Origin of the sequence: Pseudomonas crudilactis, from assembly GCF_013433315.1 — a bacterium.
In the GTDB taxonomy this organism is placed as follows: Bacteria; Pseudomonadota; Gammaproteobacteria; order Pseudomonadales; family Pseudomonadaceae; genus Aquipseudomonas; species Aquipseudomonas crudilactis.
The window spans coordinates 170,881-227,607 of the sequence record NZ_WXVV01000007.1; the positions used below are offsets into that span (position 1 = coordinate 170,881).

Annotated in this window: 56 protein-coding genes (2 of these 56 cut by a window edge); 27 read left to right on the plus strand and 29 right to left on the minus strand. The window is 58.7% G+C overall.

What is annotated here, in order from left to right; translation table 11 throughout:
* From GTU76_RS10100 to GTU76_RS10180, 17 genes are all read right to left on the minus strand, one after another.
* Window positions 1-287, minus strand: the start of a protein-coding gene (locus GTU76_RS10100) for a TIGR00180 family glycosyltransferase (protein ID WP_180698544.1). 2,638 nt of this gene lie to the left of the window's left edge; 287 of the gene's 2,925 nt are visible here — the first part of the coding sequence; it begins with the start codon at window positions 285-287; the stop codon falls past the left edge of the window.
* A gap of 49 nt (window positions 288-336) precedes the next feature.
* A complete protein-coding gene (locus GTU76_RS10105) occupies window positions 337-1,065 on the minus strand; it encodes a cephalosporin hydroxylase family protein (protein WP_180698545.1) in 729 nt (242 codons plus the stop codon).
* Between the two features lie 29 nt (window positions 1,066-1,094).
* Window positions 1,095-1,760, minus strand: coding sequence for an acetyltransferase (locus GTU76_RS10110; RefSeq protein ID WP_016984283.1), 666 nt, complete (start codon window positions 1,758-1,760; stop codon window positions 1,095-1,097).
* Window positions 1,757-2,878, minus strand: coding sequence for a DegT/DnrJ/EryC1/StrS family aminotransferase (locus GTU76_RS10115; protein ID WP_180698546.1), 1,122 nt, complete (start codon window positions 2,876-2,878; stop codon window positions 1,757-1,759). The genes GTU76_RS10110 and GTU76_RS10115 overlap by 4 nt, the downstream gene beginning before the upstream one ends.
* A complete protein-coding gene (locus tag GTU76_RS10120) occupies window positions 2,875-4,101 on the minus strand; it encodes a class I SAM-dependent methyltransferase (RefSeq protein ID WP_180698547.1) in 1,227 nt (408 codons plus the stop codon). The genes GTU76_RS10115 and GTU76_RS10120 overlap by 4 nt, the downstream gene beginning before the upstream one ends.
* Window positions 4,098-4,658 (minus strand): dTDP-4-dehydrorhamnose 3,5-epimerase family protein, encoded by a 561-nt coding sequence (locus GTU76_RS10125; protein ID WP_180698548.1) that lies wholly within the window; start codon window positions 4,656-4,658, stop codon window positions 4,098-4,100. Before GTU76_RS10125 ends, GTU76_RS10120 begins: the two co-directional genes overlap by 4 nt.
* Complete coding sequence (gene rfbG, locus GTU76_RS10130; RefSeq protein ID WP_122844916.1) at window positions 4,655-5,737, minus strand: CDP-glucose 4,6-dehydratase; 1,083 nt, start codon at window positions 5,735-5,737, stop codon at window positions 4,655-4,657. The genes GTU76_RS10125 and rfbG overlap by 4 nt, the downstream gene beginning before the upstream one ends.
* The gene (gene rfbF / locus GTU76_RS10135) at window positions 5,719-6,492 is read right to left on the minus strand and encodes a glucose-1-phosphate cytidylyltransferase (RefSeq protein WP_016984278.1); all 774 of its coding nucleotides are present in this window, start codon (window positions 6,490-6,492) and stop codon (window positions 5,719-5,721) included. The genes rfbG and rfbF overlap by 19 nt, the downstream gene beginning before the upstream one ends.
* 255 nt (window positions 6,493-6,747) lie before the next feature.
* On the minus strand, window positions 6,748-10,341 hold the full coding sequence (locus GTU76_RS10140) for a glycosyltransferase (RefSeq protein WP_180698549.1): 3,594 nt from the start codon (window positions 10,339-10,341) through the stop codon (window positions 6,748-6,750).
* A gap of 109 nt (window positions 10,342-10,450) precedes the next feature.
* Window positions 10,451-12,019, minus strand: a complete 1,569-nt coding sequence (locus GTU76_RS10145) for a flagellar hook-associated protein 3 (RefSeq protein WP_180698550.1) — start codon at window positions 12,017-12,019, stop codon at window positions 10,451-10,453.
* A 13-nt stretch (window positions 12,020-12,032) separates the two neighbouring features.
* Window positions 12,033-14,078, minus strand: coding sequence for a flagellar hook-associated protein FlgK (flgK, locus tag GTU76_RS10150; RefSeq protein WP_180698551.1), 2,046 nt, complete (start codon window positions 14,076-14,078; stop codon window positions 12,033-12,035).
* 24 nt (window positions 14,079-14,102) lie between these two features.
* Entirely contained in the window at window positions 14,103-15,395 is a 1,293-nt protein-coding gene (flgJ, locus tag GTU76_RS10155) for a flagellar assembly peptidoglycan hydrolase FlgJ (protein ID WP_180698552.1), read from the minus strand.
* A gap of 11 nt (window positions 15,396-15,406) precedes the next feature.
* A complete protein-coding gene (locus GTU76_RS10160) occupies window positions 15,407-16,495 on the minus strand; it encodes a flagellar basal body P-ring protein FlgI (protein WP_177413072.1) in 1,089 nt (362 codons plus the stop codon).
* A 27-nt stretch (window positions 16,496-16,522) separates the two neighbouring features.
* Window positions 16,523-17,218 (minus strand): flagellar basal body L-ring protein FlgH, encoded by a 696-nt coding sequence (flgH, locus tag GTU76_RS10165; protein WP_016984272.1) that lies wholly within the window; start codon window positions 17,216-17,218, stop codon window positions 16,523-16,525.
* Between the two features lie 52 nt (window positions 17,219-17,270).
* Window positions 17,271-18,056 carry a flagellar basal-body rod protein FlgG gene (flgG, locus tag GTU76_RS10170; protein WP_034153261.1) on the minus strand — a complete coding sequence of 262 codons (786 nt, stop codon included), beginning with the start codon at window positions 18,054-18,056 and terminating at the stop codon, window positions 17,271-17,273.
* 45 nt (window positions 18,057-18,101) lie between these two features.
* Window positions 18,102-18,842 carry a flagellar basal body rod protein FlgF gene (locus tag GTU76_RS10175; RefSeq protein ID WP_007920119.1) on the minus strand — a complete coding sequence of 247 codons (741 nt, stop codon included), beginning with the start codon at window positions 18,840-18,842 and terminating at the stop codon, window positions 18,102-18,104.
* 272 nt (window positions 18,843-19,114) lie between these two features.
* On the minus strand, window positions 19,115-20,677 hold the full coding sequence (locus GTU76_RS10180; RefSeq protein WP_007920121.1) for a sigma-54-dependent phenylalanine hydroxylase transcriptional regulator PhhR: 1,563 nt from the start codon (window positions 20,675-20,677) through the stop codon (window positions 19,115-19,117).
* Between the two features lie 392 nt (window positions 20,678-21,069).
* On the opposite strand from GTU76_RS10180, the gene phhA reads away from it, so the two are divergent.
* The 6 genes from phhA to GTU76_RS10205 all read left to right on the plus strand — a co-directional run bounded on the left by phhA (window position 21,070) and on the right by GTU76_RS10205 (window position 25,473).
* Window positions 21,070-21,861: a phenylalanine 4-monooxygenase gene (phhA, locus tag GTU76_RS10185; RefSeq protein ID WP_007920123.1), complete on the plus strand. Its 792-nt coding sequence runs from the start codon at window positions 21,070-21,072 to the stop codon at window positions 21,859-21,861.
* Window positions 21,862-21,978: 117 nt separating this feature from the next.
* A complete protein-coding gene (locus GTU76_RS10190; protein WP_003222798.1) occupies window positions 21,979-22,335 on the plus strand; it encodes a 4a-hydroxytetrahydrobiopterin dehydratase in 357 nt (118 codons plus the stop codon).
* Complete coding sequence (locus tag GTU76_RS10195) at window positions 22,335-23,528, plus strand: amino acid aminotransferase (RefSeq protein WP_180698553.1); 1,194 nt, start codon at window positions 22,335-22,337, stop codon at window positions 23,526-23,528. The genes GTU76_RS10190 and GTU76_RS10195 overlap by 1 nt, the downstream gene beginning before the upstream one ends.
* A 258-nt stretch (window positions 23,529-23,786) precedes the next feature.
* Complete coding sequence (locus GTU76_RS30245; RefSeq protein ID WP_016987951.1) at window positions 23,787-23,918, plus strand: hypothetical protein; 132 nt, start codon at window positions 23,787-23,789, stop codon at window positions 23,916-23,918.
* A 70-nt stretch (window positions 23,919-23,988) separates the two neighbouring features.
* A complete protein-coding gene (locus GTU76_RS10200) occupies window positions 23,989-24,171 on the plus strand; it encodes a hypothetical protein (protein ID WP_026000833.1) in 183 nt (60 codons plus the stop codon).
* Between the two features lie 114 nt (window positions 24,172-24,285).
* The gene (locus tag GTU76_RS10205) at window positions 24,286-25,473 is read left to right on the plus strand and encodes an MFS transporter (protein WP_176091702.1); all 1,188 of its coding nucleotides are present in this window, start codon (window positions 24,286-24,288) and stop codon (window positions 25,471-25,473) included.
* On the opposite strand, the gene arfB is transcribed toward GTU76_RS10205, so the two are convergent.
* Window positions 25,470-25,883: an alternative ribosome rescue aminoacyl-tRNA hydrolase ArfB gene (gene arfB, locus GTU76_RS10210; protein WP_007920134.1), complete on the minus strand. Its 414-nt coding sequence runs from the start codon at window positions 25,881-25,883 to the stop codon at window positions 25,470-25,472. The genes GTU76_RS10205 and arfB overlap by 4 nt on opposite strands.
* Before the next feature lie 456 nt (window positions 25,884-26,339).
* Between arfB and GTU76_RS10215 the strand changes: the two genes are divergently transcribed.
* The 9 genes from GTU76_RS10215 (at window position 26,340) to queC (ending at window position 35,775) form a co-directional block, all read left to right on the plus strand.
* Entirely contained in the window at window positions 26,340-26,603 is a 264-nt protein-coding gene (locus tag GTU76_RS10215) for a PAAR domain-containing protein (RefSeq protein ID WP_007920142.1), read from the plus strand.
* A 116-nt stretch (window positions 26,604-26,719) separates the two neighbouring features.
* A complete protein-coding gene (locus tag GTU76_RS10220; RefSeq protein ID WP_246376027.1) occupies window positions 26,720-31,384 on the plus strand; it encodes an RHS repeat-associated core domain-containing protein in 4,665 nt (1,554 codons plus the stop codon).
* Window positions 31,381-31,782 carry a hypothetical protein gene (locus tag GTU76_RS10225; protein WP_160056731.1) on the plus strand — a complete coding sequence of 134 codons (402 nt, stop codon included), beginning with the start codon at window positions 31,381-31,383 and terminating at the stop codon, window positions 31,780-31,782. Before GTU76_RS10220 ends, GTU76_RS10225 begins: the two co-directional genes overlap by 4 nt.
* A gap of 213 nt (window positions 31,783-31,995) precedes the next feature.
* On the plus strand, window positions 31,996-32,592 hold the full coding sequence (locus GTU76_RS10230) for a hypothetical protein (RefSeq protein ID WP_180698554.1): 597 nt from the start codon (window positions 31,996-31,998) through the stop codon (window positions 32,590-32,592).
* A gap of 160 nt (window positions 32,593-32,752) precedes the next feature.
* Window positions 32,753-33,220 carry a hypothetical protein gene (locus tag GTU76_RS10235; RefSeq protein ID WP_180698555.1) on the plus strand — a complete coding sequence of 156 codons (468 nt, stop codon included), beginning with the start codon at window positions 32,753-32,755 and terminating at the stop codon, window positions 33,218-33,220.
* Window positions 33,221-33,250: 30 nt separating this feature from the next.
* Window positions 33,251-33,511, plus strand: coding sequence for an Imm32 family immunity protein (locus tag GTU76_RS10240; RefSeq protein ID WP_180698484.1), 261 nt, complete (start codon window positions 33,251-33,253; stop codon window positions 33,509-33,511).
* Window positions 33,508-34,143: a hypothetical protein gene (locus GTU76_RS10245; RefSeq protein ID WP_180698556.1), complete on the plus strand. Its 636-nt coding sequence runs from the start codon at window positions 33,508-33,510 to the stop codon at window positions 34,141-34,143. Before GTU76_RS10240 ends, GTU76_RS10245 begins: the two co-directional genes overlap by 4 nt.
* Window positions 34,144-34,411: 268 nt before the next feature.
* Window positions 34,412-34,879 (plus strand): SUKH-3 domain-containing protein, encoded by a 468-nt coding sequence (locus tag GTU76_RS10250; protein WP_180698557.1) that lies wholly within the window; start codon window positions 34,412-34,414, stop codon window positions 34,877-34,879.
* Window positions 34,880-35,076: 197 nt separating this feature from the next.
* Window positions 35,077-35,775, plus strand: coding sequence for a 7-cyano-7-deazaguanine synthase QueC (gene queC / locus GTU76_RS10255; RefSeq protein ID WP_007919656.1), 699 nt, complete (start codon window positions 35,077-35,079; stop codon window positions 35,773-35,775).
* A gap of 67 nt (window positions 35,776-35,842) precedes the next feature.
* Here the strand turns inward: queC and GTU76_RS10260 are convergent, their stop codons facing one another.
* Together GTU76_RS10260 and GTU76_RS10265 are read right to left on the minus strand one after the other, a co-directional pair.
* A complete protein-coding gene (locus tag GTU76_RS10260) occupies window positions 35,843-36,721 on the minus strand; it encodes a queuosine precursor transporter (protein WP_123535988.1) in 879 nt (292 codons plus the stop codon).
* The gene (locus GTU76_RS10265) at window positions 36,705-37,310 is read right to left on the minus strand and encodes a helix-turn-helix transcriptional regulator (protein WP_180698577.1); all 606 of its coding nucleotides are present in this window, start codon (window positions 37,308-37,310) and stop codon (window positions 36,705-36,707) included. Before GTU76_RS10265 ends, GTU76_RS10260 begins: the two co-directional genes overlap by 17 nt.
* Window positions 37,311-37,842: 532 nt before the next feature.
* Between GTU76_RS10265 and GTU76_RS10270 the strand changes: the two genes are divergently transcribed.
* The gene (locus GTU76_RS10270; RefSeq protein WP_180698558.1) at window positions 37,843-39,192 is read left to right on the plus strand and encodes a serine hydroxymethyltransferase; all 1,350 of its coding nucleotides are present in this window, start codon (window positions 37,843-37,845) and stop codon (window positions 39,190-39,192) included.
* Between the two features lie 68 nt (window positions 39,193-39,260).
* On the opposite strand, the gene GTU76_RS10275 is transcribed toward GTU76_RS10270, so the two are convergent.
* Entirely contained in the window at window positions 39,261-40,679 is a 1,419-nt protein-coding gene (locus GTU76_RS10275; RefSeq protein WP_180698559.1) for an amino acid permease, read from the minus strand.
* A gap of 893 nt (window positions 40,680-41,572) precedes the next feature.
* On the opposite strand from GTU76_RS10275, the gene GTU76_RS10280 reads away from it, so the two are divergent.
* Together GTU76_RS10280 and GTU76_RS10285 are read left to right on the plus strand one after the other, a co-directional pair.
* Window positions 41,573-41,710 carry a hypothetical protein gene (locus GTU76_RS10280; protein ID WP_003222780.1) on the plus strand — a complete coding sequence of 46 codons (138 nt, stop codon included), beginning with the start codon at window positions 41,573-41,575 and terminating at the stop codon, window positions 41,708-41,710.
* Window positions 41,711-41,781: 71 nt separating this feature from the next.
* A complete protein-coding gene (locus tag GTU76_RS10285; RefSeq protein ID WP_180698560.1) occupies window positions 41,782-42,747 on the plus strand; it encodes a M29 family metallopeptidase in 966 nt (321 codons plus the stop codon).
* 218 nt (window positions 42,748-42,965) lie between these two features.
* Here the strand turns inward: GTU76_RS10285 and rluB are convergent, their stop codons facing one another.
* The 6 genes from rluB to GTU76_RS10315 all read right to left on the minus strand — a co-directional run bounded on the left by rluB (window position 42,966) and on the right by GTU76_RS10315 (window position 47,997).
* Entirely contained in the window at window positions 42,966-44,189 is a 1,224-nt protein-coding gene (gene rluB, locus GTU76_RS10290; protein ID WP_016987929.1) for a 23S rRNA pseudouridine(2605) synthase RluB, read from the minus strand.
* Between the two features lie 143 nt (window positions 44,190-44,332).
* Window positions 44,333-44,524, minus strand: a complete 192-nt coding sequence (locus tag GTU76_RS10295; protein WP_016987930.1) for a DUF1289 domain-containing protein — start codon at window positions 44,522-44,524, stop codon at window positions 44,333-44,335.
* 143 nt (window positions 44,525-44,667) lie between these two features.
* Window positions 44,668-45,657 carry an SMC-Scp complex subunit ScpB gene (gene scpB, locus GTU76_RS10300; RefSeq protein ID WP_180698561.1) on the minus strand — a complete coding sequence of 330 codons (990 nt, stop codon included), beginning with the start codon at window positions 45,655-45,657 and terminating at the stop codon, window positions 44,668-44,670.
* A gap of 11 nt (window positions 45,658-45,668) precedes the next feature.
* Window positions 45,669-46,367, minus strand: a complete 699-nt coding sequence (locus tag GTU76_RS10305) for a segregation and condensation protein A (protein WP_172828192.1) — start codon at window positions 46,365-46,367, stop codon at window positions 45,669-45,671.
* A 123-nt stretch (window positions 46,368-46,490) separates the two neighbouring features.
* Complete coding sequence (locus GTU76_RS10310) at window positions 46,491-47,120, minus strand: L-threonylcarbamoyladenylate synthase (protein WP_038363745.1); 630 nt, start codon at window positions 47,118-47,120, stop codon at window positions 46,491-46,493.
* A 13-nt stretch (window positions 47,121-47,133) separates the two neighbouring features.
* Window positions 47,134-47,997, minus strand: a complete 864-nt coding sequence (locus GTU76_RS10315; RefSeq protein WP_180698562.1) for a PHP domain-containing protein — start codon at window positions 47,995-47,997, stop codon at window positions 47,134-47,136.
* Between the two features lie 87 nt (window positions 47,998-48,084).
* Between GTU76_RS10315 and GTU76_RS10320 the strand changes: the two genes are divergently transcribed.
* From GTU76_RS10320 to GTU76_RS10345, 6 genes are all read left to right on the plus strand, one after another.
* Window positions 48,085-48,684, plus strand: coding sequence for a septation protein A (locus GTU76_RS10320; protein ID WP_007919675.1), 600 nt, complete (start codon window positions 48,085-48,087; stop codon window positions 48,682-48,684).
* 1 nt (window position 48,685) lies between these two features.
* Window positions 48,686-48,985, plus strand: a complete 300-nt coding sequence (locus GTU76_RS10325) for a YciI family protein (RefSeq protein WP_016987935.1) — start codon at window positions 48,686-48,688, stop codon at window positions 48,983-48,985.
* 150 nt (window positions 48,986-49,135) lie between these two features.
* Window positions 49,136-49,546, plus strand: a complete 411-nt coding sequence (locus tag GTU76_RS10330; RefSeq protein ID WP_016987936.1) for an SH3 domain-containing protein — start codon at window positions 49,136-49,138, stop codon at window positions 49,544-49,546.
* 7 nt (window positions 49,547-49,553) lie between these two features.
* The gene (locus GTU76_RS10335; RefSeq protein WP_016987937.1) at window positions 49,554-50,231 is read left to right on the plus strand and encodes a response regulator transcription factor; all 678 of its coding nucleotides are present in this window, start codon (window positions 49,554-49,556) and stop codon (window positions 50,229-50,231) included.
* Between the two features lie 125 nt (window positions 50,232-50,356).
* On the plus strand, window positions 50,357-50,806 hold the full coding sequence (locus GTU76_RS10340) for a Spy/CpxP family protein refolding chaperone (protein WP_016987938.1): 450 nt from the start codon (window positions 50,357-50,359) through the stop codon (window positions 50,804-50,806).
* Window positions 50,807-50,981: 175 nt separating this feature from the next.
* Window positions 50,982-52,322, plus strand: coding sequence for an ATP-binding protein (locus GTU76_RS10345; RefSeq protein WP_180698563.1), 1,341 nt, complete (start codon window positions 50,982-50,984; stop codon window positions 52,320-52,322).
* A 245-nt stretch (window positions 52,323-52,567) separates the two neighbouring features.
* On the opposite strand, the gene GTU76_RS10350 is transcribed toward GTU76_RS10345, so the two are convergent.
* Window positions 52,568-53,134, minus strand: coding sequence for a nitroreductase family protein (locus GTU76_RS10350; RefSeq protein WP_180698564.1), 567 nt, complete (start codon window positions 53,132-53,134; stop codon window positions 52,568-52,570).
* Window positions 53,135-53,255: 121 nt separating this feature from the next.
* Between GTU76_RS10350 and GTU76_RS10355 the strand changes: the two genes are divergently transcribed.
* Entirely contained in the window at window positions 53,256-54,710 is a 1,455-nt protein-coding gene (locus tag GTU76_RS10355) for a TrkH family potassium uptake protein (protein WP_016984216.1), read from the plus strand.
* Here GTU76_RS10355 and GTU76_RS10360 read toward each other — a convergent pair.
* Window positions 54,667-55,728, minus strand: coding sequence for an AraC family transcriptional regulator (locus tag GTU76_RS10360; protein ID WP_016984215.1), 1,062 nt, complete (start codon window positions 55,726-55,728; stop codon window positions 54,667-54,669). The two genes, GTU76_RS10355 and GTU76_RS10360, sit on opposite strands and share 44 nt — an antisense overlap.
* A 164-nt stretch (window positions 55,729-55,892) precedes the next feature.
* Between GTU76_RS10360 and GTU76_RS10365 the strand changes: the two genes are divergently transcribed.
* Window positions 55,893-56,204, plus strand: a complete 312-nt coding sequence (locus GTU76_RS10365) for an Mpo1-like protein (protein WP_016984214.1) — start codon at window positions 55,893-55,895, stop codon at window positions 56,202-56,204.
* A gap of 14 nt (window positions 56,205-56,218) precedes the next feature.
* Window positions 56,219-56,727 carry the 5' portion of an HD domain-containing protein gene (locus GTU76_RS10370; protein WP_150692154.1) on the plus strand. It continues 82 nt past the right edge of the window, so the window shows 509 of its 591 coding nt (coding positions 1-509); it begins with the start codon at window positions 56,219-56,221; its stop codon lies off the right edge, out of view.

Sequence of the window (56,727 nt, forward strand, 5' to 3'; positions counted from 1 at the left end):
GCAAACACCATGTAAGGCGTTTGCAGTTGCTCGACACCGTAAGCCAGCTTGGCGCGAATACCCCAGTAGCCGAACTGCGGCAAGTGCTGATAATCCACGCGGGTGAATTCCTCGGGAATGCCCTGCAGCGCCACCGCCGATGAATCGAGCACCAGAATTCTGCACGGCAGGCTGCTGTAGAAGCGAATGGCTCTACGCAGAAACGCCGGGCGTTCGTGAGAGATCAGCACAACCGTCAACTGTTCGTTGAGTGCCAGATCGGTTCCTGAAATGTTCTTGCCTTGCATATATTCCCCACAAGCGGCGCGTCGCCGAAAACCCATCGTTGTTTGTCGATTAACGCACGCGGCGCAGATAACCATCCGGCGCGACAGTGATCAGCAATTTGCTGTGGATCGACTGATCGATCTCGAAATCGCGGTTCTCTTCCAGGTAGGCCCACACCGCGGTTTTCGGGTTGTCACCCTTGCCCCATGGACGATCCGGGAACGCATCGGCCGGCATGTCTTCAACGACGGTGTCCATGACCACGCAATAGCTGCCCACCGACACCAGTGGTGCATACAGGCGAAGCTCTTCGAGGACGTGCTCGTGGGTGTGGTTGGAGTCCAGCACCACCAGCACTTTTTTGCCCTGCACACGCTCGCGCACCTGATCGACGATGCTGCTATCGATGCTCGAACCCTGGATCATGCTGATGCGTTTGAACATCGGGTGCGCTTCGATGGCTTCGCGGTTGTGCTCGCGGATATCGATGTCGATGCCCAGTACTTCGCCGTGGCCGATCAGTTCCAGGATCGAGGCGTAAAACACCAGCGAACCGCCGTGGGCGATGCCCGTCTCGACGATCACGTCCGGGCGCAGGTTCCAGATGATTTCCTGCATCGCGACCATGTCCTGCGGGAACTGAATGATCGGCCGGCCCATCCAGCTGAAGTTGTAGGTGTACTTGTGCTTGGCCGTGGTGCCGACCCAGTCCAGGGACTCGGTTTGCAGGGCCTTGTCGTTCTGCAGGCCTTCGATGTTGGCTTTTACTTCTTCGCGAAACTGTTCATGCGGATTCATTGCAACTCTCCAAAAATTCGGGAAACGGCTTACCTGAACACCCTGGCGTCCGGGTAAGGCACTGCGTTGGTCTTGATGATCCTGGCGGGATTGCCCGCCACGACCGAAAAATCCGGAACATCTTTGGTCACGACCGCACCGGCACCGATGGTCACCCAGCGACCGATGCGCAGGCGCGGCAGGATCGTGGCGTTGGTGCCGATAAAGGTCCCGTCACCGATTTCCACGCAACCGGCGATACACACGCCCGGCGCCATGAACACCGAATGGCCGATCTGCCCCTCATGCCCCACGACACTGCCGGCACTGATGCTGGTGTTGTCGCCCAGTGTCACCTCGGCCTGCATCAGCACGCCTTCCTGCAGATAACTGCCCTGCCCCATGCGGATCATGCTCAGGTCGATACCCGGATGAACGAACTGGCCAAGACGTGCACCGGCATCCACCAGCTGACAGGTGGTTTCGTAGCGTAACCGCGTACTGCCGGTGATCAGATTGACGAAGCGCACGTCCTCGCCATTGAGTTCGCCGACAAGTTCGCAACCACCGAGCACCGGCACCCCGTAGAACAGCGTGCCGTGCTTGCGCGGATCGTTGTCGAGGAAGGCGAATTCGACGTTCGGCGTGCTGCGCTTGACGGCGTGCAGCATGCGCACCGCTTCCGGGTTGGCGGCCCCCAGCAAATACAGCTTCACACTGTGTGCCTGTGAGCCAGCAGATCCAGCACCACTTGCACCACGCGCTGTTGATCGGCGTCGGTCATGTCGTGATAGCTCGGCAGGTTGAAGGCGCGCTCGGGCAAGGCAAACGCCAGCGGCGTGTCGACCGCGTATTCGCTGAACATCGGCAGCGACGACAGCGGCCAGAAAAACACCCGGGCGTCGATGTCGGCGGCCTGGAAGGCGGCAATCATTTGCTCGCGGTCGATGCCGGTGGCGGCATCGAACACCACGGTCGGCATCCAGTAGCCATTGCGAGCATGGGCCGGTTCGGGATTGAGCGACACACCCGGTACGCCTTCGAGCGCTCGCGCGTAGTTGGCAAAAATCGCCCGCTTGCGCTCGATCAACTCGTCGATTCGCTCGACCTGGGCGCAGCCAACGGCGGCCTGCAGATTGCTCATTTTGTATTTGAAACCGACAAACTCCGGCCAGAACTGTTTAGTGCAACCCGCCACACGCCCATGGTTGGACAGGGTCAGAACACGCTCATACAAAGCTTTGTCGGACGTGACGAACATGCCGCCCTCACCGGTGGTCATGGTCTTGGTGCCATGAAACGAAAAAGCGCCGAAAGCCCCCAGCGAACCGGCAGCCTGGCCGCGCCATTGCGAGCCGATGGCTTCCGCCGCGTCTTCGATCACCGGGATGCCGAACTCGTCGCCGATGGCGAGCAGTGCGTCCATGTCACACAGGTTGCCGTACAAATGCACGGCGAGAATCGCCTTGGTGCGCGGGCTGATCGCCTTTCTGACTTGTTGCGGATCCAGGCACCAGCTATCCGCCAGAACATCGACGAACACCGGCGTGGCGCCCAGGTAAGTGATCGGCGCCGCCGAGGCAATCCAGTTGGTGTTGGCCAGGATCACTTCATCGCCAGCTCCCACGCCCAGGGCGGCCATGCCCATGTGCAGCGCGCCGGTGCAGCTGGAGGTGGCGATGGCGTAGGTGGCGCCCAGATGCTCGGCAAAGCCGTGCTCGAAACGTGTCAGGTATTCGTAGCAACGTGCGCCCCAGCCGTTTTGTACGGCGTCCAGGGCGTACTGCGCTTCGAGTTCGCCAACGCTGGGTTTGGTGTAATGAATTCTGCTCATTGGATGATCAACTCCGGAACGGCGACGACAAAGCGTGCGCCCCATGCCTTGGCCGCAGACAGTTGCTGCGTCACTTCGCTTAACAGGTTCCACGGCAACACCAGAATGTAGTCCGGCTGCTCCTGAGCAATCCGCGCAGGTGCAACAATCGGAATGCGGCTGCCCGGCAAGCATTTGCCCTGTTTGTGCGGGTTGGCATCAGCCACCCAGGCCAACAGATCCGGTTTGACCCCGGCATAGTTGAGCAAGGTATTACCCTTGGCCGCCGCGCCATAACCGACCACCCGTTTGCCGTCAGCCTTGGCCTGCAACAGGAAGCGCAGCAGCTCGTGCTTGATGCGTTCAGCGGCGGGCGCGAGGGTCGCGTAGTACTCGGCGGTTTTCACCCCGGCATCGAGTTCGGCCTGCAACTGTTGCTGCACCGTTGGCTGCACCGGGCGACGCTCGCCGTCCTTGCGCTGCACGAACACCCGCAATGATCCGCCGTGGGTGCTCAACTGGCTGACGTCGAACACTTCCAGGCCATTGCGCTCGCACAGCGTCTGCACGGCAGTCAGCGACAGGTAGGAATAATGTTCGTGGTACAGCGTGTCGAACTGCGCGCCGGCCATCAGCGTCAGCAGTTGCGGGAATTCGAAAGTGGCCACGCCGGCTGGCTTGAGCAACGTCGCGAAACCACCGAGGAAATCATTGATGTCCGGCACATGCGCAAGCACGTTGTTGGCCGCCATCAAATCGGCGCCCCAGCCTTCGCTTTGCAACTGCGCGGCGGTGTCGCGACCGAAGAACAACTCACGAATCTGCAGACCTTTCGCGCGCGCCGCTTGTGCGGTGCTGCGTGTCGGCTCGACGCCGAGGCACGGAATACCGCGACCGGCTACGTACTGCAGCAGGTAACCGTCGTTGGCGGCGATTTCCACCACGCGGCTGTCGGCAGTCAGGCCGAAGCGCTCGACCATCTCGGCGACATAGCACTCAGCATGGGCCAGCCAGGTGCTGGAGAACGAACTGAAATAGGCGTACTCGGCGTCGAACAGGCTGTCGGCGCTGGTGTAATCCTCGGTCTGTACCAGCCAGCATTGCTGGCACACCGCGATCTTCAGCGGCACCCACTGCTCGGCCTGCTCCAGGCGATCAGCGTGGACGTAGGCGTTGGACGGCGGCGAGGTGCCAAGGTCGATCAGCGGCAGGCTCAGCGGTGCGGCGCACCCACGGCAGTTCATAGACGCACTCCAGCAAAGTGTTGATCGAACGCGGGATGGCTGGAATCACGCGCTGACAAATTATTGACAGGCAACGGCCAGGCAATTGCCAGCCGTGGATCGTTCACCGACAGACCGCCCTCGTGTTCCGGCGCGTAATCGGCGCTGTGCAGGTAGAGCAATTCGGCATCTTCAGTGAGGGTCTGGAAACCATGAGCGAAACCGGCCGGTATCAACAGGCTGCGGCCATCGCCGGCCTTCAGGTGCTCGGCGTGCCAGTGCAGAAACGTCGCGGAGTCAGGACGCAGATCCACCGCCACGTCCCACACTTCACCGCGCAGGCAGGTGATCAGTTTGGCTTCCGGGGCGTTGCCATTCTGATAATGCAGACCGCGCACACTGCCCTTCTCGCGGGTGCAGGAATGGTTGATCTGGCGGATATGGAATTCGCTGCCGAACGCACTCAGGCTGCCTTCGCAGAACAGCCGGGCGAAGTGCCCGCGCTGATCTTCGAAACGCTTGTGCTGGACGCTGAACAATCCGGCCAGCGGCAACGCTTTCAGAGAAAACTCACTCACAGCGCGCCTCGGTACAGGTTCAATTGGCCGAGGGTGACGTTGCGCATGTCATCGCCGTTCTGCCACGCCAGGTGCCAGTCGAGGGTCTGGGTCAGGCATGCCTGCAAGGTCCAGCGTGGTTGCCAGCCCAGCAGTTGACGTGCGCGGCTGCTGTCCAAACGCAGCAGGCCCGCCTCGTGCAGTTCGCTTTTCTCGATGCGCAAACCGCGCGCCTGCGGCCAGCGACTGGCGAGCAATTCGACCACTTCGCCAACGCTGCACATGTCCGCCTCGCCCGGGCCGAAGTTCCACGCCCCGGCGTATTCCGGACCTTGTTCGTAGAGGCCAGCGGCCAGTTGCAGATAACCGGCCAAAGGTTCCAGCGCGTGCTGCCATGGGCGCACGGCTTGCGGATAGCGCAGGGTCACCGGCTCGTCGGCGGTCCAGGCCTTGAGCACGTCGGGAATCAGTCGCTCTGGGGCAAAATCACCGCCGCCCAAGACGTTGCCGGCACGCGCCGTGGCCAAGGCCAGACCGTGCTCAGCGTATTTGTCCGCCGGAAAGAATGACGCGGCATAAGACTGCGCCAACAGTTCGCAGCAAGCCTTGCTGCTGCTGTAAGGATCATGGCCACCAAGGGCTTCGTCTTCGCGGTACGGCCACAGCCATTCCTTGTTGGCGTAGACCTTGTCGGTGGTCACCAGCACACAGGCGCGCACGCAGCCGACCTGACGAATCGCTTCAAGCAGGTTCAGCGTGCCCATGACGTTGCTGGAGTAAGTGCCGAGCGGATCGCGATAGCCTTCACGCACCAGCGGTTGAGCCGCCAGGTGCAAAACAATCTCCGGCTCAGTGTCGGCGATGATTTCCAGCAAGGCGCCAAGATCCCGCAGGTCACCGCGCTGATCATTGATGCCTTCGTGCACCCGCGCCAATTCAAACAGGCTCGGCTCGGTCGACGGATCGAGGGAAAAACCGCTGACTTGCGCGCCGAGGCTTTGCAGCCACAGGGTCAGCCAACTGCCTTTGAAACCGGTGTGCCCGGTGACGAGGACGCGTTTGCCGCGCCAGAAATCCGCACTCAGTCCCATTGCTTCCATGGGGCCTCCCCGCTCTGCCACAGGGCTTCGAGATGGTTCTTGTCGCGCAGGGTGTCCATGGGCTGCCAGAAACCGTCGTGCTGAAACGCCATCAACTCACCGCGGGCGGCCAGTCCGTCCAGCGGGCCGGACTCCCACGACGTCGAATCGCCTTCGATCAGCGGCAGGACCTTGGGCGACAGCACGAAAAAGCCGCCGTTGATCCAGCCACCGTCGCCGCGTGGCTTCTCGGTGAAACCCAGCACCCGGTCACCTTCGCGATCCAGCGCGCCGTAGCGGCCCGGCGGTTGTACGGCGGTGACGGTGGCCAGTTTGCCGTGAGTCAGGTGGAAATCGACCAATGCGCTGATGTTCAAATCGGAAACGCCGTCGCCATAGGTGAAGCAGAAGGCTTCTTCATTTTCCAGATAGCGCGCGGCTCGCCCCAGGCGGCCACCGGTCATGGTTTCTTCACCGGTATCGATCAGCGTCACGCGCCATGGCTCGCTGTAATTCTGGTGAACGTCCATGCGATTTTCACGCATGTCGAAGGTCACATCGGAGGTGTGCAGGAAGTAGTTGGCGAAGAAGTCCTTGATCGCGTACCCCTTGTAGCCCAGGCAAATCACGAAATCGTGAATCCCGTGGGCGGAGTACTGCTTCATGATGTGCCAGAGAATTGGCTTGCCGCCAATCTCGATCATTGGCTTGGGCTTGAGGTGCGACTCTTCACTGATGCGCGTGCCCAGACCACCCGCCAAAATAACTGCCTTCATCCTCTCCCCTCTCGTTCGTCACAGGGCTGCGCATCGCTTTCTTGAGCGTTGCGGCCTTCTGGCTAAACCTTTCTGCCGTTTCGGGCGCAGGGGCAATGACCGCGAGCGCTCGTTTTATGGCGATTTGAGGGGGACTTGCAGGAAACGCGCCAGCTCGGTGCGCTACGTGTCGCAGGACGTGCAGCCATGAAAAAAGGGATGAATCCGTCACCGGACTCATCCCTTTCATCGAGCTGTTTCAACGATTGGAACCGGTCAGTCCGCCAGCCAGCCATTCTCCCAGTAGCGCAGGTTATCGCCACGCAGCACGTAATCGCGCAGCACCACCTCACGCAACTCATCGCCCATGCGGTAGCTGGCATCCGGATCGGCCAGGTGCATGCGAATCGCCTGCAGCCACTCATCGGTGGTGTTGGTCTTGACCCGCGTGCACGGCAGGTAGCCGCGATAGGCTTCGGTGTCAGTGCAGATCACCGGGTAGCCGCACGCGCCGTACTCCAGCAGCCGCAGGTTGCTCTTGCAGTCGTTGAAGATGTGGAACTCCAGCGGTGCGAGGGCCAGATCAAGGTTGAGGCTGGCCAGTTTCGCCGGATACACGTCGAGCGGGATCACCCCGTGGAACTCATGCATGTACGGACGCAGGTCATCCGGGCACATGCCGAAGAACACCCAGTCGACTTCATTGGCCAGTTCGCGAACCACCTCGGCGATCACGGCCAGGTCGCCGTGGTGGCTGGTGCCACCGCCCCAACCGACCCGAGGCTTCTTCGACGTGCGCCGCTGGCTGCGCAGATTGCTCCAGAGGTCTTTGGCGAGCATGTTCGGCACCACACGAATGTCGTGGTGCATGTCCGACAGCGCATTGGCCAGTGGCTGAGTCGACACGACCACCCGATCACAGAGGCCGATCGCTCGACGCACCATGCGCTCCATGTCCTGCTTGCTCGGCATGTTGCGGATGTGGGCATTGCGATGAGGAACGTCGATGACATAGTCATCCAGTTCGAAAATACGCCGGGCGCTGAAATACTTCTTCAGCGGCGGAATTTCATCGATGGCGTGCTCCGAGTAGCGCCCCTGCAGCACGATCACGTCGGGGGCCTGACGCTCGATTTCGACGATCGACGGCAAGCCGTAGCAGATGCGCCCCTCGACCCGGTTGGCCGCCTCCAGCTCGATCATCGGCTGGCTCATGCGGTAATGGCCGATGGCAGACGCGTTGATCGGCACCACGAGCACGTTGGGCAGACTCGACCTGGAAAACGCACTCCAGCCGGTCAGCAGACCCGGTTCGAGGCTAAAGTTGCTGGCCCCGATCCCCTGTAGCGCAAGATTGACGTTGTAGGCCGGATCGCGCGCAATCTGCGGCAACCAGCGCTGGTAAAACGCATCCTGCTCGCGCTCGTGCTGTTGTTGCTCTTCGCTTGTTGCCACGGCGACCGGGCGCGTGCCCACAGCCAGCCGGGCATGCGGATTCCACACCACCAGATAACCTTCGCGACCGACCCGCAGGCACAGATCGACGACGTTGTAGGCGACCTTCAAGTCCTGTTCGTCGAGCCCCGCGACCTCCTCGAAGACCGACTTGCGAACCATCAGGCAGTCACCGCCGACAGCGCTCAGATCCTGCACCGCCTGCAGCCGGAACATATAGCCCTCCGATTGCATCGGTTGACCAAAGAACGGCAAACCGGCCGGCCCCTGCAAGCCGAGAATCAGGCCGGCATGCAACACCCCGCCGTCCGGGTCGAACAACTTGGCGCCGACCACCCCGACTTCGGGGCGCTGCGCATGATTGAGCAATTCGTCGAGCCAATCGGCTTGCGTGATCACCGCAAAAGCGTTGAGCAGCAACACATACTCGCCACGCGCCTGGCTCACGGCAAAGTTGTGAATGGCGGCGGGGTTGTGCTTTTGCGGGTAGCGCAACACACGAATCAGGTCACTGCCCAATTGCTCCATGCCGTCGAGCCAGGTCAGCGCCTCGGCGCTTTCGCTGCCGCTGTCGACCAAGAGAATTTCGTACTCGGTATAAGCGGTCTTTTCCAGCAGCGTTTCGACACACCGCTGCAAGGCCGCCGTCTGATCCTGAGCGACGATGATCACCGACACCAGCGGGCGTCGGGCATGGCGATAGTCGACCCGGTTGAGCAGTTCACTGCCCTCGCGTCGAGTCTCGTAGGCAATCCCCAAGCGCTGCAGATGCGCATCGAGCACCCGTGGATTCTGTTCCAGGACACCCGGGTCGGTAAGCCATTGGGACAGGTCGAATTTCGATTCAAGCAACACTTCGGCGACGTGCCCGATCACTTGAGTGCCGTCGCTCTCGACCATGCGCCATAGCAGGTCGTGAGGCGCCAGTTGGGCAAAGTCAGGCGTCAGGCCGCCCAACTCCAGAACCCGCTCGCGCTTGAACGCCAGCGCCCGCCCGACGTAGGGATAGCTGCGCATGAGGTCGAGGTTGAAATCCGGCTTGAACGCAGGCTCTGCCGACTCACCACTGCGCAGACTGCCTTCGTCGCTGTACAGGCAGGTGAAGGACCGCGAATGCGCGATGCGGTCAGCCATGATCAGCAACGCCGTGGCCACCGGCCGATCACCGGGTTGCAGCAGGTAGAACCAGTCGGCGCCTTCCAGTTGCGGCAGCAAGCTATTGAGCTGCTCCAGCCCGTCGTCTTGCAGCGGCAGGCGAAACACGCGCCCATCCAGCTCCGCTTCGGCACAGGACGCGGACAGGACCAGCACCAATTCCGCCGGGTAATCCTGATTGGCGAGGGCCTCCAGCGTACGTTCCACACCGGCGCGACTGCCTTTGTCGTCGATGATGACCGGCACTATTCGCGGCTGGTGCGACCAACCGGCGATGGTTTCCGGCAGCATCTTGCGCTGCCCTTCGGTCAGCACCCGGCACGCCAGCCATTGCGCATAGAGTTCGCCGAAACTCAGGCTGTCCACCCCGACGCCACACTCCTGGCGGCTCTGCCGGGAACCCAGGGTGCGACTCAACGGCAGCTCATCCCAAACCCTAGGCGACTCATCAGCCTTTGCCAGCGGGATGTAACGCACCCAGCCTGGCGCCGGCGCCGACTCACCGTTGCGGACCTTGAGCATTTGCGAGAGCCACTCGCGCTCGACGTCCATCGCGTCTTTCATCGGTTGCTGCGCACTCAGCCGCTCCGGATAAAGACGCTCGGCGCTCAGCACGTTGTTGGACACCGCCAGGTTGCCGCGTCGCAGCAGGCAGATATACAAGGCAAAATCCAGGCTCGCGACGAAGCCGCCGCCCTCCTCGGTCAATGCCGGCAGCAGCTCGGCAACGTCCGCGCGGCGAAACAGCGCGTTGCTGAAACCGCCGAGTACGTTGACCGGGAATTTTTCAAAGATCGCCAGTAAATCGTCGCCCTTGAACAGGCCACTGACCGGCGACAGCGAGGTGTTTTCCAGACGCGCAGGCAGGATGATGTCGTTCGCGTCCCAGAGCAGTCGCTGCGCCAGCACCAGGCTGACCTCTGCACGGCGCATCTCGTGCGCCTGCTGCTCGATACAGGCGGAATACAGCAGATCATCGTCACACAGAAACTTGATGAACTCGCCCTGCGCCTGATCCAGGCAGGCTTTCAGATTGCCGACCAGGCCCAACGTGCGCGGGTTGCGGACATAACGGACGGCGACGCCGCTCTCCTCGCCGACATTCGAGACGATGTTTTCGATCTCGACGCCACGACTGTCATCGCAAACGATGATCTCCAGATGGCCATAGCCTTGACCGACAGCGCTGCGCAACGCTCGCTCGAAAAAGCGTGGATTGAAGGCGGGAATGACAAGGCTGACGAGAGGGAGTGAATTCACGGCGGGCTCACAGGCGGTACGAGCCCGCTCGGTAAAGCGAGCCCTGGAAACCGCTAAAAAACATTACTTGAAGGATGGAGCAAACGGGCGCTCACGCGCCCGTTAACCATCAGATCTTGTTGAACAGACCCAACTGGCTGATCTTGCTGAACGCCAACTGCGCGGCTTGCAACATGGTCTGCTGCAGGGTCAGGCGGGTCATGACTTCGGCGGGATCCGAATCACGGATCGAGCCTTGTGTCGTGGTGTTCGCCGTGCTCAGGCTCAGGTTCGTCGCGGTTTGCATCTCCAGCGCCTGGCCACGGGCACCAATGGTGGTGACAGACGCGCCAATCTGGTTGGTGGCGGCGTCGATGTTGCCGAGACCCGACTCCATGACACCCTGAAACTTCTGCTTGGCAACATCATCACCGTCGATCGGCATATTCAATGCCGTAATCATCTGGCCCAGCGTGTCGAGCACGTTCTGGGTCTGGTGATTGTTCGGCTGGATCGAGAACTGATCGCCAGCGGCCGGCGTGTTGCCCAGCGCGAAAGTCACGCCCGCAGCGGTCGCGTTGCCGCCGGCCACGGTGCCAGACGACACGGGTTTGCTGTCTGCAGTGACTGGCGCCGCATACAGATCGAACGCCGTGGCGCTGGTGAACTTGAGCACCGCGCCGCCTTGCGGGAAGGCGTTTGTATAGGCCGACTGGTCGGTGATGGTCGAACCGGTAATCACCGCAGTAGACGGGTTGCCCGGGCTGCGCGCGGTGGTGAACGAGTCAGGTTGGGTCGACAACTGGAAGCTGTGCCCGGCAATGACCGCGTCCGGGTTGGTGTCACCCGCTTTCAGGTTGATGTTCAGCTTCAGGTCGACGCCACGGAAACTGACCGTCTGGTTGGTGCCGGTGGTGTTGACGATCGCGCCGTTCTGGCTGGCTTCGGCCGTCACGTCGTTACCCAGCGCATCGGTGATTTGCAGTTGGGTGCTGCTGACGAAGCTGACGGTGTACGGCTGACCACCGGAGAACTTGGAGTTGTAGGTGGCCACATTGCCAACGGTACCGCTGGACAGCACGACACGGCCGTCATCCACTGCCGGAGCCGTCATGTTGGTGCTGGTGCGGCCGGTGTTGATGGTCTGCTGAAAGGCATCCCAACCGGTGGTATTGGTGCCGACCGTCATACCGTCGCCGATGCCCAGGTTGATCGTGGTCTGGTCACCGTTGTAGGTGTAAGTGCCGTCGGCATTCTGCGAGTACGGCGCGGTATCGGTCTTCGAACCGGAGAACATGTAGTTGCCGTTGGCATCCTTGGAGTTCATCAGGCCCAGCACTTGTTGCTGGATCTGACTCAGTTCCGCAGCGTAAGCCTGGCGATCCTTGTCGGTGCGCGTGCCGGTGTTGGCGGCCAGGGCGAGTTCCTTGGCACGCGCCAGTGCGGTGGTGATGGAATCCAGCGTGGACTCCTGCACATTCAACGAATTTGTGGTGCTGTCGACGTTGGTCTTGTACTGATCCAGCATCGCGGCCTGCTGGCCCAGTTGCAGCAAACGACCGGCGCCGATCGGATCATCGGACGCATTGGTGATGCGTTGCAGGCTGCTCGCCTCGCTGGCGGTGGCGACAGCCTTGTTGAAGTTACGCTGATAGTCCGACGCTTGCGTGCCGTAATACTGGGCGGTGGAAATGCGCATGAATTACGACTCCTTAAAGGCTGTTGATCAGCGTGGCGAAAGTTTCCTGCGCAGCTTTGATGATCTGCGAAGACGCTGTGTAGTACTGCTGGTATTTGACCAGGTTGCCGGTTTCTTCATCCAGGTTCACGCCGGACAGCGAATCGCGGGCACCTTTGGCGTTATCCAGAATCGCCGAGGTCGCGGCGCTGTCGGACTTGCCTTGGGCAGTCTTGGTGCCGACGTTGGTCACCAGCTTGTTGTAGGCGTCAGTCAGGCTGATGCCTTTACTGGCCGAACCGGTGTCGACGGTCTGCGCGGTTTGCAGGGCGACCAGCGATTGCGCGTTGCGGTTGTCCGAAGACGCCGCACCGGTCAGGTTCATGGTGAAGGTTTCGCCAGGCTTCGGCGTGCCGCCAACAGTGGTCTGCACGGAGAAGGTTTTCTGTACGTTCGGCGTAACGCTGGTGTCCAGCACCGGGTTGCCGCTGGCATCGACGATGCCGACTTTAAGTTCCAGCGCGTTCGATTGACCGGGAACGATAGTGCCGCTGCTGATGAGGCCGCCCTTGGCATCCACAAAAGTGTAAGACTGGCTGCCCCCGGTCACCGCACCGAACACCAGTTTCACCGGCGTCGAATTCTTCAGCGCCGCCTGCATGTCAGCCTGGGCAGTCGGGTTGTAGATATCGATCTTGCTGGTCAGCGTCGGCTGGGTGAAGGTGCCCAGACCGCTGGCGCTGGCCACACCGGTCAACGGACCGGCCGCGGCGATTTTCTTCGGATCGGTGAGCACCGTCTGAATGCTCGCCGCCGCATTGCGGGTCGGGGTGATTTTGAAGCTGTCACCGGCGCTCAACGCACCACCCTTGAGCGCGAGGGTAAAGCCGTCGATCACTGGCGGCGGATTGGTCGTGGTGCTGAAGGCACCCAGGTCGGTGCCGTCGGAGCGCTTGACGGTGTAGTCAGTGGCGCTGGTGAACGTCACTTGATAATCGCTGGTGGTCAGCTTGCCGGTGTCCTTGATGGTGACATCGAGGTTACCCGAACCGGTGCTGTTGCCCGACTGCGCGATGCTGCGCGAACTGACCAGCGCGGCACTGTTGATGTTGTTGAAAATCGCCGCGCCGAAGTCACCGTTCTTGTCGATGCCTTGGGCTTGCTGGCTGTTGACCTGATCCGCGATCACCAGCGCCACTCGGCCCAGCTCGTTGAGCGACGGGTCGAGGACTTCTTTGCGGTAAGTCAGCAGGCCGCCGATTTCGCCACCGCTCATCGCCGAGGTGATGTCGATGGTGCTCGAACCGCGATCCATCTGGATGGCCATGCGCGACGGATCGTCTTTGCTCGCGACCATGCTCAGCGTGTTGGTGGTGTTGCCGATCACCAGCGGCTGACCGCTGCCGATGTAGACGTCAAAACTGGTGCCACGCTCGACGACCTGTGCGCCGGTCAACTCGGACAACTGGCGTACGGCTTCGTTACGGCTGTCGAGCAGATCGTTCGGCGCACCACCGCTGGTGGAGATCTCGCCGATCTTCTGGTTCAGGTTGGCAATCGAGGTGGCCAGCTTGTTCACCTGAGCAGTCATGTCGCCCAGGCTGCCATTGATGGTGGTGTTCTGGTCGTTGAGCTGTTTGGCGATGGTGTTGAAACGACTGGTCAGCGCCTGTGCGCCGGTCAGCACCGATTGACGGGAAGTGTCATCGGTCGCCGAGGTCGAAACGCCCTGCATCGTGGTGAAGAATTTCTGCAGCACGCCGGTCAGGCCGGTGTTGGTGTCCGACAGCATCGAGTCCAGCGGCGTGGCCTGCGCCAGGTAAGCAGCCGATTCGCTGTCGAGCGAAGTAGCGGTGTGCAGTTGGCTTTCCAGGTACGAGTTGTACACCCGGCGCACGTCAGCCAGGGTGGTGCCCGTACCGATGAACACGGTGCCGAACTGCTGCGAGGATTTGGTGCCCTGCACGGTTTGCTGACGTGAATAACCGGCGGTGTCGACGTTGGCAATGTTGTTGCCTGTCGTAGCCAAAGAGGACTGGCTGGCCGACAGTCCCGACATCCCGATATTGAGCAAACTCATGGTTCAGACCTTATACCTTGTGCCTTAAAAAGGCGTGGTGGATACACCCGCCGCAGCGTAGTTTTGGAAACTGTTCATCTGCTTGGCTATCTGCGAAATCTTTGTCGCGTAGTTCGGGTCGGTGGCGTAACCGGCCTTTTGCAACTCGCGTACAAACTGTTCTGGGTTATCGGCAGACTTCACGACATCTTGATAGCGATTATTGCTCTGCAGCAAAGTCACCAGATCGTGGAAGCTGTCCTTGTACGAGGCGTAGGAACGGAACTCGGCCGTCTCCTTGACCATCGCGCCATTACGGAACTCGCTGGTGATTGCGCGAGCCGAATCGCCCTTCCAGTTGCTGCTCGCCTTGATGCCGAACAGGTTGTGGCTGCTGCTACCATCCTGGGCACGCATGACCGACTTGCCCCAACCGGTTTCCAGTGCCGCCTGTGCCACCAGATAGCGCGGATCGACGCCGATACGGTCGGCTGCTTCCTTGGCCATCGGCAGCATGGTGTTGACGAATTCGTCGGCGGAACTGAAGGCTTTCTTCGCCGGTGCCAGCGGAATCTGCGCCATCGCACGACCATAAATCTGCATCTGCCCGCCCGAGGCTTTTTCGCCCTCGGCGCGCGCCAGCCAGTCGCCGTTGTACAGCGGGCCGGCGCCGGTCGTGGCTGCGGTCGTGGCGCGCTGCGGCAATTGTGTGGCCGCTGCCGGTGTAGCCGACGGCACCAGCCCGGCGAGCAGACGATCAGCCAGCTTCGGTGGCAGAGCCAGACGCCGCTGATTGATCAGTTCCATGTCGTTGCGATGGGCCAGTTGTGTATTCGGTGCATTCACCGAACGCGACGCCCACAACGGACGCTCGCCATTGAGCCGCGACAACGGGCCGTTGGTGGCCACGGTGCCGGCGGCAATCGGCGTGGCCACTGCAGCGGCTTTTGCCTTGGCTTCTTCCTGCTTGGCGGCGGACGCGGCAGCGGCCTCGCCCGGCGCCATCGGTTTGTTCTTCGACATCTGCCGCATCAGCACGTCGGCCAGACCGATACCACCGCCCTCGCGGGACATGGAAACGGCCAGTTGCTGGTCGTACATTTCCTGATACTGCTTGGCCGCCGGCGTGTTGAGCGGGTTGTCCTGGCCCAGCGCTTCGGTGGCCGAGCGCATCGACTTGAGCATTTCGCCGAGGAACAGCGATTCGAATTCCTGCGCCACTTTGCGCATGTTCGCATCACTGTTCTTGTCGCCGACCTTGAGCTGGTTCAGGCGATTGAGGTCCGAGTAGGAGCCCGAATCGTTGCTGCTGACCAGACCGCTTTTGCGCATATCCATAAGGGTCGGCCTCAGATCACGATCAGGTCGGCTTGCAACGCGCCGGCCTGCTTCAGCGCTTCGAGGATCGCCATCAAGTCACCCGGCGCCGCGCCGACCTGGTTCACCGCACGCACGATTTCGTCGAGGGTGGTGCCTGGGCCGAACTTGAACATCGGCTTGGCTTCCTGCTCGGCATTCACCCGCGAGCGTGGCACGACAGCGGTCTGGCCGTTGGACAACGGACCCGGCTGACTGACGATCGGGTCTTCGGTGATCGTCACGGTCAGGCTGCCGTGGGTCACGGCGGCCGGGGAAACCTTGACGTTCTGGCCGATGACGATGGTGCCGGTCCGCGAGTTGATGATGACTTTCGCCACCGCCTGACCCGGATCGACCTCGAGGTTTTCCAGAATCGACAAGTAGTCGACGCGCTGGCTCGGATCGAGTGGCGCGGTGACACGGATCGAACCGCCGTCGATGGCTTGCGCAACGCCAGGGCCAAGCATGTCGTTGATCTTGTCGACGATACGTTTGGCGGTGGTGAAGTCGGAACGGTTGAGGTTCAGCGTCAGGCTGTTGCCCTGGTTGAAACCGCTCGGCACCGAACGCTCCACCGAGGCACCGCCAGGGATACGGCCGGCCGACGGAACGTTGACGGTGATCTTCGAACCGTCACGGCCTTCAGCATCAAAACCGCCGACCACCAGGTTGCCCTGAGCGATGGCGTAGACGTTGCCGTCGATACCCTTGAGCGGGGTCAGCAACAGTGTGCCGCCGCGCAGGCTCTTGGAGTTACCGATCGAGGACACGGTGATATCGACCTGCTGACCCGGTTTGGCGAACGCCGGCAAGTCGGCACTGATCGACACCGCCGCGACGTTCTTCAACTGCACGTTGCCCGATCCCGGCGGCACCTTGATGCCGAACTGCGAGAGCATGTTGTTGAAGGTCTGCAGGGTGAACGGGGTTTGCGTCGTCTGGTCGCCGGTACCGTTAAGCCCGACCACCAGGCCGTAACCGATCAACTGGTTGGAGCGCACGCCAGAGATGCTGGCGATATCTTTCAGCCGCTCGGCGTGGGCAGCAAAGGCTGCGGACATCAGCGCCGCAGCCAGCATGAGGCTCTTGAAATTCAAAGTCGCCACCTAGAAAGGGAACAGCGGGCTGAGGAAGAAACGGTCGAACCAGCCTGGCTGACTCGCATCGGCAAACGAACCGGTGCCCGAGTAGGTGATGCGCGCATCGGCGACACGGGTCGACGACACGGTGTTGTCCGTGGCGATGTCATCGGCACGCACTAAACCTGCAATCCGCACCAGCTCATCGCCGGTGTTGAGGGTCATCCACTTCTCACCGCGCACAGCAATGATGCCGTTGGGCAAGACGTCAGCCACGGTCACGGTGACCGAACCGGTCAGGGTGTTGCCCTGCGCGGCCTTGCTGTCGCCCTTGGTGGCGCGGTCGCCGCTGTAGCCAACGTCCAGACTCAGATCGTTACCGCCCAACGGGTTGTTGGTGGTACCGCTGCCGCCGAACAACGAGGTCAGACCGATACCGGTCTTGCTGTTCTTGGCCACTTGCGAGTTGGCGTTCTTGCTCGCCTGCGTGCGCTCGTTGAGGGTGATGGTGATGATGTCACCAACCCGGAAAGCCTTGCGGTCGCTGTACAGGTTCTGCTCGAAGCCGGCCTGATAGATCGAGCCATTATTGGCCGCAGCCGGCAGCGGCGTGCGCGGCAACACCGGGGCGTAGTAAGGGTCATTGGGCTTGGGCGTCGGGGCGACGCAGCCCGCGAGCGAGACGACTCCACTCAATGCCAGAACAGATACGAAGCGATTCATGACCCTACCTCACGGTGTTGCAGGCGACCTCATGGCCGCCTCATAGACTTGATTACAGATTCTGCGTTACGAACGAGAGCATCTGGTCGGCGGTGGAGATCACCTTGGAGTTCATCTCGTAAGCGCGCTGAGTGGTGATCATGTTGACCATCTCTTCAACGGTGCTGACGTTGGAGGTTTCCAGGGTGTTCTGCAGCATGGTGCCAAACCCGTTCAGGCCCGGAGTACCGACTTGCGGCGCGCCGGAAGCAGCGGTTTCCAGGAACAGGTTGTTGCCCACGGCTTGCAGACCGGCCGGGTTGATGAAGTCGGCGGTTTGCAGGTTGCCGATCACTTGCGCTGCCGGGTTGCCGGCGATGGTCACCGACACTGTGCCGTCACGGCCGACGGTGAAGGTCTGGGCATCGTTCGGAATGACGATGGCCGGTTCCAGAGCGAAACCGCTGGCGTTGACGATCTGGCCGTTGGAATCGAGGTGGAAGGTACCGTCACGGGTGTAGGACGTGGTGCCGTCCGGCTGCAGGATCTGGAAGAAACCGCGACCGTCGATGGCCATGTCCAGCGGCTGCTCGGTGGTTTGCAGGCTGCCGGCGGTGAAGTTTTTCTGGGTGCCGACGATACGCACACCGGTACCCAGTTGCAGACCCGACGGCAGTTCGCTGTCCTGGGTCGACTGGGCGCCTGGCTGACGCTTGATCTGATAGAGCAAGTCCTGGAATTCGGCGCGATCACGCTTGAAACCCGTGGTCGACACGTTCGCCAGGTTGTTGGAAATGGTGGTCAGGTTGGTGTCCTGGGCGGACAGACCGGTTTTGGCAACCCATAGAGCCGGAAGCATTCGATTCTCCTCGTGCGCCTGTTTTTCGGCGCGACGTTCTGATAATTAGCTGATCTGCAAGACCCGAGCCATGGCCTGGTCGTCGTCTTTGGCGGTATTCATCATCTTGACGTGCAACTCGAACTGCTTGGCCAGGGCCAGCACCGAGGTCATCTCTTCAACGGCGTTGACGTTGCTCGATTCAAGGAAACCCGACACCAGTTTGACGTTGGCATCGGCCGGCGCAGGCTGGCCGTCTTTGGTGTAGATCGAGCCGTCGAGACCCTTGTTCATGTTCTTGATGTCCGGGTTGACCAGTTTGATCCGGTCGACTTCCGCCATGACGCGCGGGCCTTCGCCCATCGCACGAATACTGATGGTGCCGTCTTCACCGACTTCGATCTGCTGCTCAGGCGGCACGGCGATCGGGCCGCCATTGCCGATCACCGGCATGCCGTTGCCAGCACGCAGCACGCCGAGGGCGTCAACGTTGAGGCTGCCGGTACGCACGTAGCTTTCGCCGCCATTGGGGTTCTGCACGGCGATAAAACCGTTGCCGGTGACGGCAACGTCGAGGTCACGCCCAGTCTGCACCAGCGAGCCCGGGGTGAAGTCGGTGGCTGGCCGTTCGCTCATGGCAAACGCACGCGCCGGAAAGCTGTCACCGAACACCGGCATCGAACGCGCCTGTTCCAGGTCGCGCTGAAAACCGTTGGTGGAGATGTTCGCCAGGTTGTTGGCATGCGCCTTTTGCGCCAGTGCATTCTGGCTGGCGCCGGTCATTGCCACATAAAGGTACTTGTCCACACTCTTTCCTCTGCATGCCGGACGTTTGCCGCCCACCGCTGTACTGCTGAGCCATAAGCAATTTGCAGACCAACTTTTTTCTGGCGGACGAAGACCCGGCAAACAAAGGACTTGGGGGATGTTGCGAGGGAATTGGAAATGTATCGAAGTCGAAAAACCGGCGGTGTTATGCCGCTTGGCGGCAAAAGATCAAAAGATCGCAGCGTGCCGCAGCTCCTACATTTGAAATGCGTATTCCTGTAGGAGCTGCCGAAGGCTGCGATCTTTTGATCTTAAGCTTCGGGATCTTTGCCGACTTCATACTCACGCAGTTTGTTGGCAATGGTGGTGTGCGAAACCCCCAGCCGCTTACCCAACTGCCGACTGCTCGGATGCTCGGAATACAACCGCTCCAGCACCGCTTTCTCAAAGCGCCCGACAATCTCGTCCAGCCCACCCTCCAGCGAGAAATCGCCAAGCGGCTGACGCACGCCGTAATCCGGCAGACGAATATGCTCGGCCTTCACCGTGCCGCCGTCGCACAGCGAAACCGCCTGAAACAGCACGTTCTCCAGTTGCCGCACGTTGCCCGGCCAGTGGTAATGACTGAGCCGATCCATCGCCGCCGGCGCCAGTTTCGGTAGCGAGCAACCGATCTGCCGACTGGCCTGATCGAGAAAATGCTCAACCAGTGGGGTCAAGCCGTCGAGGCATTCACGCAGCGGCGGGATGTGCAGGGAGAGCACGTTCAAGCGGTGATACAAATCCTGGCGAAACTCGCCGCGCGCGCACAGCTCCGACAAGTCGACCTGCGTCGCACAGATGACCCGCACATCCAGATAAACCTCTTCATCACTGCCGACCCGGCGAAAGCAACCGTCCTGCAAAAAGCGCAGCAACTTCACTTGAAGACGCGGGCTCATCTCACCGACACCGTCAAGAAACAGCGTGCCGCCCGCCGTCAATTCCAGCAGCCCGAGCTTGCCTTCGGCGCGTGCACCTTCGAAGGCGCCGGGGCCGTAGCCGAACAGTTCGGTCTCGGCCATCGACTCCGGCAAGCCTGCACAGTTGAGCGCCATCAACGGCGACTGCCCGCGCGGACTGGCGAGGTGGCAAGCGCGTGCGAGCAATTCCTTACCGGTGCCGGTTTCGCCTTCAATCAATAACGGCGCATCGAGCGGTGCCATGCGCCTGGCTTCACGCACCACCGCCGCCATGACTTTAGAGCTCTGGAAAATGCTGTCGAAACCACGCAGTTCCTGTTTGCGCACGTTGTAGATGCGCTCGCCGACACGGTCGGCGCGGTGCAAGGTCAGCACCGCACCGGCCATCGCTTCACTGTCGTCATGCTCCGATTGCAGCGGCGCAATGTCGGCCAGAAAGATGTCGCCCTTGACCTTGACCCGCATGCCGTTGATTCGCGATTTATTCGCGCGCACCAGTTCCGGCAAGTCGAAATCTTCGGCGTAACGCGACAGCGGAATCCCCGGCACCTCGTCGACCCGTACACCGAGCAACTGCGCCGCCGCACGGTTGGCAGCGACGATCGAGCCGCCCATGTCGATCGACAGCACCGGAAACTCCAGCGCGCCGAGCAAGGCGTTCAACTCCATGTGCCGCCGCTCGCTGGGCATCAGCCCTACCCGCTTGACGCCAAACACCCCGGCGATCGCCTCGAACTTCGGCCGCAGCGCCTGGAACTGGATATTGATCAGGTTCGGGCAATGCAGATAAATCGCATTGCCATGCTCGCCACCGACCTCACCGCGCGCCACGTTGATCCCGTAGGCAACCAGCAGGTTGAGGATGTCACGCAGGATGCCGATGCGGTTCTGGCAGTGGACTTTGATGCGCATATATAAGGCCCGACAAGATGGGGAGTTGAATACCGAACCTGTGGGAGCGAGCTTGCTCGCGAAGGCGTCAGCACATCCAGCATTGATGTGTCAGACCCAGCGCTTTCGCGAGCAAGCTCGCTCCCACAGGGTATTGAGGTGCGCCCGAAGCTCATTTTTCTGTCGAGGCACGCAGATAGTTGTCAAGATTATGTGACAGGTACTGACCTTTTCAAACCCGGGAATCACCGCAAATGCGAGATACCCGCCAAACCGTAACGATAACTTTACGAATTAAGGAGAAATTTCCTACACGCAGACGATTCAACCTGCTGCACATCAACCCGCTCTCGGGTAATTCTGAATCCATCGCTGGACATAACAAGAACGAATTCCCCTAGCAGGAGAGCAGTATGAAGCAGACGCAATACGTGGCCCGCGAGCCCGATGCGCAAGGTTTTATCGACTACCCCGCCGAAGAACACGCGGTGTGGAACACGCTGATCACTCGCCAGTTGAAAGTGATCGAAGGGCGTGCCTGCCAGGAGTATCTGGACGGTATCGAAAAACTCGGTCTGCCCCACGACCGCATTCCGCAACTCGGCGAGATCAACAAGGTGCTCGGCGAGACCACCGGTTGGCAGGTCGCCCGCGTTCCGGCACTGATCCCCTTCCAGACCTTTTTCGAACTGCTGGCCAGCAAGCAATTTCCGGTCGCTACGTTTATTCGTACCCGCGAAGAGCTGGACTACCTGCAAGAACCGGATATTTTCCACGAGATCTTTGGTCACTGCCCGCTGCTGACCAACCCGTACTTCGCCGAATTCACCCACACCTACGGCAAACTCGGTTTGCAGGCCACCAAGGAGGAACGCGTTTATCTGGCGCGTCTGTACTGGATGACCATCGAGTTCGGCCTGGTCGACACCCCGCAAGGCAAACGCATCTACGGCGGCGGCATCCTGTCCTCGCCCAAAGAAACCGTTTATTCGCTGTCGGACGAGCCGGAGCATCAAGCCTTCGATCCGCTCGAAGCCATGCGCACGCCGTATCGCATCGACATCCTGCAACCGCTGTACTTTGTCCTGCCGAATCTCAAGCGTCTGTTCGACGTGGCGCATGAAGACATCATGGCCATGGTTCGCCAAGGCATGCAGCTGGGTCTGCACGCACCGAAATTTCCGCCGAAACCGAAAGCCGCGTGAACCGCGACTTTTGCTGACAATTGAGCCTGTCAGTCGCCGCCACTTTGGTTTAGCGTGACGGCATTGACGGCTCAAACGCTTTAATAAAAAAAACACACTCGATTTCAGGAATACGCCATGTCCACTTTGAACCAAGCCCACTGCGAAGCCTGCCGCGCCGATGCGCCACAAGTCAGCGACGAAGAACTGCCGATCCTGATCAAGCAGATCCCTGACTGGAACATCGAAGTGCGCGACAGCATCATGCAACTGGAGAAGGTCTTCCTGTTCAAGAACTTCAAGCATGCGCTGGCCTTCACCAACGCTGTCGGCGAGATCTCCGAGGCCGAAGGTCACCACCCGGGCCTGCTGACCGAATGGGGCAAAGTCACCGTGACCTGGTGGAGCCACTCGATCAAAGGCCTGCACCGCAACGACTTCATCATGGCCGCGCGCACTGACGAAGTGGCCAAGACCGCAGAAGGACGCAAGTAATGCACTTCGACGCCATCGGCCGGGTACCCGGCGACCCGATCCTCGGCTTGATGGAGGCGTATGCGCAGGACGCCAACCCGCGCAAATTCGACTTGGGCGTTGGCGTCTACAAGGATGCCCAGGGCCTGACGCCGATCCCGGAAGCGGTGAAAATTGCCGAAGCGCGCCTCGTCGAAAGCCAGGACACCAAGACCTACATCGGTGGTCACGGTAACCCGCTGTTCGGCAAAGTCATCAATGAGCTGGTGCTGGGCACCGACGCGAAGCTGATCGCCGAACAACGGGCCGGCGCCACCCAGACCCCTGGCGGTACCGGTGCGCTGCGTCTGGCCGCCGACTTCATCGCCCAGTGCCTGCCGGGCAAAGGCGTTTGGTTGAGCAATCCGACCTGGCCGATACACGAAACCATTTTCGCCGCGGCCGGGGTCAAGGTCAGTCACTACCCGTACGTGGGCAGTGACAACCGCCTCGACGTCGACGCCATGCTCGCAGTGCTCAACGAAGTACCGAAGGGCGATGTGGTGCTGCTGCACGCGTGCTGCCACAACCCGACCGGTTTTGATTTGAGCCATGACGACTGGCAGCGCGTGCTCGATGTGGTACGCGCCCGCAATCTGCTGCCGCTGATCGACTTTGCCTACCAGGGCTTTGGCGACGGTCTGGAGCAGGATGCGTGGTCGACCCGGCTGTTCGCGGCAGAAGTGCCCGAGCTACTGATCACCAGTTCCTGCTCGAAGAACTTCGGCCTGTACCGCGACCGTACCGGTGCGCTGATCGTCTGCGCGAAAACCGCCGACAAGCTCATCGACATCCGCAGCCAACTGGCCAACATTGCCCGCAACCTGTGGTCGACGCCGCCGGATCACGGTGCGGCGGTGGTCGCGACCATCCTCGCCGATCCAGAGCTGAAAGCCCGCTGGGCCGATGAAGTGGAAGCCATGCGCCTGCGCATTGCGCAACTGCGCAGCGGCCTGGTCGAAGCGCTGGAGCCACACGGTTTACGTGAGCGCTTTGCGCACATTGGCGTGCAGCGCGGGATGTTCTCTTACACCGGCCTGTCGCCGGAGCAAGTGAAACAACTTCGCGAGCATCACAGCGTGTACATGGTCAGCTCGGGCCGGGCGAACGTCGCCGGCATCGACGCCACGCGCCTCGCGCTGCTGGCCGAAGCTATCGCCAGCGTCTGCAAGTAACACCGCAATACCCTGTAGGAGCTGCCGAAGGCTGCGATCTTTTGATCTTTTTTTAAAGCAGGATCAAAAGATCGCAGCCTTCGGCAGCTCCTACATTTGTTTTGTGGTGACCTGCAGGTTTGCCCTCCCCCTGCGGCCATCTGTCGCATTAATTTGAATTAAAAGTCTGATTGTCATTTTTCCTGCTGTATCCTGCGCAGGCTTTCAAGAAGCGCGGATCTACCAGATCTATCAACAGACTTAGCGAGGAGCGCAACCATGCACGAGATTCCTAATCTCCCCTTCCCAAGCCTGCACGTACCTGAGCAGACGACCACGCAACAAGCCGGCGCGGGGCAACCCGAACCGAAAGAAGCCGTTGAGAGCCGCCCGGCCGACAACGAAGAGTAAGACCCGTCGTACAGACCGTGTGGAAAGCGCTAACATGCGCTTTCCACACTGCCTGAACCCCGAGCCCGCCATGACCGACGAATTCTCTGAAAGCCAAGCTGCCGTCCTGATCAGCGCCACCGAGAAAATGATCGAGATCTGGAACCGTCTCTCGCCCGAGAAACAAGCCGCCCTGCTCGCCCGTTTCGGCAGCGAAGAAAATGCCTTGGCGGCGCTGGTCACCACACAACTGGTTGCCCCGGCCAAATCCTGAAACGCCCACCCGGCAAATAGTTTTACTTTTCCCGCCCCAGATCCGTCCGCGCCGGTATCATAAGCAGCCTATCTAATCTGCCGTTCCCGTGGATCGTTACCCATGTCGTCCTCTATGCCAGAACCCCAGCGCCCCCTGGCGGTTACGCTGCAAGTCGTTTCCATCGTCCTCTTCACCTTTATCGGTTACCTGAACATCGGCATTCCGCTCGCGGTGTTGCCGGGTTATGTGCACAGTGATCTGGGCTTTGGTGCGGTGATTGCCGGTCTGGTGATCAGCGTGCAATACCTCGCCACCCTGCTCAGCCGTCCGTATGCCGGCAAGATCATCGACAACCAGGGCAGCAAACGCGCGGTGATGATTGGCCTCGCCGGGTGTGGTTTGAGCGGTGTGTTCATGCTGATTTCGGCGTGGACACCGAGCATGCCGATGCTCAGTTTGATCAGTCTGTTGATCGGCCGTCTGGTACTGGGCAGCGCGGAAAGCCTTGTCGGCTCCGGCTCGATCGGCTGGGGCATCGGCCGGGTCGGCGCAGCCAACACCGCCAAGGTGATTTCCTGGAACGGCATCGCCAGTTATGGCGCACTGGCGGTCGGCGCACCGTTCGGTGTGTGGCTGGTCGGCCAGTTGGGTCTGTGGAGCATGGGCGTCAGCATCATCCTGCTCGCCGCGTTGGGCCTGTTGCTCGCCTGGCCAAAAACCCCGGCACCGATTGTCGCCGGCGAGCGTCTGCCGTTCATGCATGTGCTCGGCAAAGTGTTTCCCCACGGTTGCGGTCTGGCGCTGGGCTCGATCGGCTTCGGCACCATCGCCACCTTCATCACCCTGTATTACGCGACCCAGCATTGGGACAACGCGGTGCTGTGCCTGAGCCTGTTCGGCGCCAGCTTCATCGGTGCGCGGCTGCTGTTCGGCAACCTGATCAACCGCCTCGGCGGCTTTCGTGTGGCGATTGCCTGTCTGTCGGTGGAAACCCTAGGCCTGCTGCTGTTGTGGCTGGCGCCGGATGCGCACTGGGCGCTGGCCGGTGCGGCGCTGAGCGGGTTTGGTTTCTCGCTGGTGTTCCCTGCGCTGGGTGTGGAAGCGGTGAATCTGGTGCCCGCGTCCAGCCGTGGCGCAGCGGTTGGCGCCTATTCGCTGTTCATCGACTTGTCGCTGGGGATCACCGGGCCATTGGCCGGGGCGATTGCGGCGGGATTCGGTTTTGCCTCGATCTTCCTCTTCGCCGCCCTCGCCTCGCTAAGCGGCTTGGCACTGAGCGTGTATCTGTACAAGCACACGGCGAAGTACCGCGAAGACTAGAAATCCACCTTGCCACGCCCGGCCTTGATGCTGCCGCGCTTGGTTTTCGATTCGAGCCGGCGCTTCTTTGAACCGAGGGTCGGCTTGGTCGGACGGCGTTTCTTTTCGACTTTGGTCGCACTGAGGATCAGCTCGACCAGACGCTCGAGCGCATCAGCGCGGTTGGCTTCCTGCGTGCGGTATTGCTGGGCCTTGATGATCAACACGCCATCACTGGTGATGCGACTGTCACGCAGCGCCAGCAGCCGCTCCTTATAAAACTCGGGCAACGACGAGGCCGGAATGTCGAAGCGCAAGTGCATAGCGCTGGAGACCTTGTTGACGTTCTGCCCACCGGCGCCTTGCGCGCGGATGGCGGTCAGTTCGATCTCGGCATCCGGCAGATGCACGTTGTTGGAAATCACCAGCATGGAAAAGCGTCCGTAATCAGAATGCGCAGGATACCGCGAAACAGACCTCGAACCTGCTGAAGATCCATTGCAGAGCTTCGCCTGTTCACGCAGAGGTCAGTGCAATCGCCATCGATTTGGCAGAAATCGATCAGCCGCCCAAGTGCGCAACTTCTTGCGCACTTGCCTTCAAAAAAACGCCCGCCAATCGCCTGCAGCCCACGTCTCACGGGCCCTGTAGCCGAGTGCGCAAGAAGTTGCACAGCACTGCGCAACTTCTTGCGCACTTTGACGCGGTTTCCCACAGCAAAAATCGATTTATCCCGCAGACACACGGCGCAAACCCTTGCCGCGCAATGGCCATATAGTGGCTGGCACGGATTTTGATATCAAATCGGCACTAACGCCTGCTGAACGCAGGCAGGAAAGACAGGGTTGCTCGCCGAGCCAGCCACCCTCGGTCAAAGGAATGACGCAATGAAAGACGCAATTCGCTTGGGCGACTCCACCACTCACGGTGGCAAAGTCCTCGAAGCCTTCTCCCGCACCGACCTCAACGGCAAGCCGATTGCCGGGGTCGGTCACAAGGTCAGCTGCCCGTTGTGCAAAGGGGTTTTCCCGATTGCCGAGGGCAGCAGCACCTACACCGTCGATGGCACCCCCATCGCACTGGACGGCATGAAAACCGCCTGCGGCGCCGCACTGATCGCCAGTGGCCCGAAAGGCGCTGTCGTCAGCTAATCCTGTTTTTTCACTTTGATGCGTACCTCTGAGAAGCGGCTTGTTGTCGCCCGCTCGCTGAGGTCTTCAATTTTTGCCCGCAAAGCCCGGCCATTGTTGGCGGGTGAGATGCCGTGATGACCACTGAAACTGCTGTCGCAAAACGTGAGCCCCAAGCTGCCATCGTTCCACTCAATGCCATCGACGTTCAGGACGTCGCCAGCAGTGCGGCGGCTTTCGATGCCTGGCTGCAATCCGCCACGGATGGCGTGGTCACGCTTGATCGAATCAAGAACTACGCCGGTTTCTTGCCGGTGGTCGGCAACATCATGGCGCTGGTCGATGCGCTGAGTGACATCGTCACCCTGTCGGACGCCAAGCAACGCGACTTGCTCACGTGGGCCAGCCTTGGCATCAACCTGATCGGCGTCTTGCCGTTGCCGCCGTCGATGGCAGCGGCGCGCATGACCCTGCGGCCGACGCTGTTTCTGGTACGTCAGGAGATGAGGGCCAGCGGCAAGTTGTTGCTCAGCACTTCCGTGATCGAGGTGCTGGTCGGTCACCTGAACGCCTCGATCATCGGCACCCTCGATGACTTTGTTGAGCAAGCCAAAGGCAAGTTGCCGGGGATTCTGGCGGACGCTGGCAAGCTCGGCGAACAAATCATCAACGAGATTGCCACCGGTATCGAAACAACGGCCCTTGGCCGGTTTGATGCCAAGGGTGATCTGGAGGAAGCCAGCGTAAGAGCAAGCGTCGGGCGCGGCCAACTCCTCAACGACCCCCTCGCGACGGCCGACAACTTTTTAGCGGCTGCCAACAGCGCCTTGAAAGCGGCAGGCAAAGGGATGGTCAACAGCGTCGCGCAGAACCTGCTGCCGAACGATCTCCAGAAACAGATCACCACCGAGACCGGCAAACTGCGCGCGATGGGCCCGGAACTGCGCACGCAGCTGAGCAAGCTCGACGATAAAAATGTGCAGAACTCCATCGGCTGGCTGCTGCAGATTCTCTCCAGCGCCGTGACCCTGTGGCGCAAGCGCAATGCCCATGGCCAGAACGCCGCGGTCCATACGGAGAAGACCGGCAAGGCGACCCACACGGCTGCGGAGGGCGAGTTGGGCGCTAACAACAAGCAAGTCCCAGCGAAAAGTGCGCCCAATCCGGAGAAAGGTCCCTGTAAATGCGCCACTGAATTCAGCATCAACTTTGCCCTGGGTTCGGAAAGCCTCAGCCATACCGATTTCAGCCTGCCCGGCCCCTTCCCGATCGAATGGACGCGCACCTACAACTCACGCCTTGACGCCTACGATCAGAGCGAACTCGGCGCTCGCTGGATCAGCGAATTCACCACGCGCTTTGACTGCGTGGACGATGGCCTGACGTTCTACGGCGCCGACGGCCGCGACCACAGCTATCCACTGCCTAAAGTCGGACTGTTCCACTACGACGCCATCGAAAACATCACTCTGGTCCGCAACAGCGAAGATCAGCTGTTGCTGTGCCGTGGTTTCGAACGCAAAGAAACCTACGTCCGCCGTGGCCAGCGCTTTGTGCTGAGTAACATTTCGCTGCGCAACGGCGCCGGAGTGATGCTGCATTACGAGCATCGTCACGGCGAACACTCCCTGCTCTCCGACCTGATCACCTATCAGGAAAACGACTTCACCAAAGTCCATTTGCACCTCGGCACGATGATCGACGATCACGGCCGGTTTATCGGCCTCTGGCAGATCGTTGACGGCGCTCCACTGCGCCAGCTCTGTGCTTACCAGTACGACGCCTATGGCGACCTGATTCAGGCGCAAGACGAGAACGGCGCCGTCTGGTCGTATCAGTTCGAGCATCACCTGATCACCCGCTACACCGACCGCACCGGGCGCGGTATGAATCTGCAGTGGGATGGCCAGAGCGCCAAGGCCAAAGCCATCCGCGAATGGGCCGATGACGGCAGTTTCGACACGCGCCTGGAGTGGGACGAAAACATTCGTCTGACCTACGTCACCGATGCCCTCGGCAACGAGACCTGGCACTACTACGACATCCTTGGCTACACCTACCGAATTCGCTACGCGGATGAGCGTTCGGAATGGTTCTTCCGCGACGAGGCGAAAAATATCGTGCGCCGCGTCAATGCCGACGGCAGCACCGATCGCTACAGCTACGATGAACGCAGCAACTTGCTCGAACACATCCGCGCCGATCACACGGTGATGCATTACGCCTACGATGATCAGGATCTGCTGATCAAGATCAGCGATGCCGAGGGCGGTCAGTGGCAACGCGCCTATGACGACCAAGGCAACTTGGTCGAAACGCTGGATCCGCTGGGCAACAAAACCGAATACGCCTACAACAAATCCGGCCAGCCCACCGCGATCAAGGACGCCAACGGCAACGAAAAGACCCTGGACTACAACGACGCCGGGCAGTTGGTGGAGTACGTCGACTGCTCGGGCAAAACCAGCGCCTGGGAATACAACGAACTGGGGCAGATGACCTGCTTCACCGACGCAGCCGGCAACGCCACCGAATACGAATACAAGGCCGGCCAACTGGTGCTGATCAAGCACCCGGACAAGACCGAAGAGCGGTTTGAACGTGACGCCGAAGGTCGGCTGTTGGCGCACGTTGATGGGCTCGATCGTTGCACCACCTGGAGCTACAGCGCTGCCGGCTTGATCGCCGAACGTATCGACGCTGCCGAACAAACCCTGCGCTATCGCTGGGACCGTCTCGGACGGTTAACGGCGCTGGAAAACGAAAACGAACAGCGTGCGCGCTTCCACTACGACCCGGTCGGACGCCTGCTCGAAGAACGCGGTTTCGATGGACGCAGCACGCGTTATCAGTACGACCCGCTCACCGGACGCCTCGCCCAATCGATCAATGGCCAACGCGTCATCTCGTTGAGTTTCGACCCGATGGGCCGTTTGACTGAACGTCGCGCCACGTTGGGCGAGCAGTCGCAAAGCGAGAGCTTCGCCTATGACGGCAACGGCAACCTGGTGCTGGCCGACAACGCCGACAGCCGCCTGCAATGGTTTCACGACCCGGCCGGCAATCTGCTGCGCGAGCACCAGCATTATCTCGGTCTGGAAAAACCCACCGTCGCGATCTGGCAACACGAGTACGACGTGCTCAACCAACGAGTCGCCAGCGTGCGCCCCGACGGCCACCGCGTCAGTTGGCTGACTTACGGCAGCGGCCACCTGCTCGGCCTGCGCCTCGATGAACACGAGCTGATCGGCTACGAACGCGACGACCTGCACCGCGAAGTCGCCCGCCATCAAGGCAACCACTTGCTGCAAACCCAAAGCTGGGACCCGGCCGGCCGTTTGCAGGAACAGTTGCTGGGACGCAGCGACGACAAATCCACCCTGCTCAAACGCGAATACAGCTACGACGCCGCCGGCCAACTGACCGACATCAACGACAGCCGTCGCGGGCCGCTCGCCTATCGCTACGATCCCGTTGGCCGACTGCTCAGCGCCACCACACGTCAAGGCATGGAAACCTTCGCTTTCGACCCGGCCGGCAACCTGCTCGACGACAAGGCAACAGAAATTCGCCGACCACTGGATTTGACCCCGCCGCGCAGCAAACTGGTCGACAACCTGCTGCGCGAATACGCCGGCACGCATTACGACTACGACGAACGCGGCAACCAGATCCAGCGCTGGCACAACGGCCAACGCAGTGATCTACGTTGGGATCTGTTTGATCGATTGGTGCATTTCGAAGACACGCGCCTGAGCGTGGATTTTGCCTACGACGCACTGGGACGCCGCCTGCACAAAAACTCCCGCGCCCACTACAAACAGCGTCCTGAAGCAGGCTCTCTCTGGAACAGAAACGAACACGCCCGCAAACAGCGCGAACTGGGCTGCGGCTTCACCTTGTACGGCTGGGATGGCGACAACCTCGCCTGGGAAAGCAGTCCGGCACAAAGCGATGGCGAGCCCGGCCGCACGGTGCACTACGTCTTCGAACCGGGCACTTTTGTCCCTGTGGCCCAGGCTGTACGGCATGCGCCAATTGATCTGATTGGGCTGCCGGATTACAGCGGTGAATACAGCCTCGATGACGACCCGGTGTGGAATCACAAGGCAACGGCTTTACCGTTTGATGCGTTGGCCTGGTATCAGTGTGATCACCTGGGTACGCCGCAGGAGCTGACGGACTCGCAAGGCAACATGGCTTGGACCGCGCAGTACAAGGCGTGGGGACAGGTGACGGAACAGCGCTCGGAATGGGCGCGGCAGCATGGCGTTGTGAACCCGATACGGTTCCAGGGGCAGTATCACGATCATGAGACGGGGCTGCATTACAATCGGCATCGGTACTATGATCCGGGGGTTGGGCGGTTTATCAGTAAGGATCCAGTTAGCTACGTGGGCGGTTTGAATCTGTATGCCTACGCGCCCAATCCGCTTAGCTGGCTCGATCCACTTGGATTGACGAAGTCGCCAAATGGTGCGGGGCGAAAACCTAAGTCTGATAAACCAAATCAAAACTCCAAATGCCCGTGCAGGAAAAAATGGGAAGTTAATCGGTATGATCGAGTTTGTGAAGGGAACGTGGCTGGCGTTGGTTACGCGAAGTACCATCACGACACTAAAACCGATACATGGTGGTCAGAGGACAAAACGGGTCATGGTGAGAGTGCGTGGAAGGTCTACGACCAAAAAGGAGTATGGATTGCTGACGCTGACACCTACGGTGACTACATGAGCAAACATAAGAGTGAGACAGGGAAAAATATAAACTTTAAGTCTTTGAAGTGTAAGGATGCTAAATGATTACGTCTGCTGAAGAATTTGTTGCGCTGCGCGATAGTGAAATAAAAGTCGATTATGATCGAGCAGCAATGGAAGAGGCTCCTCTTTCAGTGTGGCGCGAAGTAATTGAAAGATTTCCTGAGCATAGAAGATGGGTGGCTCACAATAAAACAGTACCACTGGAAATTCTTGAAGAGCTATGTGCGTTCGATGCCAGTGTCCGACGTTTCGTTGCATCCAAGCGAAAATTATCACTTACATTGTTCGAGCGACTTTCCTTGGATCCCTGCTCCGTGGTGAGAGGTGCAATAGCTGCAAATAGAAAAACACCTATCGAAATTCTTGAAAAGCTGCTCAATGATGAAAGCGAGAACGTTGCAAGAGTGGCGGAGTGTAATTACAAAGAAAGAAAGCCTTGACTGTGTGACCTTGAAGTAGATCTTGCGGAGCATATAGGGGGTGGATCATATGGTCAAAAAACCAACATACACCGTCTACCCCTAACAAGATCGGCACCCTAACATCTGTTCTTGATCCGCGAGCCGTTCATCTTGAACCAAGTAAAGTGCCTCAGGGTTGATAATTCGCCTGAACCAACACTATATTAGATTACAAAAAGTCCTGACCCATATATGGTTTCTACTGATTTTCATCAGCTTGTTGAGTTGTTCATAGAGGGGTCGGGCAATCCTCAGCCAAGTATTTTTGGGTTGGACAGCTTTTCCAAGTCGGATTTCATAAGCGGCGATTTTGAACTGATCGGCGATCCGAATGGCTTTCATTCTTTCGAGAAAGCATACGACGTTCCTTATTTCCTTAGAAAAATAACGGTAGTGTTCAAGCAGTATTTTTTTGCGAGTGAGAGTTTGGGGGGAGGTCTTGGTATTGCAGGTGGGGTAAGGCTGACATCGCTTTTGAGAAAACAGCCATTTGCTACATCAATGGGGCATGTCGATTCGAATCGTATGGTGTTCTTTTTCTTCGAGGATAAAAGTGATGGGGCACTGATTTTCGATGAAAAAATCGTCATAAGGTTTGACCAGTGGTCCAAGCGCAATTCTTATATGATTTCAACAGTAGAGTGTGATTTTGATAATGTGCAGTTCAATGAAATAGCAAAGAAAGCGGTTCGCGAAACGTTTGAACCGTCCACTCACGATTCGATGATCAGAGATGCAAAGCAACGAGGCAGCTCACGTGCGTTTAATCGTTTGATTGAAAAGCTTTAGCTCGACATGCACATGCGGTAAACCAATAGAGACTCCAGGCCGGCCAGCGCTTGGGGTTGAGGAATGGAGACACCTCTCAGAATCGTGGCATCCCAGTACCACCAGAAGTCGACAAACGATTCAGCGCAATGAAAAAATACTGCTATTGCAGGAGAGTGAAATGACTGACCTACATATTAAGGTTGATGTATTTTTATCGGAAGATAGACGGTACATCTTCACACGTTGCTGCTTTATTTTTGAGTCGATAACCATTGGCGACTTCGAACAAGTCATCTTAGGGAAAAATCTGATTGGAGCTCTCGAAGATCTAATTTTTCGACTTGAAGAACACACCTCAATTGATTGCGAGCCAGACAAACTGGAGCAAACACTTTCGTCACTTATCAAAAGTGATATTAGACACTCCTGCTTGCCTCTCGGAATTGAGGCGTTCGATGGCGACATGGGTGCGTTTTTTAGTGTCGCAGGTGATAGGTATATAGCTTTGAAGCCTTGGGGAAAAAACAATATTCTTACTGAAAAAATGAGCATCAGTCATTATCTTGACATCATAACATTGAGCAAAAAGATATTAGCAAGCAGAATACACAACCTTCAAACCGACATTAACGAACCATTGGAATAATATAGAACTGTCGAGGCCCACAATTAAATCATGAAAAACCTAAAAAAATTCACTGCTTATGGATCTTCTATTGGAAAACGCAAAAGCATGAAACTGGATGAAATTTCAATTCTCGCAGATCCTGCAACGATAAAAAGCTTAGGATTATTTTTGATCAATGCTGCGTACGAAATGGATACCAATGAGTTAGAGCACATGCATCTACAAGACATGCTCGGAAACTTTTCGCACAAAAGACATGTTGACGTCATTGCAATCAATCAGAAATTTGTCAAGTCCTTGAAAAAATGAAAGCCGAGTATCCAGCCTCTGTTATTTGTTATCGGGCAAAATTCGATGATTTCCAAAAATCATCTAGCGGTCGCATTAGGAATCTCCCTGCGGAAATTAATGACGATTTCGCAGTGCTAGCCTCTGTTGGTCAAAACGGCTCCATCGGGTTCGATAAATCTAAGAAAGGCGCTGCTGCGATTAAATCCCTAATTAGCAATTGCTACTACATCGACATAAATGGAGAGCTTCAGTCACCGTCAAGCAAAGAACTTCACTACATGCCATTTTTTATGTTTAGAGACAAAGATGGGAGGTTCGAGCGCGCAGTGAATGCTCATAGACGATACGAATTAGACGTCAAAAAACATGAAATACTATCAAGGCATCGAAGCGTTGAAAAACCTAGGCCTCCCGCCTTAACTGTTTTCTTGCAGAGCGATGAGTTCTCCATAAGCCAAGAGACATATAAGCTTTTCAAAAGCTCCTGCCAATATGTCGCGATCGCTAAAATTTCAGGCGAGTATGGGCATGGTGCTTTTGATGTCTTCTCCAGCGATTTAAATTATTTTTTCGACGAATTTTTTAGTATTACTGGCGAGTCCGCGGACTTGATTATGGTCGATAATCCAACTGAGCTCCCAAGATACTAGCTTACAAAAAACCATTACCCAAAATGGCTCCCGAAAGCGGGATCAACAGGCACACAGAAATACCTTTGCTGCTCCTGCCAATAAAAAAAACAATGCTTTAGCCGAGGCTCAAACTAAATCCGGGGAATAGTTTTCATGAAAAAGCCCATTGAAATAGGGGCACCTCTCAGAGACGAGGTATCCCGGTACGACTGGATGTTGACAAACGATTCAGTGCAATGAAAAAAGACCGTTAATGCAGAACGCTGCCTACGCCTGGACGCTCCCAATGCACCCGTTGATCGAACTTCCCGAGACTCTCCACCCACTGTTCCTGGCTGCCGGTTGGTCTGTCACCCATATCGAGCCATTGCCGGATTTCGTCCCGCGCGAGCATCCGGCCGCTGCTCTGCTCGAACAACTGGCCGGCCTGACCGTCGGCACCTGCGGCCCAGGCGAAGACTGCGCTACCAGCGATGTAGCGTTTCGCGCCTTTGAGCACCTGCATGGAGATGAAGACTTTCTGGCTTGGCAGCAACGCTTGGGCAGCTCTTTGGTGAGCATCGCCGAAATTCATCATGGCCACGCTGCACTGTTGATGGACGAAAAAGGTCGCTGCTACGCCTTCAGTTTCATTCATGACGGGTTCTGGCTGCAGGGCAGAACTTTTGTCGAGGCGATGGAAAAGCTAGTGTTTGGGCGCAAGTGCGGTGAGCAAGTGGCGCTGGCCACACCGGGCGCCGTGCCAGTTGTTTAAATCCCTCTGCTTTTAGCAACGGGCTAAAAACGGTTCCTATTTAACATGCCTATTATTCAGGTATTGAAGCCTCACTCCACCTTAAGATAGCCGCTCACGGACTCACGCGCGCATCTGGACTCTGCACCGAGTTCCAGTTCCATTTCGAGTATCATCTCCACCTTTGCCCTCAAGACCTCAATGCAGGAAGCATAACCATGACCAACAAAGCAGTTATCGTATTCAGCGGCGGGCAGGACTCCACCACGTGCTTGATCCACGCCCTGACCCACTACGATGAAGTCCACTGCATCACGTTCGACTATGGTCAGCGTCATCACGCGGAAATTGAAGTGGCGCAGCAGCTGTCGAAAAAGCTCGGTGTGACCGTGCATAAAACGCTGGATGTGTCCTTGCTCAACGAGCTGGCCATCAGCAGCCTGACCCGCGATAACATTCCGGTGCCGACCGTGAACAGCTCTGGCGAGAGTCTGCCAAGCACCTTCGTTCCGGGACGGAACATTCTGTTTCTGACCCTGGCCTCTATCTATGCCTATCAAGTCCAGGCCAAAACGGTCATTACCGGTGTCTGTGAAACCGACTTCTCGGGCTATCCCGATTGCCGGGATGAGTTCGTCAAGGCCTTGAATAAAGCCCTCGAATTAGGCATGGATTACAAGCTGCAACTGGATACGCCATTGATGTGGCTGAACAAGGCAGAAACCTGGGCCTTGGCGGATTACCACCATCAGCTGGATCTGGTTCGCGAGGAAACATTAACTTGCTATAACGGCATCAAAGGCACTGGATGTTCCGATTGCGATGCCTGTAATCTTCGCGCCAAAGGCTTGAATGAGTTCCTGAACAATAAAGTACAGGTGACTCAACGCTTGAAAGAGAAACTTGGCTTAAAGTAATACTGCAACAAGAAGCGCTCACTCAAGCATGTTGGCAACAACGTGCCGAGTGAGCGCCCTCCTCTGCTTACTGCGTTTGCGCACCCGTCAGGTACTTCTTGAACAATGATCTTGCGCCGTAGGCCGGCAAGATATTGAAGAATGCAAAACCTACCTTGATTGCGATCTGAACGTAGATCATGCCCAGTATCGCGCTGTTTTCCATCGTCCCGTAAAAGGCGATGTAGCAGAACAGAAAGCTGTCGATGATCACGGCAAACAATGTGCTTAAAAACACTCGCAAAAACAGAAACCTGGAATTTGTGAGTTCTTTGATTTTGCACAACAGGTACGAGTTTATATTCTCTGAAACCAGGAACGATACAGAAGACGCTACAAGGACTGCGGACAACTGACTGATAACATCGTTATAAGCGCCATCGAGTTTCCAGCCCGGCAGACCCGGAAGATGGGTAGTGATAGCCAACAGAATGATAATCGCGGCGTTGCTGATGAACGCGAACAGGATCGCTTTTCGCGCGAGCCTCAGGCCAAACGTTTCGTTGAGCAAGTCGACGATCAGAAACGTCAGCGGATAGAGGAACGTGCCCGGCGTTACGACAATATCGAAATACTCGAGGTAGATCGGTTTTGTCGCAGCAATACTGGTGAAAATGTAGAGCGTGAACAGCATCAGGTTCAGGATGATGTAGATCATCCAGGAACTCTCATGACGGTCATTTATTTCGTAAGCCGTGAGTGCTCCGCCCTGGGAGTAAAACTTCTTGTAGAGGTTTTTCACTTCGATTTTATTCAGATTATCCATAATCTCACTATTCAACACTTCACTTAGCTTTATTTTAATTATCTTGCCTGTCGCAATGACCATGATAACGGCCAGGCTTTTTCCATTTTCGAACCCCAGCAACTTGTACTTGCTGTTTTCAACGTCAACACTGCAATCCATTAAATCGTTCCTCGATTACATCTCCGATCACGCATACACGATCCGTATCAAAGCTGCCTTCATGGCTTATAGATAACTTCGCTGTGATTTTGTCATACACCAGCTTTTCCCTGTCGCTGGTCGATGCTCCTTTCTGCACGATCAACAGATCGCCGGGTTCATTCAGGCCGCTGATTTCGTTTTCCAGAAGCACGCCAATCAGGTTAAAGGACGCGCCAAAGTAGTAAGTCAGTGGATGAATCGTGGCCAACTCGCCAATTCTTTTATCCAGACTTTGCAGCAGCATACTTTCCTTGATAACAGGCACCGCCGCTGGATTCATATTCCCCTGTGGCGAAATACTGCTTTCGATGATTTCCTTTTCTTCAAAATCAATCGTCTCTATTTCTTCGTAAGACACCCCGAAGAAATCAGAAATCTTGCGCACAGTGGACTGCTGGACATTGACCACCTTGCCTTCAAGAATGTTATAGATGGTCGTGCGGGTCAAACCACTGGAGTGACACAAGGACAACTGCGTCTCCCCGCGACTCTTTATCAGGTATTTGATGTTGTTCTTCAGATTCTCCGATCTTTCTCTTCTGTGCATCACATGCTTATCATCCATTTTTAACTGCAATCAATGTCACGTCCCGAATGATCATTCCGGACATACACAAGTGAGGTAGGAAATTGCAGTTATATCCCTGTCAGTGCCGCGCAGGATCATAGCATTCTCCCTCCCTGGGTTCGGTATAAAAAGTCAGCTTTCACAGGCTGCTTTCGCCAACGTGCGGGGGTCATTTCAGCCTCCGTACGGACTCGTCAGTTCCTTTCGACTTCCATCCTAGGCCGGAAAATCGGCACCGGGCAATGCCTGTTTTACACCCGACGCGACCACAAAAAGAATCATTTTCTTTGAAGAATGTTCATTTTTTTGATTAATTCTGTGGCGTTCCTCACTGAAAAATTTATGATGCGTCAATCCGGCGTCGCATTCTCGAGAGTGAAAGAACGAAAAACCGGGAGGCCTGTACAGGGTTTAGTTTTGCGCGCACAGCGGTCAAAACACGGATTCGCCTGTACAGATCTGGCAAGCAAGGACATGCGCAAATCACGCAAAACCAGGGAAGGAATAAGCAATGGCAGTCATTACTGAACCACTCAAGAACCAGGCTGACTTGCTGCGACGCGGTCTGGCAGATCTCCGCGCAGAAGACGCCGAACTGGCGGCCATTCTCGACGCTGAAGTCACGCGTCAACAGCACACGCTTTCACTGGTCTCGTCCTCCTGCGCAGTCCAGCCGCGAACCTTGGCGGCCTCCGCTTCCGTGCTGGTCAACGTGACCGCAGAAGGCATGTCCGGCAAGCGTCACAGCGCTGGGTGCGAGAATGTCGAGCTGGTCGAATCGCTGGCCATCCGCCGGGCGCGGCAACTGTTCGGCGCGCAATACGCCAACGTGCAACCACACTCAGCGTCGAACGCCGTTTACCAAGTGCTCACAGCTTTGCTAGAGCCGGGCGATACCTTGCTGGGCATGGCGGTGGAACACGGCGGTCATCTCACGCATGGCAGCCTCGCCACGTTTTCCGGCGCCTACTACAAGGCGATCCAGTACGGCACGACAGCAGACGGCCTGATCGATTACGACAAGGTTCGCCTGCTCGCACTCGCCCATCGCCCACGCGTCATCCTCTGCGGCGCCACCGCCTATTCACGCGTGGTGGACTTCCAGCGGTTTCGCGAAATTGCCGATGAAGCCGGGACTATCCTGCTCGCCGACATTTCGCATATCGCCGGGCTCGTCGCCACCGGGCGCCATCCAAGTCCGATCGACGCCGCCCACGTCACCGTCACGTGCACGCACAAGCAACTCGCCGGGCCTCGCGGTGGCGTGATTCTCAGCGGTGCTGATGCGAACACCAAGATTCCCGGTTTGCGGACCACCTTCAGTCGCCTGCTTGATCAAGCCGTTTACCCGCGAATGCAGGGCGCGCCTGCTGCCAACATGATCGCTGCGAAGGCTGCCGCGCTGGGTTATGCAATGTCCGCAGCATTCGACGCCTGCATGGCGCAGGTCCGCAGTACGGCGGATGAAATGGCCAAAGCGTTTCAGGCCAAGGATTATGAAGTGGTTGGCGGCTGCAGTGAAAACCACACGGTGCTGGTTCGCTTGCGGGGTGGCATCACGGGCGCTATCGCGGAGGCGGCGCTGGGACACTGCGGGATCATCGTCAACAAACATCGCGTACCCGACGATCCCCGTTCGGCACTGGTTACCAGCGGGCTGCGTATCGGCACTGCTGCTCTGGCGCAACGCCGGGTCGATGTCCTCGGCAGCCGCCAGATCGTCGATTTGATCGTGCGGATTCTGAACACGGTGGCGCCGCTCGGCGAACAGGATTACACCCTGGAACCGCTGCTCCTCACGCAGTTTCGCTCAGAGGTCGAAACCCTGTGCAGGGACTATCCTGTCGCCGACTATCAATAGCGTTCCAACATTTGCAGCCATAAAAAAACCCGGCACTCAGGCCGGGTTTTGCGTTTCTGCGTCAGCGCTTACTTGGCAGCACCTGCCGCGTGCACGGCCTGCTGCGCGCCGCGCTTGTTCTTGATCACGTAGCAGGCCCACATGAACACGACCCACACCGGAATCGCATACACCGAGATCTGAATGCCCGGGATCAGCAGCATCACGCCGAGGATGAACGCAACAAACGCCAGGCAAATGTAGTTGCCGTACGGGTACCACAGCGCCTTGAACAGCGGCGTCTGCTGGGTCTTGTTCATGTGCTGACGGAACTTGAAGTGCGAGAAGCTGATCATCGCCCAGTTGATCACCAGCGTTGCAACCACCAGCGACATCAGCAGTTCCAGCGCGTGTTGCGGGATCAGGTAGTTCAGCAGCACAGCGACCAGCGTCACCGCCGCCGAAGCCAGAATCGAACGCACCGGCACGCCACGCTTGTCGATCTTCGCCAGACCTTTCGGCGCATCGCCCTGCTCGGCCATGCCCAGCAGCATGCGGCTGTTGCAGTAGGTGCCGCTGTTGTACACCGACAACGCGGCGGTCAGCACCACAAAGTTGAGGATGTGCGCGGCGGTGTTGCTGCCGAGCATCGAGAACACTTGCACGAACGGGCTGCCGCTGTACGAATCGCCAGACGCGTTGAGGGTTGCCAGCAGGCTGTCCCATGGGGTCAGCGACAGCAGGATCACCAGTGCACCGATGTAGAAAATCAGGATCCGGTAGATCACCTGGTTGATCGCTTTCGGGATCACGGTTTTCGGCTTGTCGGCTTCAGCGGCGGTAAAACCGAGCATTTCCAGACCGCCGAAGGAAAACATGATGATCGCCATGGCCATCACCAGACCGCTGACGCCGTTCGGGAAGAAACCACCGTGGGACCACAGGTTTGTCACCGAAGCCTGCGGGCCGCCGTTGCCGCTGACCAGCAGGTAGCTGCCGAGCGCAATCATGCCGACGATCGCCACGACCTTGATGATCGCGAACCAGAATTCGGCTTCACCGAAGACTTTGACGTTGGCCAGGTTGATCGCGTTGATCAGCACGAAGAAGGCTGCCGCAGAGACCCAGGTCGGGATGTCCGGCGCCCAGTAGTGGATGTATTTGCCGACTGCGGTCAGCTCCGACATGCCCACCAGAATGTACAGAATCCAGCAGTTCCAGCCCGACAGGAAACCGGCAAAACCGCCCCAGTACTTGTGCGCGAAATGGCTGAAGGAACCGGCCACCGGCTCTTCGACAATCATCTCGCCGAGCTGGCGCATGATCATGAAGGCGATGAAGCCGCAGATGGCGTAGCCGAGGATCATCGACGGGCCGGCGGATTTCAGTACCCCGGCCGAGCCGAGGAACAATCCGGTACCGATCGCGCCACCGAGGGCGATCAGTTGAATATGGCGATTTTTCAGGCCGCGTTTCAGCTCGCCTGATTGCGAGGGTTGTCCACTCATGAAAAAGGTCTCACGCAAGGTTTGATGATGTTCAGTAGACGTTGCTGCCAGGTTGCGATTTCAGGCAGCCCCGATCAAACCCCAGCGCAGGCACCAGGAGTTCAGCTTATTTACAACGGTCATGCGTCACCTGTTTGTTTTTATCTGTGACGAAATCGAACCCGAAACGCTTGTGGCGCCACGGAGTGAACAAGGCGGATAGCCTTGAGATTTGCGCGATTACGCAGAGGGTCACAGTTAAAACGCGGCGCATTGTACACCGCTAACCCCCTGCTGCCAGACCCCGCTGGATCAGCGTGATGGTTGCCGGGATTGCGTGTGTCCGCCTCGAGATACTCGAGCGGCTGCAAAAATTGAGTCAGGCCTTTGCAGGCCATCGGCGTGGACGAGGAAAAAACCGTCCCACGTAGAGAGGTGGAGATCAGTCACGGCGTTCATTGCGCCTCCTTCTTGTTATGCACCTGCACGACAGGCATGGGGCGCATCTCACCCTGCAAACGCCGCTGAAACAAGCGCGCCAGAGCCTTGCGCAACGCCCGGCCGACCAGGCTTCGGCAGCTTTTCCTTACAGCCCCCATAGAGGGTGGTATTCACTCGGTTTTCCCGGCTTTTTCGTAAACATTTCTTTACGACGCGTAACGCAGAGTTTCCATTTCAGAAAATTCTGTCGGACGTCTGCAAATTGACGGTCGCTAGCTTGCTAATGAAAACCACGACTTAGTTTTTTGTTTTCAAATAAGAAAAACCCAGTGAAAAAACAGAATAAAAAGTCTATTTAAAAATTAAATGAATAATTTTTTGCATTACAAAAAACCCTGAACTAGGTTCTTCACGTCTTGCCGGCCACCTCGACCGGCCAGTCACAACCGTGAAAGTCATCTAGGAGATCGACCATGCAAGCACTGGAAAAAGACTTGGATACCGAACTGCAACTGGACGAATGGTTTGAAGCACCGACCCACGAGGCGGCTGTAGAAATGATGCAAGCCGATGCGGTAGTTCCGTTCGGCACGGCGATGTGGCCTCTGTAAGACATCACCGGGCAGGCACGATCCGGCCGGTCGTGCCTGCCGCTTTCTTCACGGTCAGTCAGGGAGGACTCATGGATAAGCCCCGCGCGATCTCGCATTTCCTTTACTACCTCGAACACCACCCTGCCCTTGCCGGCATCGACTCGGCGAAGGTGTTGCTCGGCCACACGGCTGATTACGAAGCGCTGACCGGCGCCATCGCCGAACAGGCTGGCGATCATCCACGCTTCACGTTCAGCGCCCGACGTCTGGACCTGGAGAGCACCGCAGCGCTGACCTCGGCAATCACCGACAGCGATCTGTACATTTTCTTCTACGACTCTTCCACCCTGCCCAACCCACGCCCTGATGGCCCGGAGTTCGTCCGTACATTGCAAGGCGTGATGGCGGAAAACTGGAAGAAGTCGCTGCTGTTCAAGGACTACGGCGAGTATTTCTACGACACCTTCAGCGTCACTCCACAGCGGATTGCCGGCCTGAACAGCCACTTGATCCAGCGCATGTCCCAAGCCACGACCCTGAGTTTCAAAGACGACGACGGCTCATGGTTTGAAACACCGCTGAGCAGCATCAAGAAGTGGACCGACATCAACGGCGTCGGCAACTTCGACCTCGCCCCCGGCGAAATCGCCACGCACAGCGAAGCCATCAACGGCCATGTGAAATTCAAGGGCACATTCCTCAGCACCATCCCGTTTGCGCGCAAGTACGGCGTGCTGGAGTCGCCGCTGGAGTTATGGATCGAGAACTCGACCATCAGCCGCATCGCCACCGAGGTGCCGGGGCTGGAGCATGATTTCAACAAGTACCTGGATGCGAATCCGTCGAACCGGCGGATTGAAGAGTTGGGAATTGGCACCAATGAAGGTGTGAAGAACTTGTATGCGCGCAATGCCGGATTTGAAGAGCGGCATTGTGGGTTGCACCTTGGCTTGGGCGGTGGCGCCAAGGGTAGTCATCACCTGGATCTGATCTTTTCTGGCGGGGTGTTGGCGCTGGATGACAAGCCGGTGTTTGATGGGCGGTTTGTGTTCTAGCCCCAAGATTTCTTTATTGAAGCTACCGGCCCTTTCGCGAGCAAGCTCGCTCCCACAGGGGATTTGTGTACGACATAGCTCCAATGTGGGAGCGAGCTTGCTCGCGAAGAGGCCCTACCAGGCGCTACATACCGTTCACCAGACGAAAAAAAACGCCAACCCTGAGGTTGGCGTTTCTGCTTTGGCTTGAAGCTTGCCGCTAGAAGCTCACAGCTGCCTTATTCCGGCTTCTTGCGACCAAACCCCGGACGCTGACCGGAACCGGCCGGTGCACCACGACGCTTGCCCGACGGTTTGTCGCCGTCAACCAGCTTGATCCCCGGACGCTTCGGTGCAGGCTTGGCCGGGCGCTTGTTGGTGGTGTCTGCTGGACGATCCGCTACTGGCGTACCACGACCGCTCGGAGCACCACGCTCGCCGCGCTCAGTGCGACCGTTGGCCGGACGCGGAGCGCGCTCGCCGTCACGGGCGGCAACTGGCTTGCGACCTGGGCGCTCGCCTTCGATCTGCGGCTCACGGCTTGGACGTGGGCCGGTCGGCGCGCCAGCGGCTGGACGCAGCGTACGTACGCGCTCGGTCTTGCCCATCGGACGCGACGATTTGCGCTGCATGCGCTCAAGCTTGTCTTTGCTCTTGGCGTTCAGCTGCGGCATCGCTACTGGCGTCAGGCCGACTTCAGCACTGAGAATGTCGACTTCGTACTGGCTCATTTCGCGCCAGCGGCCCATCGGCAGGTCGGAGTTGAGGAACACCGGACCGAAACGCACGCGCTTCAGACGGCTGACCACCAGACCTTGCGATTCCCACAGGCGACGAACCTCACGGTTACGGCCTTCCATCACCACGCAGTGATACCAGTGGTTGAAGCCTTCGCCGCCCGGTGCCTGTTTGATGTCGGTGAACTTGGCCGGGCCGTCTTCCAGCACCACGCCAGCTTTGAGACGCTCGATCATTTCGTCGTCGACTTCACCGCGTACACGCACGGCGTACTCACGGTCCATCTCGTAGGACGGGTGCATCAGGCGGTTGGCCAACTCACCGTCGGTGGTGAACATCAGCAGACCGGTGGTGTTGATGTCGAGACGACCGATGTTGATCCAGCGGCCTTCTTTCGGACGCGGCAGCTTGTCGAACACGGTCGGACGGCCTTCCGGGTCGTCACGGGTGCAGATCTCGCCATCGGGTTTGTTGTACATGATCACGCGGCGTACCGATTCGGCCGCCTCTTCGCGTTTGATCACCTTGCCATCAATGGTGATGGCGTCGTGCATGTCGACGCGCAGACCGAGGGTGGCGTCTTTGCCATTGACCTTGATCCGGCCTTGGCTGATCCAGGACTCCACGTCACGGCGCGAGCCGACGCCGATACGGGCGAGGACTTTCTGCAGCTTTTCGCCTGCGGGGCCAATTTCCTGGTCGTCTTTCTGAATGATGTCGCTCATCTGGGCACCTCCCGGTGTGGTCTGTTCAGGCGGTGCCTGAAGCATTGAAATCTGGGTTCTCGGCCGAAGGGATCGGCGAAGGGTCGCGAATCATACGCGGATGTGCGCCGTCGCGCATCAGAGACTAGCTGATCGATCGACAGTTATTTCTTTTTCCGCCGACCGGCGCCGCCAAGTTTGATCAGGCGCAGCGCGGCTTCGGCCAGTACGGTGCGCTTGTCGTCCTTGTCGAGTTTCTTCCAGGCCTTGATTTCGCGTTTGCTGCGGCCGCAGCCGAGGCAGATGTCTTCGGTGAATTTGCAGAGGCTGATGCACGGGTCTTTTGTTGAAGTCATCGCCATCTCCTGGCTTACGCTAAACCCTGTGGGAGCGAGCTTGCTCGCGAAGGCGGTATGTCAGATACATCATCTTTGAATGACACTCCGCTTTCGCGAGCAAGCTCGCTCCCACAGGGGCCGTCATTGTTCTCCGGATTCGGTCAGTCTTCGAATTCGCGGCGTTCGGCCTCGATCGCTTCGGCCAAGGCGCGGGCTTCGGCTTCTTCTTCGCTTAGCTCCGGCACTGGCGCCGGTTGTTCGAGGGCGGCGACGGCGGCCAACAGCTTCTCGCGGGCTTCGGCGACGCCAAGAATGTCCTCTTCCGGTTCGGCTTCTGGCTCGGCTTCAAGTTCAACTTCGATGGTTGGCTCGGCGATCTGCGGCTCAGGCTCAGTCTCGGTTTCTGCATCAACCGTCGGCACTTCACCATCCACCGCATCCCGCAGCAAATCATCGAAATCGGTCTTGATCCCCTCCTCCATGCTGTCCAGTTCCAGTAACAGCGTATGGAAACTGGTCTCTTCCTTCTCCTCCTCCGGCTCGGCGCTGGCGTCGGCCAGTTCCTGCAAGCCCTGCGGAACCGGGGCGTCGTCAAAATCGAGCACCGGGTCGGTTTCCATTTCGCGCAGTTCAGCCAGCGGCGGCAGGTCTTCGAGGTTCTTCAGGTTGAAGTGATCGAGAAAACCCTTGGTGGTGGCAAACATCGCCGGTTTGCCCGGCACGTCGCGGTAACCCACAACACGAATCCACTCCCGCTCCAGCAAGGTTTTGACGATGTTGCTGTTCACCGCCACGCCACGCACGTCTTCGATCTCGCCCCGAGTAATCGGCTGGCGGTAGGCGATCAGCGCGATGGTTTCCAACAGCGCACGGGAATAACGCTGCGGGCGCTCTTCCCACAAGCGGCCAACCCACGGCGAAAACTTCTCGCGGATCTGCAAACGATAGCCCGACGAGACTTCCTTGAGCTCGAACGCGCGGCCCTCGCAGGACTTGCCCAACAGGGTCAGGGCTTTCTTGAAGACCGCTGGCTCGGGCCGCTCGCCCTCTTCAAACAGTTCAAACAGGCGCTCAAGGGATTGCGGCTTTCCCGAGGCCAACAGAAAGGCTTCAAGCAGGGGTGCCAGCTCGCGGGGTTCAGTCAGGTTCATGTTTCGACTCGTTATTCGGCTCGGGCTCGCACGTGGATCGCGGCGAACGGCTCATTCTGCACCAGCTCGACCAAGGATTCCTTGACCAGTTCAAGGATCGCCATAAAGGTCACCACCACACCCAACCGGCCCTCTTCGGCGGTGAACAGCTCGACGAACGGCACAAAACCGCCGCCCTTGAGCCGTTCCAGCACATCGCTCATGCGCTCGCGGGTGGACAGTGCCTCGCGGCTGACCTGGTGGCTTTCAAACATATCGCCACGGCGCAGCACTTCGGCCATGCACATCAAAATCTCTTCCAGCGCGACATCCGGCAACAGCTTGCGCGCGCGGGCTTCCGGGGCGTCGAGCTTGGGCACGATAACGTCGCGGCCAACCCGGCTCAAGCCGTCGATGCCTTCGGCAGCAGCCTTGAAACGCTCGTATTCCTGCAAGCGGCGGATCAGTTCGGCGCGCGGATCGTCTTCTTCGTCTTCGACAGTTTCGGCGCGCGGCAGGAGCATGCGCGACTTGATCTCGGCGAGCATCGCGGCCATCACCAGATACTCGGCGGCCAGCTCCAGACGCACCGACTGCATCAACTCGACATAACCCATGTACTGGCGGGTGATTTCCGCTACCGGGATGTCGAGGATGTTGATGTTCTGTTTGCGGATCAGGTACAGCAGCAGGTCGAGCGGGCCTTCAAACGCTTCAAGAAAGACTTCCAGCGCATCCGGCGGGATGTACAGGTCGAGCGGCATTTCCATGACCGCCTGGCCATAGACCATGGCAAACGGCAGCTCTTGCTGAGCACCGGCCTGGGGATCGACAACGGTTTCCACTGCGGACATTCAGGCCTCGACCATGAACGGCGTCGGATCGCCGCAACCGACGCGGACCACTTCCGGGTCGTCGCCAGTCAAGTCGATCACCGTGGAGGCCTTGATGCCGCCGAAGCCGCCGTCGACGATCAAGTCCACCTGATGTTCGAGCAACTGACGCATCTCGTAAGGATCGCTGAGCGGGTCTTCATCGCCGGGCATGATCAGGGTCACGCTCATCAGCGGCTCGCCCAGTTCGGCCAGCAGCGCCAGCGCAATCGGATGGCTCGGCACGCGCAAGCCGATGGTGCGCTTCTTCGGATGCAACAACAGACGCGGCACTTCGCGGGTGGCGTTGAGAATGAAGGTGTAAGGCCCCGGCAGGTGCGCCTTGAGAATGCGGAAGGTGCCGGTGTCGATCTTGGCGTAGTTGCCCAGTTGCGACAGGTCGCTGCAGATCAGCGCAAAGTTGTGCTTTTCATCGAGCTGACGCAGGCGACGAACACGCTCGATCGCGGTTTTATCGCCGATCTGGCAACCGATCGCATAGGAAGAGTCCGTGGGATAAACCACCACCCCGCCCTTGCGGATGATCTCGACCGCCTGTTTTATCAGGCGCGCTTGCGGGTTTTCCGGATGTATCTGGAAAAATTGACTCACATTCTCTACCTGTTCAGACGGCGGCAATATCTGTGTCATGTTTGAACCGACACCACAGGGGTGGAAGGTCCTCGGGAACCGGCCGGTACTGGCCGATCTCGGACCAGCCGCCAGGGCCATGGAAGTCACTGCCGGCGGTGACCAGCAGACCGAACTCACGGGCAAGGATTGCCAGGCTGCCGACCTGTTCCGCAGGCTGATGGCCATTGACCACCTCGATTGCATGCCCGCCTGCTTGAATATAGTCGGCAATCAGCTTTCGGCGCTTGCTACGGGTGAAATCGTAGTGCCACGGATGCGCCAGGCTGACCCAGGCCCCGGCGGCCCGCAGTGTGCCAACGGTGTCTTCCAGCGTCGGCCAGTGCAACTTGACGTCACCCAGCTTGCCGGCGCCAAGCCATTTGCGGAATGCCTCGGCGCGATCCTTTACAAACCCTTCACGCACCATCCAGTCGGCGAAATGCGGACGGGCCGGGGCGTTGCCGCTGTCGCCCAGTTCCTGCTGGATTTTCCGGGCGCCTTCGAGGGCACCGGGCATGCCTTTAAGGGCGAGCTTGCGGCTTATTTCTTCCGACCGCAGCCAGCGGCCATCGTGCAACTTGGCGATGGCCTCGACCAACGGCGCGGCGTTGACGTCGAAACCGTAGCCCAACACATGAATGGTCGCGCCGCCCCAGGTACAGGACAATTCGACGCCGTTGACCAGTTGCATGCCCAACTCATTGGCAGCCACACGCGCTTCGGCGAGGCCTTCGAGGGTGTCGTGGTCGGTCAACGACAGGACTCGCACGCCGTTCTCGAACGCACGCGCAACCAGAACCGCAGGCGCCAGGGCGCCATCGGAGGCCGTGCTATGGCAGTGCAAATCAACATTCACGGGGAGTTGTAACCTCAAATCAGCTGGCGCTATCGCGCGCCCATATGTTTGTTATTATGCCGCCACATCCAGCTTCTGGCTCTCACTGTGAAACAATTCATCGATTTCATCCCGCTTCTGCTGTTCTTCATCGTTTACAAACTTGATCCACGGGTCGTCGACATCGCTGGCCATGAAGTCACTGTAGGCGGTATTTACAGCGCCACGGCGATGCTGATCATCAGTTCCCTGGTGGTGTACGGCGCGTTGTTCATCAAACAGCGCAAGCTGGAAAAGAGCCAATGGCTGACCCTGATCGCCTGCCTGGTGTTCGGCAGCCTGACGCTGGCCTTCCACAGCGAGACCTTCCTGAAATGGAAAGCGCCGGTGGTCAACTGGCTGTTCGCCGTCGCCTTCATCGGCAGTCACTTCATCGGTGACCGTCTGCTGATCAAACGCATCATGGGCCACGCGCTGACTCTGCCGGACCCGGTCTGGACCCGCCTGAACATCGCCTGGATTGCATTTTTCCTGTTCTGCGGCGCTGCCAACCTGTTCGTCGCCTTCACCTTCCAGAGCTACTGGGTGGACTTCAAGGTGTTCGGCAGCCTGGGCATGACCCTGGTATTCCTGGTCGCACAGGGCATTTACCTGTCGCGTCACCTGCACGATGCCGATACCACAACAACACCAAAAACCGAGGACTGACATGCTCTACGCCATCATTGCCACCGACGTCGCCAACTCGCTGGAAGCACGCCTGGCCGCCCGCCCTGCGCATCTGGAACGCCTGCAAGCGCTCAAGGGCGAAGGCCGCATCGTACTGGCCGGCCCACACCCGGCCGTCGACAGCAATGATCCGGGTGCAGCGGGTTTCACCGGCAGCCTGATCGTCGCCGAATTCGATTCGCTGAGTGCCGCACAGGCCTGGGCTGACGCCGATCCGTACATTGCCGCCGGCGTCTACGCCAACGTGATCGTCAAGCCGTTCAAGCAAGTCCTGCCTTGAAAGTCCTGTGATGAGGGGATTTCTCCCCTCATCACCCGCGACATTGCCGCTGACACTGAACCTTCCTGGTTCCTGCTGCTCTCAATCGCTCATTATTCTCGTTTGCCTGCCGACAACCTGCCCAATATCCATTTGGAAACAGGTGTCGCGATGCGCAAGGGTCCGTTGTGTCTGATGTTGGTCACGTTGTCGATCATGGCCCCCGCCCATGGTGAGGAAACCACCGAAAGCGGCAGCTCCACGCCATTGTCGTTAAGCGCCGGCAGCCAGATCACCGAGTTGCAGCAGCGCCTCAAGGCCAGCGAGCAGCAGCGGGAAGAACTGAGCAAACAACTGCAAAATGCCGACAACACCCGTGAAAGCGTCCAGCTCGCCCGGTTGCGCCAGGAGAACCAGCGTCTCAAGCTGCAACTCAAGGAAGCCCAGGCCAGCCCACTGCCGCGTCTGTTGACCGAACAACAGCAGTGGTTCGTTACGGGCGCCGGAGTAGCGCTATTAGCGCTGCTCTGCGGTATCTTTGCCAGTGGTGCAAGCCGAAAACGTCGGCAATGGCTAAATTGAGTGAGTCATGAGCGAGCTGTTACTGATTGATGATGACCAGGAGTTGTGCGAACTCCTGAGTAGCTGGCTGAGCCAGGAAGGCTTCCATGTGCGCGCCTGCCATGACGGCCAGAGCGCCCGCAAGGCGTTGGCCGAAACAGCCCCGGCGGCAGTGGTGCTGGACGTGATGCTGCCCGATGGCAGTGGTCTGGAACTGCTCAAGCAATTGCGCAACGACCACGCCGACCTGCCGGTGCTGATGCTCTCGGCCCGTGGCGAGCCGCTGGATCGCATCCTCGGCCTGGAACTGGGTGCCGACGATTACCTGGCCAAACCTTGTGATCCGCGCGAACTGACTGCGCGCCTGCGCGCGGTGTTGCGCCGCAGTCACCCGGCGGCCGTGTCGACGCAACTTGAATTGGGCGACCTGAGTTTCAGCCCGGTGCGTGGTGTGGTCAGCATCGACGAAAAAGAACTGACCCTCACCGTCTCCGAAAGCCGTCTGCTCGAAGCCCTGCTCAAGCAGCCTGGCGAGCCGCTGGACAAACAGGAACTGGCGCAGCTCGCCCTCGGCCGCAAGCTGACCCTGTACGACCGCAGCCTCGACATGCATGTCAGCAACCTGCGCAAAAAGATCGGCCCGCATCCGGACGGCCGCCCGCGCATCGTCGCCCTGCGCAGTCGCGGTTACTTCTATAGCCTGTAGGTTTTGTCAGGTCAGCGCTTGAGCGTCTTTACCGAAGCTTTACGCAGCGCTGACCGCCGCTGACCTTGATCTCCGTAATCTGTACTCATCCGGAACGTACCGGGAACGAGACAAGGAGATACACCATGCGCAAGACTCTTATCGCTCTGATGTTCGCTGCCGCTCTGCCAACCGTCGCCATGGCCATGCCGCAAGATGGCGGCCCGATGGGTGGCCCGCTTGACGGCCCACGCCACGGCGGTCAGATGCACGGCATGCACGGCAAAGGCCCGTACAGCCAACTCGACCTGTCCCGCGAACAACGCGAGCAGATCCGCAAGATCATGGGCGAGCAGATGCACGAGCGTAAGCAAGTGGTCGACAAGTACCTGGAAAAACTCTCGCCGGCTGACCAGAAAGCCATGAAGGACGAGATGGCGGCCAACCACAAGAAAGCCGAAACCGATGTCCGCGCCGTGTTGAAACCGGATCAACAGAAGAAATTCGACGAGATCCAGAAGAAGCAAGCCGAACGTCGCGCCGAATGGGCCGAGTTCAAGGCGTGGAAAGCGCAACAGGCGCAAAAGGCGCAATAATGATCTAACTTCAGGCCCGACGGCTCACCCCGTCGGGCCTGTTTTCACCCGTTGAACTGTGGGAGCGAGCTTGCTCGCGAATGCGGTGTATCAGACGCAGAAATGTTGACTGACACACCGCATTCGCGAGCAAGCTCGCTCCCACATGGGTTCTGCATTGCTTTGAGGATTTTCTGTGCGTTCATTGTTCTGGCGTATTCTCGCGAGCTTCTGGCTGGCCATCGCTCTGGTGGCCGGGTTGTCCATTCTGCTCGGGCATATGCTCAACCAGGACGCGTGGATCCTCAGCCGCCATCCAGGTCTCAACACCCTTGCCGGCGAATGGACGCAAACCTATGAAGCCCAGGGTGAAGAAGCCGCCCAGGACATTCTCGAACAGCGCAAACGCCAATATCACATCGACGTTCAGGTGCTCAACGAATCCGGCGACCCGGTAGTGCGCGGCACCTTCCCGCGCCGCGCCGCCGCTTTTGAGGCACGCCAGAACAACGATGACCGCCGCCTGCCATGGCGTCGCCTCACCGACGAATTCACCAGCGAAAAAACCGGTGACACCTACCTGTTCATCTACCGCATCCCGCACCCGGAACTCGATTCCTGGCACCGCGAAAGTCTGCTTTGGCCACTGAGCGCGCTGGGCATCGCGCTGGTGGTGCTGACGCTGTTCAGCCTGCTGGTGACCTTCTCCATCACCCGCCCGCTCAGCCGTTTGCGCGGCGCGGTGCATGATCTGGGGCAGACCACCTATCAGCAGAACAGCCTGGCGAAACTGGCCAACCGTCGCGATGAATTCGGCGTGCTCGCCAATGACTTCAACCGCATGGGCGCGCGTTTGCAGAGCCTGATCGGCAGTCAGCGGCAGCTGTTGCGCGACGTGTCTCACGAATTGCGCTCGCCGCTGGCGCGGTTGCGCATTGCCTTGGCACTGGCGGAACGGGCCAACCCCGAAGAACGCGAGAAACTCTGGCCACGGCTGACCCGTGAATGTGATCGGCTAGAAGCGTTGATCAGTGAAATTCTGGTATTGGCGCGAGTCGATGCTGACAATGCCAGTGCTGAAGAGGTGGATTTGAATGCACTTCTCGGCACGCTACAGAAAGACGCGAAGCTTGCATCCCCCGAGCAGATTGTCCGTCTCGATGCCGAACCGCAGTTGAACCTCAAGGGCTGGCCGACCATGATCGAGCGCGCCGTCGATAATCTGCTGCGCAATGCCCAGCGCTTCAACCCGGAGGGGCAGGCGATTGAAATGCAAGCCTCACGTCAGGGTGAAAAAATTGTCGTGAGTGTGCGCGATCATGGGCCGGGGGTGCAGGCCGAACATTTGAGTCAGTTGGGCGAGCCGTTTTATCGGGCGCCGGGGCAGACAGCGGCGGGGCATGGTTTGGGGCTGGCGATTGCGCGGCGAGCGGCGGAACGGCATGGCGGCAGTTTGACGCTGGCCAATCATCCGCAGGGTGGGTTTGTTGCGAGTCTTGAATTGCCGCTTGTACCCGGCGCCGTCGTCCAACCCTGAAAGCCCCCTCACCCCAGCCCTCTCCCGGAGGGAGAGGGAGCCGACCGAGTTGTCTTGCGTCAGACATCGACCTGAAACACCGCGTTGATTATGGATTCTGAATCCGTAATCAACTCTGTATTCGAATTGAACCGAAGTCGATTCTGGATTCCACGAAGATCGCCCACGTCGGCGTACTTCTACAGCATCCCCCAATCAGTCCCCTCTCCCCCCGGGAGAGGGTTAGGGTGAGGGGCTTTTGATCTTCAGGCCTGACCGGGCCAGGCACTAACAAACTCAGCCAGATCAACCTTCTCCGCCACACGCGGTTCCTTCTGCGGCGTGCCAAGGTAAAGAAACGCAATCACCTCTTCACCTTCCGCCAGCCCCAAACCTTTGGCTACGTGCTGCGAATAAGCCAGATCCCCCGTGCGCCAAACCGCACCAATCCCCTGCGCATACGCCGCCAGCAAAATCCCGTGCGCCGCACACCCGGCCGCCAGCAACTGCTCAGCCTTCGGATATTTAACGTGCTCCTGCAATTTAGCGATCACCACAACCACCAGCGGTGCACGTAGCGGGCCGTTGCGGGCCTTGTCGATCATCGCTTCGGTGACTTCGCCTTCCTGCATCTGTGCAGCCTCGGCCAGCAACTCGCCCATCTGCTCGCGCGCTGCGCCTTCGACGGTCAGAAAGCGATACGGCTGCAAATGCCCGTGATCCGGCGCGCGCAACGCTGCGCCAAACAGGGCTTCGCGCTGCTCGGCAGTGGGGGCCGGTTCGACCAGTCGTGGAACGGAAACACGGTTGAGCAACGCGTCGAGAGCCTGCATCGGCCACCTCCTGAAAAATATGTGCGGCTATTCTAGCTTTATCTGTACACAGGATGCCGGTTTACATGCCCTGCCCCACGGGTAGAATGGCGCCCTTCTCACATCAGCCCGAGCGGACTTCATGGCGTTGCCGACCTTACGGATCATTGGTTTCATTATCGGCATCTTCCTGATCACCCTGGCCGTGGCCATGGTCGTGCCGATGGCCACCCTGGTGATTTTCGAACGCACCAGCGACCTGCCGTCGTTCCTCTGGGCGAGCATGATCACCTTCGTCGCCGGCCTCGCACTAGTGATTCCCGGCCGCCCGGAGCACATTCACCTTCGCCCGCGCGACATGTACCTGTTGACTGTCAGCAGTTGGCTGGTGGTGTGCATTTTCGCCGCGCTGCCGTTTCTGCTGACCCAGCACATCAGCTACACCGACTCGTTTTTCGAAAGTATGTCGGGCATCACCGCGACAGGCTCGACCGTGCTCAATCATCTCGACGACATGTCTCCCGGCATCCTGATGTGGCGCTCGTTGCTGCACTGGATCGGCGGTATCGGCTTTATCGGTATGGCGGTAGCGATTCTGCCGCTGCTGCGTATCGGTGGCATGCGCCTGTTCCAGACCGAATCCTCGGACCGCTCGGAAAAGGTCATGCCGCGCTCGCACATGGTGGCGCGGTTGATTGTGGCCGCATACGTCGGCATCACCATCCTCGGCAGCCTCGCGTTCTGGTGGGCCGGGATGAGCCCGTTCGACGCGATCAACCATGCAATGTCGGCAATTTCCACCGGTGGTTTCTCGACCTCCGACCAATCCCTGGCCAAGTGGACGCAACCAGCGGTGCACTGGGTGGCGGTGGTCATCATGATTCTTGGCAGCCTGCCGTTCACTCTGTACGTGGCGACCTTGCGCGGCAATCGTAAGGCGCTGATCAAGGATCAACAGGTGCAGGGTTTGCTCGGGATGCTGCTGGTGACCTGGCTGGTGCTCGGCACCTGGTACTGGTGGACGACCAACCTGCACTGGCTGGACGCCTTGCGTCATGTCGCGTTGAACGTGACCTCGGTGGTCACCACTACCGGCTTCGCCCTCGGCGACTACAGCCTGTGGGGCAACTTCTCGCTAATGCTGTTTTTCTATCTGGGCTTTGTCGGCGGTTGTTCCGGTTCGACGGCTGGCGGGATCAAGATTTTCCGGTTCCAGGTCGCCTACATACTGCTCAAGGCCAACCTTAATCAGTTGATTCACCCACGCGCGGTGATCAAACAGAAGTACAACGGCCATCGCCTCGACGAAGAAATCGTCCGATCGATTCTGACTTTTTCGTTCTTCTTCGCCATCACCATCTGCGTGATCGCCCTGTTGCTGTCGCTGCTCGGCGTCGACTGGATGACTGCGCTGACCGGCGCCGCCAGTACCGTGTCCGGCGTCGGCCCGGGCCTTGGCGAAACCATTGGCCCGGCGGGCAACTTCGCCACCCTGCCGGACGCGGCCAAGTGGATCCTGTCGTTCGGCATGCTGCTCGGCCGACTGGAGATCATTACGGTGTTTGTGCTGTGTATTCCGGCCTTTTGGCGTCATTGATCGCACTCGGCGCCTGCAACAACCGCGTCCGGTAATCGCCGGGCGTGGTATCGAACCAGCGGCGGAACGCACGAAAGAAGTTGCTCGGGTCGGCGAAACCCAACAGATAGGCAATCTCCAGCAAGGTCATGCTTGGTTGCGCCAGATACTGCTCGGCCAGTTCACGGCGGGTGTCATCGAGCAACTGCTGAAAACTCGTGCCCTCCTCCTGCAAGCGGCGCTGCAAGGTACGCTGCGACAAATGCAGGGTCTGCGCCACGGTATCGCGCTTCGGTTCGCCTTGTGGCAACAACCGGCACAGCACCTGTCGCGCCTTGTGGGTCACACGACTTTCGGAAAACCGCGCCAGATATTCCCCGGCAAACCGGTCATGCAACAGCGCCATCGCCTCGTTGGCGGTGGGCAGCGGCGCCTCCATGTCGGCGCGTTCGAAGATCAGCGCATCGTACGGCGCATTGAACACCAACGGCGCGTGGAAGGCTTGTTTGTAGGGTTGCAGATTTTCCGGCTGATCACCCTGCACCAGCACTTTGACCGGATGCAGCGTGCGCCCGGTCAGCCAGCCGCACAGGCCCAGCGCACAGGCCAGCGAGGCTTCGGCGCTTTGCCGGGTCGGCGGCAGATGGTCGCCGTGTACGGTCAGAATCAGCGCGTAACCTTCTTCCAGCAGACGGAAGCTCAGGTCGGCACTTTCGGCGATGATCCGCTGATAGCGCACCAGTCGCTGGAAGCCTTCGGCCAGAGTATTGCTCGACATCAATGCGTAGCCGGCGACATGAAACGACGCCGGTCGCACCACTTTGCCCATGTTCAGGCCGATCGCCGGATTGCCGGACAGCTCGACCGCCCGTTGCCACAGGCGAGTCATGGAATCTTGCGGGAAACGCGCATCCGGATCATCCAGAGCCGTGTAATCAAGCCCCAGTTGCTTGAACAGAACCCGGCAATCCAGGCCGTCCATCTCCAATGCTTTGACAATCCCCATCGCCCAGCTTGCAGAAGTCGTTCGTTCGCTCATGGCGTTTTTCTTTTACATGAGGGGCCGCATGTTACGGCCTGATTTGCGAAGGATACTAAAGTGGCGCCGATTGTCACTGGCCCACGCCAATGATCACTCTAGACTCAAATAAGCTACCCGCAGAACAACTCGTCGCCAGAACAATAACCACAGAGAACGCGGTCGTGGAAAACATCAAGCATTTCAGCAGCTTCGCTGAGTTCTATCCGTATTACCTCAGCGAACACAGCAACAGCACCTGCCGGCGCCTGCATTTCATCGGCACCTCGCTGGTGATTTTCATTCTCGCGATAACCATCGCCAACGGCGCCTGGCTGCTGTTGTTGGCGCTGCCGCCGGCCGGCTACGGCTTCGCCTGGGTTGGCCACTTCTTCTTTGAAAAGAACCGACCGGCAACTTTTCAGCATCCGCTGTACAGCCTGCTCGGCGACTTTGTCATGTACCGCGACATGATCCTCGGTCGCGTGGCGTTCTGAATGAGGGTCAGCCAATGAATGCCAATGCCCGCTTCACCCATATGAAGGACGGCACGCAGGAAGATTGGGCGATCATCGCCGCTGACTTCAGTGCCTACGCCAAACAGTTGCCCTCACGGATCCTGACGCACCTGAAATTGCTCGAAGGCGACTTCGGCGGCTTTCCGGTGGATCGCCTGACCCACTCGCTGCAAACCGCCACCCGTGCGTTTCGTGATGGTCGCGACGAGGAATACGTGGTCTGCGCCTTGCTGCATGACATTGGCGACACCTTGGGTTCGTACAACCATCCGGACATTGCTGCGGCGATTCTCAAGCCGTTCGTCAGTGCCGAGAATCTGTGGATGGTCGAGAAGCATGGGGTATTTCAGGGTTACTACTTCTTTCATCATCTGGGTATGGATCGGCATCTGCGCGAGCAGTTCGCCGGTCATCCGCAGTATCAAGCGACTGCCGAGTTCTGTGCCAAATACGATGCGGCGGCGTTTGATCCTGACTATGACACGCTGCCGTTGAGCTTCTT

What these genes read in the sequence shown, in the direction of transcription:
- GTU76_RS10105 (WP_180698545.1), bottom strand. Translation starts at nt 1,065, where the DNA reads ATGAATCCGCATGAACAGTTTCGCGAAGAAGTAAAAGCCAACATCGAA.
- GTU76_RS10115 (WP_180698546.1), bottom strand. Translation starts at nt 2,878, where the DNA reads ATGAGCAGAATTCATTACACCAAACCCAGCGTTGGCGAACTCGAAGCG.
- GTU76_RS10120 (WP_180698547.1), bottom strand. Translation starts at nt 4,101, where the DNA reads ATGAACTGCCGTGGGTGCGCCGCACCGCTGAGCCTGCCGCTGATCGAC.
- rfbG (WP_122844916.1), bottom strand. Translation starts at nt 5,737, where the DNA reads ATGGAAGCAATGGGACTGAGTGCGGATTTCTGGCGCGGCAAACGCGTC.
- rfbF (WP_016984278.1), bottom strand. Translation starts at nt 6,492, where the DNA reads ATGAAGGCAGTTATTTTGGCGGGTGGTCTGGGCACGCGCATCAGTGAA.
- GTU76_RS10145 (WP_180698550.1), bottom strand. Translation starts at nt 12,019, where the DNA reads ATGCGCATTTCCACCGCCCAGTATTACGGCACGCAAGCGTCGGACTAT.
- flgK (WP_180698551.1), bottom strand. Translation starts at nt 14,078, where the DNA reads ATGAGTTTGCTCAATATCGGGATGTCGGGACTGTCGGCCAGCCAGTCC.
- flgJ (WP_180698552.1), bottom strand. Translation starts at nt 15,395, where the DNA reads ATGGATATGCGCAAAAGCGGTCTGGTCAGCAGCAACGATTCGGGCTCC.
- GTU76_RS10160 (WP_177413072.1), bottom strand. Translation starts at nt 16,495, where the DNA reads ATGCTGGCTGCGGCGCTGATGTCCGCAGCCTTTGCTGCCCACGCCGAG.
- flgH (WP_016984272.1), bottom strand. Translation starts at nt 17,218, where the DNA reads ATGAATCGCTTCGTATCTGTTCTGGCATTGAGTGGAGTCGTCTCGCTC.
- flgG (WP_034153261.1), bottom strand. Translation starts at nt 18,056, where the DNA reads ATGCTTCCGGCTCTATGGGTTGCCAAAACCGGTCTGTCCGCCCAGGAC.
- GTU76_RS10180 (WP_007920121.1), bottom strand. Translation starts at nt 20,677, where the DNA reads ATGCGCATCAAAGTCCACTGCCAGAACCGCATCGGCATCCTGCGTGAC.
- phhA (WP_007920123.1), top strand. Translation starts at nt 21,070, where the DNA reads ATGAAGCAGACGCAATACGTGGCCCGCGAGCCCGATGCGCAAGGTTTT.
- GTU76_RS10190 (WP_003222798.1), top strand. Translation starts at nt 21,979, where the DNA reads ATGTCCACTTTGAACCAAGCCCACTGCGAAGCCTGCCGCGCCGATGCG.
- GTU76_RS10195 (WP_180698553.1), top strand. Translation starts at nt 22,335, where the DNA reads ATGCACTTCGACGCCATCGGCCGGGTACCCGGCGACCCGATCCTCGGC.
- GTU76_RS30245 (WP_016987951.1), top strand. Translation starts at nt 23,787, where the DNA reads ATGCACGAGATTCCTAATCTCCCCTTCCCAAGCCTGCACGTACCTGAG.
- GTU76_RS10200 (WP_026000833.1), top strand. Translation starts at nt 23,989, where the DNA reads ATGACCGACGAATTCTCTGAAAGCCAAGCTGCCGTCCTGATCAGCGCC.
- GTU76_RS10205 (WP_176091702.1), top strand. Translation starts at nt 24,286, where the DNA reads ATGCCAGAACCCCAGCGCCCCCTGGCGGTTACGCTGCAAGTCGTTTCC.
- arfB (WP_007920134.1), bottom strand. Translation starts at nt 25,883, where the DNA reads ATGCTGGTGATTTCCAACAACGTGCATCTGCCGGATGCCGAGATCGAA.
- GTU76_RS10215 (WP_007920142.1), top strand. Translation starts at nt 26,340, where the DNA reads ATGAAAGACGCAATTCGCTTGGGCGACTCCACCACTCACGGTGGCAAA.
- GTU76_RS10220 (WP_246376027.1), top strand. Translation starts at nt 26,720, where the DNA reads ATGACCACTGAAACTGCTGTCGCAAAACGTGAGCCCCAAGCTGCCATC.
- GTU76_RS10225 (WP_160056731.1), top strand. Translation starts at nt 31,381, where the DNA reads ATGATTACGTCTGCTGAAGAATTTGTTGCGCTGCGCGATAGTGAAATA.
- GTU76_RS10230 (WP_180698554.1), top strand. Translation starts at nt 31,996, where the DNA reads ATGGTTTCTACTGATTTTCATCAGCTTGTTGAGTTGTTCATAGAGGGG.
- GTU76_RS10235 (WP_180698555.1), top strand. Translation starts at nt 32,753, where the DNA reads ATGACTGACCTACATATTAAGGTTGATGTATTTTTATCGGAAGATAGA.
- GTU76_RS10240 (WP_180698484.1), top strand. Translation starts at nt 33,251, where the DNA reads ATGAAAAACCTAAAAAAATTCACTGCTTATGGATCTTCTATTGGAAAA.
- GTU76_RS10245 (WP_180698556.1), top strand. Translation starts at nt 33,508, where the DNA reads ATGAAAGCCGAGTATCCAGCCTCTGTTATTTGTTATCGGGCAAAATTC.
- GTU76_RS10250 (WP_180698557.1), top strand. Translation starts at nt 34,412, where the DNA reads ATGCACCCGTTGATCGAACTTCCCGAGACTCTCCACCCACTGTTCCTG.
- queC (WP_007919656.1), top strand. Translation starts at nt 35,077, where the DNA reads ATGACCAACAAAGCAGTTATCGTATTCAGCGGCGGGCAGGACTCCACC.
- GTU76_RS10260 (WP_123535988.1), bottom strand. Translation starts at nt 36,721, where the DNA reads ATGGATTGCAGTGTTGACGTTGAAAACAGCAAGTACAAGTTGCTGGGG.
- GTU76_RS10265 (WP_180698577.1), bottom strand. Translation starts at nt 37,310, where the DNA reads ATGCACAGAAGAGAAAGATCGGAGAATCTGAAGAACAACATCAAATAC.
- GTU76_RS10270 (WP_180698558.1), top strand. Translation starts at nt 37,843, where the DNA reads ATGGCAGTCATTACTGAACCACTCAAGAACCAGGCTGACTTGCTGCGA.
- GTU76_RS10275 (WP_180698559.1), bottom strand. Translation starts at nt 40,679, where the DNA reads ATGAGTGGACAACCCTCGCAATCAGGCGAGCTGAAACGCGGCCTGAAA.
- GTU76_RS10280 (WP_003222780.1), top strand. Translation starts at nt 41,573, where the DNA reads ATGCAAGCACTGGAAAAAGACTTGGATACCGAACTGCAACTGGACGAA.
- GTU76_RS10285 (WP_180698560.1), top strand. Translation starts at nt 41,782, where the DNA reads ATGGATAAGCCCCGCGCGATCTCGCATTTCCTTTACTACCTCGAACAC.
- rluB (WP_016987929.1), bottom strand. Translation starts at nt 44,189, where the DNA reads ATGAGCGACATCATTCAGAAAGACGACCAGGAAATTGGCCCCGCAGGC.
- GTU76_RS10295 (WP_016987930.1), bottom strand. Translation starts at nt 44,524, where the DNA reads ATGACTTCAACAAAAGACCCGTGCATCAGCCTCTGCAAATTCACCGAA.
- scpB (WP_180698561.1), bottom strand. Translation starts at nt 45,657, where the DNA reads ATGAACCTGACTGAACCCCGCGAGCTGGCACCCCTGCTTGAAGCCTTT.
- GTU76_RS10325 (WP_016987935.1), top strand. Translation starts at nt 48,686, where the DNA reads ATGCTCTACGCCATCATTGCCACCGACGTCGCCAACTCGCTGGAAGCA.
- GTU76_RS10330 (WP_016987936.1), top strand. Translation starts at nt 49,136, where the DNA reads ATGCGCAAGGGTCCGTTGTGTCTGATGTTGGTCACGTTGTCGATCATG.
- GTU76_RS10335 (WP_016987937.1), top strand. Translation starts at nt 49,554, where the DNA reads ATGAGCGAGCTGTTACTGATTGATGATGACCAGGAGTTGTGCGAACTC.
- GTU76_RS10340 (WP_016987938.1), top strand. Translation starts at nt 50,357, where the DNA reads ATGCGCAAGACTCTTATCGCTCTGATGTTCGCTGCCGCTCTGCCAACC.
- GTU76_RS10350 (WP_180698564.1), bottom strand. Translation starts at nt 53,134, where the DNA reads ATGCAGGCTCTCGACGCGTTGCTCAACCGTGTTTCCGTTCCACGACTG.
- GTU76_RS10355 (WP_016984216.1), top strand. Translation starts at nt 53,256, where the DNA reads ATGGCGTTGCCGACCTTACGGATCATTGGTTTCATTATCGGCATCTTC.
- GTU76_RS10360 (WP_016984215.1), bottom strand. Translation starts at nt 55,728, where the DNA reads ATGAGCGAACGAACGACTTCTGCAAGCTGGGCGATGGGGATTGTCAAA.